The organism is Curtobacterium sp. MCSS17_008 (assembly GCF_003234185.1).
Lineage (GTDB): Bacteria > Actinomycetota > Actinomycetes > Actinomycetales > Microbacteriaceae > Curtobacterium.
Map to the genome: position 1 here is coordinate 1 of NZ_QKSM01000017.1, position 52,714 is coordinate 52,714.

The 52,714-nt window shown below is 71.3% G+C and carries 46 protein-coding genes; 22 read left to right on the forward strand and 24 right to left on the reverse strand.

Annotated elements, in window-relative coordinates:
* Positions 1-305 precede the first annotated feature (305 nt).
* Entirely contained in the window at positions 306-2,051 is a 1,746-nt protein-coding gene (locus DEJ23_RS13665) for a DUF4041 domain-containing protein (protein ID WP_111240791.1), read from the forward strand.
* Positions 2,052-2,423: 372 nt separating this feature from the next.
* On the forward strand, positions 2,424-6,770 hold the full coding sequence (locus DEJ23_RS13670) for an RHS repeat-associated core domain-containing protein (protein WP_146240303.1): 4,347 nt from the start codon (positions 2,424-2,426) through the stop codon (positions 6,768-6,770).
* Positions 6,771-7,367: 597 nt separating this feature from the next.
* On the opposite strand, the gene DEJ23_RS15980 is transcribed toward DEJ23_RS13670, so the two are convergent.
* The 8 genes from DEJ23_RS15980 to DEJ23_RS13715 form a co-directional block, all read right to left on the reverse strand.
* A complete protein-coding gene (locus DEJ23_RS15980; RefSeq protein WP_258375566.1) occupies positions 7,368-7,634 on the reverse strand; it encodes a DUF4913 domain-containing protein in 267 nt (88 codons plus the stop codon).
* A gap of 2 nt (positions 7,635-7,636) precedes the next feature.
* Entirely contained in the window at positions 7,637-8,659 is a 1,023-nt protein-coding gene (locus tag DEJ23_RS13685; RefSeq protein ID WP_258375558.1) for a type IV secretory system conjugative DNA transfer family protein, read from the reverse strand.
* Between the two features lie 510 nt (positions 8,660-9,169).
* Positions 9,170-9,691 carry a hypothetical protein gene (locus DEJ23_RS13690; RefSeq protein ID WP_111240794.1) on the reverse strand — a complete coding sequence of 174 codons (522 nt, stop codon included), beginning with the start codon at positions 9,689-9,691 and terminating at the stop codon, positions 9,170-9,172.
* Complete coding sequence (locus DEJ23_RS13695; RefSeq protein WP_111240795.1) at positions 9,688-10,893, reverse strand: lipopolysaccharide biosynthesis protein; 1,206 nt, start codon at positions 10,891-10,893, stop codon at positions 9,688-9,690. Before DEJ23_RS13695 ends, DEJ23_RS13690 begins: the two co-directional genes overlap by 4 nt.
* The gene (locus tag DEJ23_RS13700; protein ID WP_111240796.1) at positions 10,890-12,200 is read right to left on the reverse strand and encodes an MATE family efflux transporter; all 1,311 of its coding nucleotides are present in this window, start codon (positions 12,198-12,200) and stop codon (positions 10,890-10,892) included. The genes DEJ23_RS13695 and DEJ23_RS13700 overlap by 4 nt, the downstream gene beginning before the upstream one ends.
* A 303-nt stretch (positions 12,201-12,503) precedes the next feature.
* Entirely contained in the window at positions 12,504-13,841 is a 1,338-nt protein-coding gene (locus DEJ23_RS13705; protein WP_111240797.1) for a uracil-xanthine permease family protein, read from the reverse strand.
* 59 nt (positions 13,842-13,900) lie between these two features.
* Positions 13,901-14,467 (reverse strand): hypothetical protein, encoded by a 567-nt coding sequence (locus tag DEJ23_RS13710; protein ID WP_111240798.1) that lies wholly within the window; start codon positions 14,465-14,467, stop codon positions 13,901-13,903.
* A gap of 100 nt (positions 14,468-14,567) precedes the next feature.
* The gene (locus tag DEJ23_RS13715; protein ID WP_146240304.1) at positions 14,568-15,542 is read right to left on the reverse strand and encodes a matrixin family metalloprotease; all 975 of its coding nucleotides are present in this window, start codon (positions 15,540-15,542) and stop codon (positions 14,568-14,570) included.
* 132 nt (positions 15,543-15,674) lie between these two features.
* Between DEJ23_RS13715 and DEJ23_RS13720 the strand changes: the two genes are divergently transcribed.
* Both DEJ23_RS13720 and DEJ23_RS13725 read left to right on the forward strand, forming a co-directional pair.
* The gene (locus tag DEJ23_RS13720; protein ID WP_111240800.1) at positions 15,675-17,639 is read left to right on the forward strand and encodes a M13 family metallopeptidase; all 1,965 of its coding nucleotides are present in this window, start codon (positions 15,675-15,677) and stop codon (positions 17,637-17,639) included.
* Positions 17,639-18,622 (forward strand): serine hydrolase, encoded by a 984-nt coding sequence (locus DEJ23_RS13725; RefSeq protein WP_111240801.1) that lies wholly within the window; start codon positions 17,639-17,641, stop codon positions 18,620-18,622. The genes DEJ23_RS13720 and DEJ23_RS13725 overlap by 1 nt, the downstream gene beginning before the upstream one ends.
* Positions 18,623-18,626: 4 nt before the next feature.
* On the opposite strand, the gene DEJ23_RS13730 is transcribed toward DEJ23_RS13725, so the two are convergent.
* The gene (locus tag DEJ23_RS13730; protein WP_111240802.1) at positions 18,627-19,121 is read right to left on the reverse strand and encodes a MarR family transcriptional regulator; all 495 of its coding nucleotides are present in this window, start codon (positions 19,119-19,121) and stop codon (positions 18,627-18,629) included.
* 150 nt (positions 19,122-19,271) lie between these two features.
* Between DEJ23_RS13730 and DEJ23_RS13735 the strand changes: the two genes are divergently transcribed.
* Positions 19,272-19,565 carry a hypothetical protein gene (locus DEJ23_RS13735; RefSeq protein WP_111240803.1) on the forward strand — a complete coding sequence of 98 codons (294 nt, stop codon included), beginning with the start codon at positions 19,272-19,274 and terminating at the stop codon, positions 19,563-19,565.
* Positions 19,566-19,683: 118 nt separating this feature from the next.
* On the opposite strand, the gene DEJ23_RS13740 is transcribed toward DEJ23_RS13735, so the two are convergent.
* Positions 19,684-20,352, reverse strand: a complete 669-nt coding sequence (locus tag DEJ23_RS13740) for a DUF4232 domain-containing protein (protein WP_111240827.1) — start codon at positions 20,350-20,352, stop codon at positions 19,684-19,686.
* Positions 20,353-20,456: 104 nt separating this feature from the next.
* Between DEJ23_RS13740 and DEJ23_RS13745 the strand changes: the two genes are divergently transcribed.
* The gene (locus tag DEJ23_RS13745) at positions 20,457-20,735 is read left to right on the forward strand and encodes a hypothetical protein (RefSeq protein ID WP_111240804.1); all 279 of its coding nucleotides are present in this window, start codon (positions 20,457-20,459) and stop codon (positions 20,733-20,735) included.
* Positions 20,736-20,779: 44 nt separating this feature from the next.
* Here DEJ23_RS13745 and DEJ23_RS13750 read toward each other — a convergent pair whose 3' ends face one another.
* Positions 20,780-21,211, reverse strand: coding sequence for an NUDIX domain-containing protein (locus DEJ23_RS13750; protein ID WP_258375567.1), 432 nt, complete (start codon positions 21,209-21,211; stop codon positions 20,780-20,782).
* Complete coding sequence (locus DEJ23_RS13755) at positions 21,208-22,527, reverse strand: glutamyl-tRNA reductase (RefSeq protein ID WP_111240828.1); 1,320 nt, start codon at positions 22,525-22,527, stop codon at positions 21,208-21,210. The genes DEJ23_RS13750 and DEJ23_RS13755 overlap by 4 nt, the downstream gene beginning before the upstream one ends.
* 119 nt (positions 22,528-22,646) lie before the next feature.
* Between DEJ23_RS13755 and hemE the strand changes: the two genes are divergently transcribed.
* From hemE to hemL, 11 genes are all read left to right on the forward strand, one after another.
* A complete protein-coding gene (gene hemE, locus DEJ23_RS13760; RefSeq protein WP_181429273.1) occupies positions 22,647-23,783 on the forward strand; it encodes a uroporphyrinogen decarboxylase in 1,137 nt (378 codons plus the stop codon).
* Positions 23,780-25,108: an NAD(P)/FAD-dependent oxidoreductase gene (locus DEJ23_RS13765; protein WP_111240805.1), complete on the forward strand. Its 1,329-nt coding sequence runs from the start codon at positions 23,780-23,782 to the stop codon at positions 25,106-25,108. The genes hemE and DEJ23_RS13765 overlap by 4 nt, the downstream gene beginning before the upstream one ends.
* Positions 25,109-25,207: 99 nt before the next feature.
* Positions 25,208-25,462, forward strand: coding sequence for a hypothetical protein (locus DEJ23_RS13770; RefSeq protein WP_111240806.1), 255 nt, complete (start codon positions 25,208-25,210; stop codon positions 25,460-25,462).
* Positions 25,459-25,893 carry a phage holin family protein gene (locus DEJ23_RS13775; RefSeq protein WP_111240807.1) on the forward strand — a complete coding sequence of 145 codons (435 nt, stop codon included), beginning with the start codon at positions 25,459-25,461 and terminating at the stop codon, positions 25,891-25,893. Before DEJ23_RS13770 ends, DEJ23_RS13775 begins: the two co-directional genes overlap by 4 nt.
* A 35-nt stretch (positions 25,894-25,928) precedes the next feature.
* The gene (locus tag DEJ23_RS13780) at positions 25,929-26,159 is read left to right on the forward strand and encodes a hypothetical protein (protein WP_111240808.1); all 231 of its coding nucleotides are present in this window, start codon (positions 25,929-25,931) and stop codon (positions 26,157-26,159) included.
* A gap of 70 nt (positions 26,160-26,229) precedes the next feature.
* Positions 26,230-26,985 (forward strand): hydrogen peroxide-dependent heme synthase, encoded by a 756-nt coding sequence (gene hemQ, locus DEJ23_RS13785; protein ID WP_111240809.1) that lies wholly within the window; start codon positions 26,230-26,232, stop codon positions 26,983-26,985.
* Positions 26,982-28,220, forward strand: a complete 1,239-nt coding sequence (locus tag DEJ23_RS13790; RefSeq protein WP_258375560.1) for a ferrochelatase — start codon at positions 26,982-26,984, stop codon at positions 28,218-28,220. The genes hemQ and DEJ23_RS13790 overlap by 4 nt, the downstream gene beginning before the upstream one ends.
* The gene (gene hemC, locus DEJ23_RS13795; protein WP_258375561.1) at positions 28,217-29,347 is read left to right on the forward strand and encodes a hydroxymethylbilane synthase; all 1,131 of its coding nucleotides are present in this window, start codon (positions 28,217-28,219) and stop codon (positions 29,345-29,347) included. Before DEJ23_RS13790 ends, hemC begins: the two co-directional genes overlap by 4 nt.
* 129 nt (positions 29,348-29,476) lie before the next feature.
* Complete coding sequence (locus tag DEJ23_RS13800) at positions 29,477-30,226, forward strand: uroporphyrinogen-III synthase (protein WP_258375563.1); 750 nt, start codon at positions 29,477-29,479, stop codon at positions 30,224-30,226.
* Positions 30,223-31,278 carry a porphobilinogen synthase gene (gene hemB / locus DEJ23_RS13805; RefSeq protein WP_258375564.1) on the forward strand — a complete coding sequence of 352 codons (1,056 nt, stop codon included), beginning with the start codon at positions 30,223-30,225 and terminating at the stop codon, positions 31,276-31,278. Before DEJ23_RS13800 ends, hemB begins: the two co-directional genes overlap by 4 nt.
* Positions 31,275-32,627 carry a glutamate-1-semialdehyde 2,1-aminomutase gene (gene hemL, locus DEJ23_RS13810; protein ID WP_111240811.1) on the forward strand — a complete coding sequence of 451 codons (1,353 nt, stop codon included), beginning with the start codon at positions 31,275-31,277 and terminating at the stop codon, positions 32,625-32,627. Before hemB ends, hemL begins: the two co-directional genes overlap by 4 nt.
* 39 nt (positions 32,628-32,666) lie before the next feature.
* Here the strand turns inward: hemL and DEJ23_RS13815 are convergent, their stop codons facing one another.
* The 4 genes from DEJ23_RS13815 to DEJ23_RS13830 form a co-directional block, all read right to left on the reverse strand.
* A complete protein-coding gene (locus DEJ23_RS13815; RefSeq protein ID WP_111240812.1) occupies positions 32,667-33,452 on the reverse strand; it encodes an ABC transporter ATP-binding protein in 786 nt (261 codons plus the stop codon).
* Between the two features lie 44 nt (positions 33,453-33,496).
* Positions 33,497-34,165 carry a GntR family transcriptional regulator gene (locus DEJ23_RS13820; RefSeq protein WP_111240813.1) on the reverse strand — a complete coding sequence of 223 codons (669 nt, stop codon included), beginning with the start codon at positions 34,163-34,165 and terminating at the stop codon, positions 33,497-33,499.
* A gap of 94 nt (positions 34,166-34,259) precedes the next feature.
* Complete coding sequence (locus DEJ23_RS13825; RefSeq protein ID WP_111240814.1) at positions 34,260-35,237, reverse strand: MDR family oxidoreductase; 978 nt, start codon at positions 35,235-35,237, stop codon at positions 34,260-34,262.
* A 172-nt stretch (positions 35,238-35,409) separates the two neighbouring features.
* Positions 35,410-36,438: a 6-phosphofructokinase gene (locus DEJ23_RS13830; RefSeq protein WP_111240815.1), complete on the reverse strand. Its 1,029-nt coding sequence runs from the start codon at positions 36,436-36,438 to the stop codon at positions 35,410-35,412.
* An 80-nt stretch (positions 36,439-36,518) separates the two neighbouring features.
* On the opposite strand from DEJ23_RS13830, the gene DEJ23_RS13835 reads away from it, so the two are divergent.
* From DEJ23_RS13835 to DEJ23_RS13845, 3 genes are all read left to right on the forward strand, one after another.
* A complete protein-coding gene (locus tag DEJ23_RS13835; RefSeq protein ID WP_375342281.1) occupies positions 36,519-37,481 on the forward strand; it encodes a DNA-3-methyladenine glycosylase family protein in 963 nt (320 codons plus the stop codon).
* A gap of 65 nt (positions 37,482-37,546) precedes the next feature.
* On the forward strand, positions 37,547-37,735 hold the full coding sequence (locus DEJ23_RS13840) for a hypothetical protein (protein ID WP_058750533.1): 189 nt from the start codon (positions 37,547-37,549) through the stop codon (positions 37,733-37,735).
* Positions 37,736-37,906: 171 nt separating this feature from the next.
* Positions 37,907-39,373: a sugar porter family MFS transporter gene (locus DEJ23_RS13845; RefSeq protein ID WP_111240817.1), complete on the forward strand. Its 1,467-nt coding sequence runs from the start codon at positions 37,907-37,909 to the stop codon at positions 39,371-39,373.
* A 60-nt stretch (positions 39,374-39,433) separates the two neighbouring features.
* Here the strand turns inward: DEJ23_RS13845 and DEJ23_RS13850 are convergent, their stop codons facing one another.
* From DEJ23_RS13850 to DEJ23_RS13870, 5 genes are all read right to left on the reverse strand, one after another.
* A complete protein-coding gene (locus DEJ23_RS13850; RefSeq protein WP_111240818.1) occupies positions 39,434-40,291 on the reverse strand; it encodes an NAD-dependent epimerase/dehydratase family protein in 858 nt (285 codons plus the stop codon).
* Positions 40,292-40,303: 12 nt separating this feature from the next.
* The gene (locus DEJ23_RS13855; protein ID WP_111240819.1) at positions 40,304-43,453 is read right to left on the reverse strand and encodes a glycoside hydrolase family 38 C-terminal domain-containing protein; all 3,150 of its coding nucleotides are present in this window, start codon (positions 43,451-43,453) and stop codon (positions 40,304-40,306) included.
* A gap of 65 nt (positions 43,454-43,518) precedes the next feature.
* Positions 43,519-44,337 (reverse strand): carbohydrate ABC transporter permease, encoded by an 819-nt coding sequence (locus tag DEJ23_RS13860; protein WP_111240820.1) that lies wholly within the window; start codon positions 44,335-44,337, stop codon positions 43,519-43,521.
* Positions 44,338-44,350: 13 nt separating this feature from the next.
* Entirely contained in the window at positions 44,351-45,292 is a 942-nt protein-coding gene (locus DEJ23_RS13865; RefSeq protein WP_111240821.1) for a carbohydrate ABC transporter permease, read from the reverse strand.
* Positions 45,289-46,560 carry an ABC transporter substrate-binding protein gene (locus DEJ23_RS13870; RefSeq protein ID WP_181429275.1) on the reverse strand — a complete coding sequence of 424 codons (1,272 nt, stop codon included), beginning with the start codon at positions 46,558-46,560 and terminating at the stop codon, positions 45,289-45,291. The genes DEJ23_RS13865 and DEJ23_RS13870 overlap by 4 nt, the downstream gene beginning before the upstream one ends.
* Before the next feature lie 126 nt (positions 46,561-46,686).
* Between DEJ23_RS13870 and DEJ23_RS13875 the strand changes: the two genes are divergently transcribed.
* Both DEJ23_RS13875 and DEJ23_RS13880 read left to right on the forward strand, forming a co-directional pair.
* Complete coding sequence (locus tag DEJ23_RS13875) at positions 46,687-47,769, forward strand: LacI family DNA-binding transcriptional regulator (RefSeq protein ID WP_111240823.1); 1,083 nt, start codon at positions 46,687-46,689, stop codon at positions 47,767-47,769.
* Positions 47,770-47,924: 155 nt separating this feature from the next.
* Positions 47,925-49,706, forward strand: a complete 1,782-nt coding sequence (locus DEJ23_RS13880) for a class I mannose-6-phosphate isomerase (protein WP_111240824.1) — start codon at positions 47,925-47,927, stop codon at positions 49,704-49,706.
* Positions 49,707-49,773: 67 nt separating this feature from the next.
* On the opposite strand, the gene DEJ23_RS13885 is transcribed toward DEJ23_RS13880, so the two are convergent.
* The 3 genes from DEJ23_RS13885 to DEJ23_RS13895 all read right to left on the reverse strand — a co-directional run bounded on the left by DEJ23_RS13885 (position 49,774) and on the right by DEJ23_RS13895 (position 52,446).
* Complete coding sequence (locus DEJ23_RS13885; RefSeq protein WP_220034236.1) at positions 49,774-50,775, reverse strand: ROK family protein; 1,002 nt, start codon at positions 50,773-50,775, stop codon at positions 49,774-49,776.
* A complete protein-coding gene (locus DEJ23_RS13890; RefSeq protein ID WP_111240826.1) occupies positions 50,772-51,980 on the reverse strand; it encodes a glycoside hydrolase family 76 protein in 1,209 nt (402 codons plus the stop codon). Before DEJ23_RS13890 ends, DEJ23_RS13885 begins: the two co-directional genes overlap by 4 nt.
* Before the next feature lie 280 nt (positions 51,981-52,260).
* Positions 52,261-52,446, reverse strand: coding sequence for a hypothetical protein (locus DEJ23_RS13895; protein ID WP_111228060.1), 186 nt, complete (start codon positions 52,444-52,446; stop codon positions 52,261-52,263).
* Between the last annotated feature and the right edge of the window lie 268 nt (positions 52,447-52,714).

Consider the following 52,714-nt stretch of genomic DNA (forward strand, 5'->3'; position numbering starts at 1 on the left):
GGCGGAGGTCACCGCGGTCGGCGCAGGTTCGCCCTCGACGGCAGAGGCGGCGTGCGGAAGGGTTGCGATGCCGAGTCCGCCGAGGGCGACGGCGAGCGAGGCGGCGACGACAGAGATGGTGCGAGAGCGCGACAAGAGGGTCCTTCGGGTAGGAGAACCTCATGAGCCTACTGCCGAAATGAAGGTCCCTCAGTACCTCGTAGAGGGGGCACTGCAGCGCTTGACGCCACCACCCGCGGTCGATACACACCAGCTGTGGCCTGCTCGGGGTGCTGGGTGGGGCTTCTGCTCCGTAAGCTGAAGCAATGTCAGCAGCACCGCCGGGTTGGTACGACGACCGGGACCCGCGTTTCGTCCGTTACTGGGATGGGCAGGGGTGGACCGAGCATGTGCAGCCGAAGCAGCCGGCGTCAACTACTCGTAGTCCCCAGTCCTCAGAAGGCAACGGTTCGGCTGCCCCGCAGACGCGTCGCGCGGCCCGGGCGGCTGAGCAGTCGGCGCGAACGAAAGCTCCCACTGTGCAGGGTAAGCCAGTTGACAAGCTGTCGAAGCGGGAGGCGCGAGAGCGTCTGCGTGCCGCGCAGGCACGGATAGAGGCGGGAGAAGCTGTCGTTGCCCGGTACCGGATGCGCGAGTTCGATGACGTCGACGAGTACCGCGCTGAGCAGGAGCGGCAGCTTGCTGGCCTCCGCGAGCAGTTCGAAGTCGAGCAGGCGGCAGCGCGCGAGCTGCTGGCGAAGGAGCAGGCCGACCTACGCGAGCGGTTCGCCGCTGAGCAGTCGGCCGAGCGGGCGAAGGTGGAGCAGGCCGTTCGAAGCGCAGAGGACCGCGTTCGTGCCGCCGAACAGCAAGCCAGAGAAGCACGGGCGACCCGTGACGAACTCACCGCGGGCATCGGTGCTCGTCGGGCTGAGTTGGTGGACTTGACTGCAGCGGTTGAACTGCAGGCGGTCGGGCTCTTCGACTTCGAGAACCCCGCAGCATCGTCGACGGAGCTCGCCTCGAAGTTGGAGGCACTGCGCTACCGCATCAAGAACGCTGTTCGCGACAAGCGGGCGGTGACAACGGCACCGCGATTCACGTTCAACAATTCAGAAGCGCAGGGCCGGAAGTTCATGACGGACATGGCGAAGGTGCTGCTGCGGGCGTACAACGCGGAAGCGGAAAACGCCGTCAAAGCAACCCGCGCGGGGAACCTGCACGTCGCGCAGACACGGCTCAGCAAGGCCGCGGAGCAGATCGCCAAGAGCGGCACCATGATCGATCTTCGCATCGAGCCGAGCTACCACCAGATGCGTCTCGAGGAGATCGCTCTCGCGAACGAGCACCTCCAGACGGTGCAGGCGGAGAAGGAGCGTGAGCGGGAACGCCGAGCCGAACTTCGTGAGCAGCAGCGCGCGTCCGCTGAGTTGCAGGCCGAGCACGATCGACTGGAAAAGGAGCGCCAGCACTACCTGTCGACACTCGCGGCGTTGCAGGCGAACGGCGACACCGAGGGTGCCGCTCGTGTTCAAGCGAGGCTGGAGGATGTCGACCGCGCCATCACTGACGTCGACTACCGAGCAGCCAACGTGCGAGCCGGCTACGTGTACGTGATCTCCAACGTCGGCGCCTTCGGTGAACGCATGGTCAAGATCGGCATGACGAGACGATTGAAGCCCATGGATCGCGTGATCGAGCTCGGTGATGCGTCCGTGCCGTTCCGCTTCGATGTTCACGCTTTGTTCTTCGCCGACGACGCCGTCGGAGTGGAAACGCTGCTGCACCAGACGTTCGCGAACCAACGGGTGAACAAGGTCAACCTCCGGCGCGAATTCTTCTACGTCACGCCCGCGGAAGTACTCGACGCGCTCAAGAGCCACGCCGTCGAAGTCGTCGAGTACACCGTCGAACCCGCCGCGGAAGAGTTCCGAACGAGCGAACTCGTTGTGGACTCCGATGGTCCGGCTACGCCGAGCAGCATCGCACTCTCGCCCATCGGGTCAAGCTCGTCCGCAGGCGACCGACTCGGAACGAGACAGATGGCGCGGCCGCACATCCAGCTGACATAGTTCACATCATTGGCTCGTACTGCTGGCCTGTGAGGCCCTCCGAGGTAGTCGTACGCGCTTGTCGCATCGGGCGTCAGGCCGCCATTTCGACCCCCTCATGTGGGGGTGCGCTGCTCGGTGTGGTGCCGCAGGTGGTTCCGTACTGTAACTTTCGGTTGCACAGCGCGGTCACGGGGACTGCTGCACTGATGGCAGCCGTTCAAGGGGTTCTTCCGCGTGTTCGCGACGTCGTCGTTGTCTGCTGTTCGGTCTCGATGGGTGCTGTTCGCGCTCGTGGTGATCGGTTCGTTGTTGGGATCGCTGCTGGCGGTGGTCAGTCCGCCGGCGCCTGCGCGGGCGGAGGTGACGGGCACGGGTGGCCAGTACGTTCCGATGAACGGCAACGCCCGTGTGTACAGCGGGACGACGGCTGCGAAGAGCTGGAAGACGATCAAGATCGCCGGTGTCGACGGTCTGCCGGCGTCGGACATCGGCGCGGTCACCCTGATGATCCAGGTGAACCGGAACGAGACGCAGGGACAGCTCGTCGGACGTCCTGACACGTCGACGCCGGACACGCTGCTGATGGTCTACGGCGCTGGTGTGTCGAAGAACGCGTCGACCTCGTCGCTGCTCGCGGTGGGTGAGAACGGCTCGATCCAGCTGAAGACCGAGACCGCGCAGACCAACGTCATCGTCGACGTCACCGGCTACTACACGTCCGCGAAGAACGGCGTCGGCGCTGGCGGGTACGTGCCGATCTCCCCGGCCCGCCTGGTCGACACCCGAAGCGGTCTCGGCGTACGGACCGCTAAGCTCGGCGCGAGTGACGAGATCACGTTCCAGGTCACCGGTCGTGGCGGGATCCCGGCTGGTGCTGCGGCTGTGCAGGCGAGCATCGTCATCATCAACACCAGCGGCGGCAGCGGCTCGATCGGCGTGTTCCATGCCGACGGCAACGGCAGCTCCGGCCGGCTGTCGTACTCGCCCGAGAAGATCAACACGTCGGTGTCGTCGCAGGTGGCGCTCAGCCCCGACGGAAAGCTGTCGATCAACAACTCCAGCGGCGGCGCGGACCTCGACATCGTCGTCGACTTCCAGGGCTACTTCGCGCCCAGCAACCCGGGTGGTGGCTTCACCCCGCAGACCGGCCGCCTCGCTGACACCCGCACCGGCTCCCCCGTGGCCTCCGGCAGCTCCATCGCCGTGCAGATCGCGGGTGCTCGTGCGGGCGTGCCGACGGTCGAGGCTGGCCTGTCCGCGGTCGCGATCACGTTGACCGCGGTGAACGAGCGCACCAGCGACTCATACGCGAAGGTGTGGGCGGACGGCGCCGACGAGCCCGTCCCGAGCGCCATCAGCAGCGAAGCCGGTTCGATCCGATCCACGACGGTCATCGCACCGGTCGGCAAGAACGGCAACATCCGCATCAAGACGCAGGGAACCGCGCCGCTGCACTACGTGGTGGACCTGCAGGGCACCTACGTGTCCCTGCCCGGTGGTCCCGCGTCGACGAACCTGACCGGTCAGCGGACGTCCGCGACCCGGCTGCCGTTCCCGATCACCGACCAGACGTCGGCGTCGGTAGATGTCGGCACCGGCAACCTGGTGGTGTCGACCGCGGCGCTGTCGCTGCCGGGCGCGACGTCGTCGACGCCGATCGGTGCCGCCTACAACTCCCGGTCGACGCGGGAGGCGAACACCAACACGATGGACGCGAACCGGTGGACCTACGGCCTCGCCGGTGCCGGCGACCTGTCCGCGAACGCGCTCGGCGTGGTCTACACGGACGCGAACGGTACGGCATGGCAGTTCAAGCGGGCCGGGAAGGGCACCTTCACCACGCCCGCCGGGCTGCAGCAGACCCTCACCCGCACCCTGAACAGCAACGATGAGTACCAGCTGAAGGGCTGGACGACGAACGCGACCACCCACTTCAACCTCGCCGGACAGCCCACCTCGATCGACGACCGCAACAAGGTCAAGAACACGATCGGCTTCAACTACGAGGGTGCAGGCAAGTTCCGCCTCAACAACATCCAGTCCACCGCCGGCGTCGTTGGAGCGAAGACCCTGAAGTCGGCGTACGAGAACGGCGTGCAGACGTTCACCCAGACCAGCGGCAACTCGACGCGGTCGATCGCGTGGGCGAAGAACACCGACGGTGACATCACCACTTACACGGACGCGACCGGCAAGCAGACCACGTTCGGGTACACCAACGGCGACCTCACCTCGATCACCGCACCTGAGGGTGGTGTGACGAGCTTCACCTACGACTCCTCCGACCGGGTCACGAAGGTGACCCAGTCGAACAGCACCGCCGGTTCCGCGGGTACGGCTGTGACCCGGTTCTCCTACGTCAGCGACACCGTCACCCAGGTCGCCGACCCGCGGTCGGACCAGTCGGCGACGGTCGCGAATGCCAAGCACACCGAGTACACGCTGAACAGCGACGACCTGGTCACCAAGACCGTCGACCCGATGGGCCGTGAGCGGTCGAAGACGTACAACTCCGCCAACAACGGTGTCGCGTCCTCGCAGGTCGGCGCCACCGGCGCCGAGGGCACCGGGACGAGCTCGAACAAGTACGAGAAGAACAGCGGACAGTCGCTGACGTCGTCGCAGTCCGGTTCCGGTTCGACGTCGTCGGCGGAGTACGGGTCGACCTCGCCCGCGGCGACGTACCTGCCGTCGAAGGTCACCGGCAGCTCGTCCTCGAGCACGAGCATGGAGTACGACGACTACGGCAACCAGACCTCCTCCCAGTCCGGCCCCGCGGGCGCGAAGGCAACCCTGGACTACAACGACGACGGCACCGTCCGTCAGGCCACGGCGCCCGGGAACACGGCGAACCCGACGAAGTACGAGTACACGAACAAGCAGCTGACGAAGGTCACCGCCCCGACGGGCAGCTCGATCGGTGCGAAGGAGTACACGTACGACGACTTCGGTCGGGTGAAGACCGAGACCGATGGCCGCGGCAACACGACCACCTTCGGGTACGACAACGACGACCGGCCAACCAACACGTCGTTCAGCGACGGCACCCAGACGGTGACGAACACCTACGACGGCAACGGCAACCAGACCAGCCAGGTCTCCGCCGGCGGCACGATCAGCAACAGCTATGACCAGCGCAACCGCCTGATCGCGACGTCCAACACCGCCGGTGGCGGGCAGGTCAGCTACGGCTACGACCTCGCCGGCAACAGCGTCAAGGTCACCGACAAGCAGGGTACCGTCACGCACGATTACGACTCCTCCGGTGCCCTGACCGCGACCACGTACCCGTCGGGTGCCGGCACGGCGAAGCAGCTGTACAAGACCGACTCGAACAGCGGCCGCCGCACCGATACGTGGATGAACGCCAGCCCGAACGCGGACAGCGCGAAGGACCCCGAGACGTGGGAGGCGCACCAGCACGTCGAGTACGACAAGTCCGGCAAGATCACCCGCATCCAGGCATGGGGCGACGAGGACCGGTCCAAGCCGATCGTCGACGTCACCTACTGCTACGTCGCCGACACGACCCCCGGCAGCAGCTGCGACGCGAACTCCGCCAACGACCGCGACAAGATCCAGTGGACGAAGGACAACACCACCGACGAGGCAGCATCCGACCAGGTCACGACCTACGGGTACACGGGCGACGACGACGCGGAAACCGACCGACTGACCTCGGTCACGCAGACCGGTGGCGCTGACCCGACGAACTGGACGTTCACCTACGACGACAACGGCAACCGCACCGGCGCCACCGCCCGCGACGTCGGAACGAACACGGTGAAGAGCGACACGCAACTGTCCTACAACTCCGTCGGACAGATCACCACGACCGGGTACGAGTACGACGGCACCGGCAACCTCACCAAGGCACCGGGCCAGACCTTCACCTACAACGGCGCGCAGCAGATGACCGCGTCCACGAAGGACGGCAAGACCACCCAGTACACGTACGCCGGCGCGGACATGAACAAGCTGCTCTCCCAGGCCACCGACGGCGGCCAGGCGTACCAGTACACGTATGGAACCTCGGACCGCAACGGCGTTCCCGTCGTGACCGCCCGCACGGTCGCCGGCAGCGGGACTGCTTCCGTCCTGACCGATCCGACAAATGACCGGCCGCTGAACCTGCGCACTTCCGACGGGGCAACGAGCATGTGGGTTGTCGACGGAATTGGGAACCCGGTCGCGAGCATCACTGACAAGGGCACGAAGGCGTACACGGTCCGCTACGACCCATACGGCAAGGAAACCGTCTCCTACGGTGACACCAGCATCCAGTGGAAGCAGAACCCCTACGGCTTCAAGGCTGGTCTGCGCTCGAGCAGCGCCGACAACGGCCTCACCAAGTTCGGGTACCGCTGGCAGTCCAGCGTCACTGGCGGCTGGATCGAACGCGACACCCTAGACGCGCCCCTCAGCCCCAGGAACGCCAACCGGTATGCTTTTGCGGGCAGCGATCCTGTGAATGCATCTGATCCAACTGGCGCAGTGGCGACAATAGACGGAGCTATCAATGCGTGCGGATGGGGCGCAATCGGAGCGACTGCCGTTGGATTGATTTTGGCGCCGGAGGCAACGGTATTTGCCGCACTTGGCACTGCTCTGCTTGGTTGCGCGTCCGGAGTCTCAATCTACCTCGCAACCGAAGCTGGCAATGATTTTGCGGCTAATACAATCAATGATTTGGGTATTGCGGGCGACTATCTCACGTTGCTTCGCCGCTTCTTCTAATGATGCAGTTCTTTTGGCAATTCGTATTCGTCGCGCTGGTCTTTGGGGCCGCAGTGACGTCGGGAATCGCGGTGATCAGCTCGGTATTGCGGTATCGGGGTCAGCCGCGAGGAGTGAAACGACGCGATACTCCACGGGAGATCATGCTGATATGCTCGGGCTTTGTCTGCATGGCCATGGCCTTCTTTGTTGCGGCCACTAAGGTCTTTCCTTAAATCTTCTTTGCACACGTGCCCATCGGACTGACATTGGCTTCTCGAAGGGCATGATGTAGAGCTGAGTAGCCCCAAATACGGGGTACGGCAGTCACCACTTATCGGGCGAGGTCGGTGGAACCAAGGAGCGCTGACTGCAGTGCAGAAACGAACGGATGAGCTGCTTTGATGCAGCTCTTCCGTTCGTGCATGCTCGCCGTGGCGGCCGTGGCGGCCGTCGCGCAGAGTTCAACTAGCTCTCGAGGATGCGGACGTCTACGAACAGCCCGGGAGGCGGCGCCGTATACGGCAGCGGTTCCCCCGGGTCCGTGGTGCCTGACGACTTCCCGAACGGGCCCGCGGGGCTCATCAGGACGCCCATGTGGTGACCGGCGTGGTCACGTCACCACACGCTCATCCCGGTCGCTCCGGCCTGGCGATAGTGCTCCCAGGTGCGCCAGAGCGCGTCGATGCGGGCGACGGCTTCCGGGTGCATCCACCAGCGGCCGTCCCACCGGTAGTCGCCCTTTGGGCTGACCTCGCGCCGGTACGTGACGACCAGGAACTCGCGCACGAACTCGTCGGCCGAGCCGTAGAACGGCTCCGGCTCCGGCAGCGCGGCGTCCTCCTCGTCGAGGTCCTCTATGTGTCCGTCCCACTCCGCGACCATGCTCACCGTCCGTCCTCCGAATCGAGCGGTTGCACCGTCACCGCGTTCAGCCACGGGTTGCCCTCAGCGGGCACTGTCGCGGTCGCGGTGGCATTTGATGCGGTCCGCTCGACCCGCTCGCTGGCGTGGTACGCCGCGATCGACGCCTTCACCTTGTCCACGTCCTTGTCCTCGTACCAGGGTGCCGTGCGGATCATCGAGGACCGCAGTCCGGACGCGAGGAGTATCGCGCGGCCACGGGGCAGCTCGGCGAGCTCCGAGGTGTCGAGGATCCGCCGGCGGTTGTTCTGCACGTTGGTTGACCGGACGCCCTTGTTCATCGAGTACGACACCGTCTCGTGGTCGTAGTCACCGATCAGCTCCGACAGTTCCCGCAGCCACTCCGTTTCCTTCACGCCGCCGAGGTATACGACTTCGTTGGCGGCGGAGAAGAGGTTGCGCATCCCGGCCGGGCTGAACACGTTGACGCCCTGTGACCAGGACTGGAAGATCGACATGATCGGGATCCCACGAGACCCGTAGTGCGAGTACAGGTCCGGGAGGTCCTTCCACCGGCACACGTTCGCGGCCTCGTCGAGGATGCACAGAAGCGGCGTCCCCAGTCGGCCGCCGGGCTGCGTTTTGGCGAGCCGTTCGCCGGCCTCGACGACGGCGACGGTCAGCGCGGTCACCAGTGGGGCGGCGGTACCCTCACCCTCCTTGGAGGGCGAGTAAAGCGTGTCCGTGCCGCGTACGAACTCGTCGGGGCTGAACTGCGGCCGCCGATCGCCAGCCATGTTGCCGCCGAGCGGGGTCACCCACCGGCCGATGCGGCTGTTCTTCAAGCACGCCGCCATCTTCCGGGCGGTGCCGTAGACGCCATCGCGCTGCTTCGGGGACGTGCGGGACTGGCTCTCGACGTCGTCCGCGATCAGGTCGTACCCGCCGCGGCGGAGCACGGACACCATCTCGCGGTTGTCGGGGTCGGTCAGCCACGTGAACACCTCGGTGATCGGCCGGTTGTCCAGGGCCGCTGCGAGGAGCATGCCGGCGAGGAGGTCCTTACCGGGTCGAAGAACGCATCGCCCTTGTCGCCAGGCTCCCGCGAGCCGGCGGCGAAGTGCCCTGCCAGCTTCGCGGCCGTGGTGTCGTCCGTGACGTACGACAGCGGGTTCCACCACCACGTCGGCGGCTCGTCGACGACTTCCTGCGGGTCGAACACCCACGTCGTGCCGACATCGTCTCGGAGCCCCTGGTCGTCTCGACCGTGTCCGGCTTGTTCGACGTCGTCAGCAGCGTGCCCGGGGCGGCGAGGATCGCCGGGACGACCAGCGCGGTCGTCTTCCCCACGCGGTGCCGGCGGCGATCAGGATCACCGCGACGATGATCGAGAGGACCGTCGAAAGTTCCGTCCACTCGACGGTGCCCTTCTTGATGCCGGTGGCGATTGTGAACGGGTCCCACGGCAGGTCCGGATTCAGGTTCCCGAGCTGGGCCCCGCCACGAGGCCGATCAACGCCGACAAGGTCGCGCCCACCAGGCTCCCGAACGTCGGCTCATCGTCCGCGGTCGATGTTGCCGCGTCGGCCTCCGCGCCTCACACGCTCATCGAGCAGGGGCAGCCCGACGACGGCGGCCAAGGTGATCACGTAGATGATGATCGACGCTCCGTCGATCCGGCCAGGGGAGTAGTTCGACCAGGGGACACCCGCGACGAAGTGGACGAGCGGTCCGAGCGCCGCCAGGCATCCCCCGGGCACCAGGACGAGCAGCCGGGTCCTCGACCCCCGGGTCCTCCGAGGTGACCGGCACACGATGGCGGCGGTCGTGGCGACGATCGCGATCCCGCCCCACAACCACGATGCCCCCGACATCCGCCATCCGTCGTGCAACCACCAGTCCCGAACCAGGGCGACCGTCTGCTCCCAGGCGTCGGAGGGATGGAAGCGCCGGGACACCACAGGCAGGGGCCACCCGATGACCGCGAGGACCCCGGTGATCGCCGCGGTGATCCCCAGGACCCAGGCGACGGCCCCTCGCGTGTCCACCGGTTCGACGTCGTACGACTCGATGCTCACCGCTGTCGCCGCACCCCGAGCACCACCACCGCGACGAGGTTCACGGCGCTCCCCACCAGGAAGCCCGTGCTCCCGCCGGCGACGCCCGCGGACGGCGCCAGCACCGCCATGAGCACCACCCCGACCACGAAGCCCGCGACCGACGCCAACGCCACCTGCCGCGACCGCCCGGACGCCAGCAGCAGCGCCGCCGGCACGAGTCCGACGGTGAACACCCACACGCCGACCATCAGGTACCGCAGGTCCGCGACGGCGGCGGCGCCCTCGGTCGGGTAGACCAGTGGCAGGAACCACCCGGCAAGCCATGCCACGAGCCCGAACACCACCGCGGTCCCCACAGCGAAGCCCCCGACGAGCAGCAGCACGCCACGCGACCGCAGCGACCCGCCGTCCGCCCGGTGCGCGAACGCCGGCACGAGCACCTGCCCCAGCGCCTGCCCGACCATCGACGCCGGGGTCGCCAGGGTGAAGGCTGCGGCGTACACCCCGGCGTCGTGCACCGAGGCGGTGACCTGCGCCGAGATCATCGTGAGCTGCAGCAGCCCGTTCGAGGTCGTGACCGCCAGCACGTTCCACGCCGTGAAGCCGATGATCCCGGCAGTCGGCTCGGGTGCTCCGTCGGAGCCGTTGCCCCGCGGCCAGCACGCGATCGCGAACACGGTGTACCCGATCGCCAGCGGCAGCAGCACGAACGGCTCGAGCCGGGCGACGCACGCCACGACGAGCAGTCCGAGCGCCAGCACGCTCGTCACCCCGTCCCAGAGCGCGACCTTCGGTGCCCGGTCGTAGCCGAGCTGTGCCCCGCGGGCGTAGCAGTACAGGCCGTACCCGACGACGACCGCGACACCGCCGAGCACCGTGCCGGGCCCGTTGCCACAGGCCAGCGCCACCGGGACGGTGACGGCGGCGAGCACCACGCTCGACACCAGCATCGACGCACCGAGCAGCCGGTTCACCGAACTGTCGGAGCGACGTCCGCGCAGGGCGACGGCCAGGAACCGCGACGCGGTGTTGCCCGCCGCGTTCGGCCAGAGCAGTGCGGTGAACACGGAGAGCGACAGCAGCGCGGTGGTCTGGCCGAGGGTCTCGGTGCCGAACACCCGACCGACGACGACGGTGACGAGCAGCTTCGCGAGACCTTGCACCCCGATGCCGACGGTGGCGAGCAGGGCCGAGGACGCGACGCGCGAACGCCCGCTCATCGAGCCAGCGCCTGTTCGACCCAGCCCCGACGGTGTGCTCGTACCCCGAGCGTCACGGCCCGGACCCCGATGTACCCGAGCGCGAACGCCGCCCAGAGGCCCGCGAGCGTCCCGCCGACCCACCAGAGCAGCGGCAGGTACACGACGAGGTTCACGAGTCCCGCGACGGCCAGGTACCGCGCGTCCCCGGCGCCGATGAGCACCCCGTCGAGCACGAAGACGTACCCGGCGACCGGCATCCCGACCGCGATGAGCACGAGCACGAGCGGCAGCGCCGACCGCACCGCCGCCGAGTCCGAGAACACCGGCCCGAGCAGCCCGCTGGCGGCCAGGGTGAGCACGCCGAGCAGCGCACCGCCCACGACCCCGAGCAGCACGAGCCGGCGCGTGACCAGCCGCACCCGGTCGGGGTCCCGCGAGCCCAGGCCGTGCCCGACGAGCGCCTGTCCGGCGATCGCTAGGGCGTCGAGCGCGAAGGCGAGCGTCGAGAAGACCGTGAGCCCGACCTGCGTCGTCGCCAGGCCGGTCGTCCCCAGTCCGGAGGCGGTCGCCACCGTCGCGAGCATCGCCACCCGCAGGGACGCCGTGCGCAGGAAGAGCCAGGCCCCGGAGCGCAGCGCCCGCACGACCCCGGAGGCGCCCGGCCGCAGCGGTGCCCCGGACGCGCGGGCGGCACGCACGGCGATGACGACGTACACCGCGGCCATCGCCCACTGCACGATCACGGTGCCGGCGGCGGAACCCTCGACACCCCAGCCCGCGCCGTAGATGAGCATGGCGTTGAGCAGCCCGTTCGCCACGAAGCCGATCGTCGCCACGACGAGCGGCGTCCGAGTGTCCTGCAGCCCGCGCAGCAGACCGGTCGAGGCGGTCACGACCAGGATGCCGGGCAACCCGATCAGTGACAGCGTCAGGTACGCGGTCGCGGCGGCCGAGACCTCAGCCGAGGCACCGAACAGGTCGACGAGCGGCCCCGCGAGCGGCCAGCCGACGAGCGCGAGCACCACGCCCAGTGCGAGTGCGAGCCACATCCCGTCGATGCCCGCGTGCACCGCTCCGCGCCGGTCACCGCCGCCCAGCGCGCGCGCCACGGCCGGCGTCGTCGAGTAGGCCAGGAAGACGAGCAGCCCGGTCACCGTCTGCAGCACGACGCTCGCCAGTCCCACGGCGGCCAGCGCCGTCGCACCCAGGTGCCCGACGAGCGCGGTGTCGGTGAGCAGGAACAGCGGCTCGACGACGAGCGCCCCGAGCGCGGGCAGCGCGAGTCGGACGATGTCCCGGTCGACCGACCGCCGTTCGGAGGTCACGGCAGGCAGGGTCGATCGGGGCACCGGGCCATCCTGCCGTGGATCCGCTCCGCGCGTGTGCCGACGGTGCACCCCCCACCCGATGCGTCGATGGAGCAGACGACGTCGGGTCGAGCGCGCCCACCCGACGTCGTCTGCTCCATCGAGGGGGCAGCACCGGGGTGGAGGGAGCGCGCGGAGACAGAGGGGGCAGCGCGCGGGCGGAAGCGGCAGCGCGGGGGCAGAGGGGCAGCGCGCGGGGCACGAGACGGACGGGAGGCCCGTGGCGGCGTCGCCACGGGCCTCCCGTCCGGTGGTCCCGCGTCAGTCCGTGCGCGGCTCCGCGGGGATCGCACCGGTCGCGGCGCGCGCCTCGTCCGACGCCGTCGGCGTCGCCGGGTCGGTGCCGCGGGCCCGACCGACCAGGTCCATCAGGTGGTAGACGACGATCGCGGCGACGGTGCCGACGATGATGCCGCCGAACGTCGCACCGCTGAACGAGAACGTGAAGTCGGCGATGCCCATGATGAGCGCGATGCCGGCGGTGAGCTGATTCTTCGGCTTCGCGAAGTCGACCCGGTTGTCGACCCAGATGCGGATGCCGATGACCCCGATCAGGCCGTAGAGCGCGGTCGTCGCACCGCCGAGCACGCCCGCAGGCACCGACGAGATGACGATGCCGACCTTCGGCGACAGGCCGAGCAGGATCGCGACGACCGCCGCGACCCAGTACGCGGCCGTCGAGAACACCCGGGTCGCCGCCATGACACCGATGTTCTCGCCGTAGGTGGTGGTCGCGGAACCGCCGCCGGCGCCGGCGAGCACGGTGGAGACACCGTCGGCGAAGAGCGCGCGACCCGTGAGCGGCGTCAGGTCGCGCCCGGTCAGCTGGCCGACGCCCTTGACGTGACCGACGTTCTCGGCGACGAGCGCGAGCACGACCGGCACGAAGCCGAGGTAGATCGCGAGCTGCCCGGGGTCGAAGGCCGGGGCGGTGAAGGTCGGCAAGCCCACCCAGGGGGCGGACGCAACGTTCGACAGGTCGACCTCGCCGGCGAGCAGCGCGGCGACGTAGCCGACCGCGACGCCGATGACGATCGACAGGCGACCGAGCAGCCCCTTGAACAGCACCGTGACGAGGATGATCGCGGCCAGGGTGATCAGCGCGACGACGGGGGCCTTCGTGAAGTTGTCGCGGGCTGCCGGCGCCAGGTTGAAGCCGATGAGCGCGACGATCGCGCCCGACACCACCGGTGGCATCAGCCGGTCGATCCAGCCGGCGCCAGCGAGGTGCACGATCGCGCCGACGAGCGCGAGCAGGACGCCGACCACGATGATGCCGGACAGCGCGAGGGGGATCCCGCCGATCTCCGTCGCGGCACCGATGGGCGCGAGGAAGGCGAACGACGACCCGAGGTAGCTCGGCAGGCGGTTCCCCGTGATGAGCAGGAACAGGATCGTGCCGACACCGCTGAAGAGCAGGGTCGTCGAGGGCGGGAACCCCGTTATGAGCGGGACGAGGAAGGTGGCGCCGAACATCGCCACGACGTGCTGCACGCCGAGCCCGATCGTGCGGCCCCAGGAGAGGCGCTCGTCCGGCGCCACGATGGTCGAGGAGGAGACGGTCGCGCCGTCACCGTGCAGCTTCCAGCCGAGTCCCATGGCAGCACCGTAGCGGCTGTGCAGCTCCTGTTGCGGGCGCTCCGGTCCTGCTGCTCGTGCTAGTGCGCTTCGGCGTCCGCTCCTCGGGCACGCTCGCGACGTCGCACGACGAGCGTGCCGATGCCCTGCACGACGAAGCACACGGCGGACGCAGCGACGAGGACCGCCACGACGATGGAGCCGACGGAGAAGCCGTCTCCGACGAGCCACGCGACCGCGACGGCCAGGAAGATGCCGCCCATCACGATGACGACGACGGGGTTCTGCGCCACGAAGAACCGCCGTCCCCCGTTGGCGTCGATGGTCGCCTGGGAGCGTGACCGCGAGACCGCGTCGGGGGACCGGCCCTCGCGTCGGTCTGCCACGCGCCGGCGGGCACGCACGGCGAACGCGACGATGGTGCCGATCACGACGGCCCCCGGGTACCCGATCGGCACGGGGACGAGGAGCAGACCCGACACGAACAGCACCGCGATCCCTGTGACGATGCCGGCGGCCGCCGCGGTGCTCCACGTGTCCGTGCGGCCGTCTGCCCCCGTGACGTACCCGGGGCGCTTCGCGTACGGGTCGTGCGGCTGCTGCTGGGGGTCGTGCGCCGGTGCCTCTGGTCCTGGTCGGGTTGCCACGGGGCAGAACCTACGCGCGGGTCCTGGGCGGCTTCCGGTCCGTCCTCCGGCATTGGAGGCGGTGTTGCGGCACACCACCAGGAGCCACGGCTCGGAGGCGTCAGTAGATCGTGGAGATGCCCACCATGTCGCCGAGGCCGAGCTTGCGCGACTCGAGCTGGCACGGGCCTCCCGAGGGCTCCATGACCTGTCCCGTGCCCGTGTCGACGTGCCCGAGGCCGTACAGGTGGCCCCACTCGTGCGTCGCGACGGCCTGCGTGTCGAAGCGCGACCCCGAGCAGGCGGCCGTCGAGCTCCACCGGAAGCCCGTCGCGTACCGCTGGTCGGCCTCCTTCGCGATGCCGTTGCCGTCGTACCAGACGCACGTCACACCGAGGACGCCCTCGGGGAGCTTGCCCCACCCCATGACGCTGTACCCACTGCTGTTCGTGCAGCCACCGCGGTCGGTGAGCGCGGGCTTCTGCGTCGCGAGGCGGACGTACGTGTTGCTGGCGGACGACGTGACCGTGCGACCACAGGAGGTGATCGTGCCGTTCCACGCGTTCGCCGCCTTGCGCAGGGCGTCCTTCGCGTACGTCGACTTCTGCCCGGACTCGTTGTAGTACCACTTCACGGTGCCCGCCCAGCGGTAGCCGGTGCTGGCGTTCGCGGTGCTCGTGCACTTCGTGTCGGCCACGGCAGCGCTCGCCGTCGCCGTCGCCGCCTCGGCGCGGGCCTGCTCCTGCTCCACGGCGGGAGCCGAACCGGTCCAGGTCTCGTCGATCCGGACGGCGACCCCGTCCGCGCCGGTGTTCGCGATGACGACCTCCGGCAGCTCCGGTGCTCCCGGTGCCGAGTTGCTGCTCGCCATCACGCTCTCGCCCGGAGCCGGGAGCGCGAAGGTGCGGCCGTCCGGCGTGACGACGGTGCCGGACGTGGCGGTGCACCCGCTCGTGAGCGTCTGCACCGAGAGCGTCCCCGTGGCGCACTTGGTGCCCGCTGCCGGCGCAGCCGCCTGCGCGGGTGCTGCCGTGAGGATGCCGGCGAGGATGGTGACGACCGCCCCGGTCGCGAGCGCGTTCCTGACAGGACGCATGGTTCCCTTCATCGGCGGGCTCCGTGCCCGCCGTCCCTGATGCCGTCCATGTTCGCCGATGCCCACGCGCGAGGTCGAGGTCCCCGTTCGGGACTCCGTCCCGACACGGGGGCGGTGGCTATCGTGGAGCGCATGACCGACGTCGCACGCACCGCAGGGATCCACACCGACGAGCTCGACCCGGACGTCCGCCCGCAGGACGACCTCTACCGGCACGTGAACGGGACGTGGATCGCGCGGACGCCGATCCCCGACGACAAGGCCCGCTACGGCTCGTTCACCGTGCTCGCCGAGGACGCCGAGGTCGCCGTGCGCGAGATCGTCGAGCGCTCGCAGCAGGCCGCAGCGGGTACCGAGGAGCGCAAGGTCGGCGACCTCTACACGTCCTTCACCGACGAGGAGCGCCTCGAGGCCCTGGGGACCGGTCCCATCGACCCGCTGCTCGGCGAGGTCGACGCCGTGGAGACCGTCGACGACGTCATCGCGATGGTCGGACGCTTCGAGCGGCTCGGGCTGCCGGGCTTCGTCCAGCTCTTCGTCGACAACGACCCGGGCGACCCGGAGTCGTACGTCGTGTTCCTCGAGCAGTCCGGCCTGGGCCTGCCCGACGAGTCGTACTACCGCGAGGAGCGCTTCTCCGACATCCGGGCGAAGTACCGCGAGTTCGTCGCGTCGATGTTCCCGCTCGCCGGGTTCGCCGACGCCGGGCAGAGCACCGAGGCCGTCATCGCGCTGGAGACGGCGCTCGCCGCGGTGCACTGGGACAACGTCACCACCCGCGACAGCCAGAAGACCTACAACAAGATGTCGTGGGACGAGGTCGCCGCGCTCGCGAACGGCGCGGACCTGCACCTGTGGTGGCAGGCGATCGGCGCCCCGGCCGGTGCCTTCGAGACCGTCGTGGTCCGCGAGCCGTCGTTCATCACGGGCCTGGCCGAGCTCCTCCGCTCACAGCCGCTCGACGCGTGGAAGGACTGGCTGCGTTGGCAGGTCATCCGCGGGTCCGCCGCCTACCTGACGAGCGCGATGTCCGCCACGAACTTCTCGTTCTACGGCACCGCCCTCACCGGTGCGCCGAAGCAGCGTGAGCGCTGGAAGCGCGGCGTCTCGCTGGTCGAGGGCGCGATGGGCGAGGCCGTCGGACGCATCTACGTGCAGGAGCACTTCGACGAGACGTCCAAGGCCGAGATGGACGACCTCGTCGCCAACCTGGTCGAGGCGTACCGGCAGAGCATCACCGCACTCGACTGGATGACCGACGAGACCCGCGCCCGTGCCCTCGACAAGCTCGACAAGTTCACGCCGAAGATCGGCTACCCGGTGAAGTGGCGGGACTACTCGGCCCTGTCGGTGCGCCCCGACGACCTGATCGGCAACGTCCGCGCGGTCGCGAGCTTCCAGGTCGACCGCGAGCTCGGCAAGATCGGGAAGCCGATCGACCGCGACGAGTGGTTCATGACGCCGCAGACCATCAACGCGTACTACAACCCGGGCTTCAACGAGATCGTGTTCCCGGCGGCGATCCTGCAGTTCCCGTTCTTCGACGCCCAGCGCGACGCAGCCGCGAACTACGGTGCGATCGGGGCCGTGATCGGTCACGAGATCGGCCACGGCTTCGACGACCAGGGGTCGCAGTACGACGGCGACGGCCGGCTCGAGAACTGGTGGACCGAGGCCGACCGCACCGCGTTCGAGGAGCGCACGAAGGCCCTCATCGCGCAGTACGACGCCCTGGTGCCGACGGAGGTGCCCGACGGCCACGTGAACGGCGCGCTGACGATCGGCGAGAACATCGGCGACCTCGGCGGCCTGTCGATCGCGTGGAAGGCCTACCTGCTGTCGCTCGACGGCCAGGAGCCGCCCGTGGTCGACGGCCTGACCGGGGCCGAGCGCTTCTTCCTCAGCTGGGCCCAGGCCTGGCGGATGGCGATCCGTCCGGAGGAGGCCGCTCGCCTGCTGAGCATCGACCCGCACTCGCCGAACGAGTTCCGGTGCAACCAGATCGTGCGCAACATCGACGTGTTCTACGACACCTTCGGCGTGACCGAGTCGGACGCGATGTACCTCGACCCGGCCGAGCGCGTCGCGATCTGGTGATGTCCGAGCCGGACGCGGCTGCGCCGTCCGAGCCGAGCGCGGAGCCGGGCGCCGACACCGGTGCCGCACGCCGTTCCCGCCGCCGACAGCACGTCGGCGGCGGGGACGGCGCCCGTGCGCGCGGGCGACACCGCGGCGGCGCGGACGAGCGGTTCGGCGCGACCGTCGACGCCCTCGGCGCGATCGCACGAGACGGCGCGGGCGTCAGCGCCTCGGTCATCGACACCTCGACCGGCAGGGCCCTGCTCGCGGTCGACGACACCCTCGTGCAGCCCGTCGCGAGCCTCGGACGGATCCTGCTGCTCATCGAGGTGGCTGCGCAGCTCGAGGACGGCCGCCTGCACGGTGACCGGCTCCAGCGGATGGCGCGGGACACCGCGACGGGCGCCGGCCTCTGGCAGTTCCTGCAGGAGCCGACGATGCAGGTGCCGGACCTCGCGACCCTGGTCGGCGCGACGGCGGACGCGTGGGCCATGAACGCCCTGCTGTCGTCCATCGGCATCGACGCCGTCCGGGAGCGGGCCGAGGGGCTCGGGATCGACCGGACGGCGCTGATCGACCGGATCCGAGACCGCCGCGGGCCGGACGACGCCCCGGACGCGTCGGTCGCACCGACCGGTGAACTCGCCTGGCTGATGCGCGGTCTGGCGCTCGGCGAGGTCGTCGACGAGGCCGTGTCGAACCGGGTGCTCGGCTGGTTGTCCCTGGCGAGCGACACCACGCTCGTGGCCGGGTCGTTCGGCCTCGACCCGCTGGCGCACCGCGCGCTCGACCACGGGCTCCAGGCCGTCGTCGTCACGGGGTCGTCGACGGGGGTCCGTGCCGAGGCGGGGATCCTGCGCGGCCCGGGATCGTCGGTGAGCTACGCCGTCACGGTGACGTTCGACGACGCCACGCTCCAGCAGCGGCTCGCGGTCGTCGAGGCCCTGCGCACGTTGGGCACCGAGGTGCTCGAGGCCGTGCACGCCCCCTCGTACCGCTGACCCGTCAGAGGCCGAGTCGGATCGCGACCCCGAGCCGGGTGGCGAACCGTGCGATGACCTCGGCCTCCGCGTCCGTCAGCTCGTCGACGACCTGCACCAGGGGCGATGTGATGTGCCCGTACGCCTGTTCGAGGTCCGCAGGGGCGCTCGCAGCGGGGACGACGACGATGCCGCGGCGGTCCCGGGGGTTCGGACGCCGCTCGGCACGGCCGGCCCGGCTCAGTCGGTCGACGAGCTTGGTCACCGCGGCGGTGGTGATCCCGAGCCGCGACGCGAGTGCGGTGGGACTGAGCGGGCGGTCTGCCGCGGCTGCCTGCACCAGGTGCAGCAGGGCGAGCGCGTCGGTCGAGCGGAGGTCGAGCTTCCGGAGTGCGGCGTCGTCGGCTTCGTGCACGCTCTCGCCGAGCGCCTCGAGCCCGGCGATGGCCGCGGCTCCCGCGGCCGTCCTGGCCCGTACGCGGAGGCGCGGTCGGGTGGGTCGTCCTTCGTGCTCCTCCATCGCGGGATCCCTCCGATGTCCGTCGTACGCGGTGTGCAGCGCGCGAGACCGCGCACATCGTCCTAACCGTGGAAGTAGTCAACCAGGTGAGACGACCGTACGGTGCGATCCCGCTGGAACCAGCCGGCGGGCCCGACGAAGAGGATCAGCATGACGAACACAGCAGCAAGCCCCGCCCGGCACGACTCCGTCGTCCGCCGTACCTGGACCGAGACCAAGGCCGCCGTGAAGACGACGGAGTTCTACGCCTGGCTCGTGGTCTCCATCGCGATCCTGATCGCATCGGCCGTGGTCGACAACGGCGACGACGGCCAGGGCTTCGGTGCCGACAAGGCGTGGTCGTACGTCGCGCTCGTGACGGTGGCGTACATCCTCAGCCGCGGCATCGCGAAGGCCGGCGTGCACAAGTCCGACGACCGTGACGACGACCGCCGTGCCGTCTGAGCGGACACCCACGCGAGCACCGGCGACGGGTGGTCACCCTGCGGGGTGACCGCCCGTCGCGGTGTCCGGGGCGCCATCGTCGGCAGAGAGGATCAGCGCAGGAGGAGGAGCGCAGGGCTCAGTCGACCGCCTGCCCCTCGGGTACGAGCCCCTGCACGCTCAGCAACCCGGCGTCGGTCGACCGGCACGCGGTGAAGTCGGTGGTCCGCACGAAGAGCGACTGCTTCGATCCGGGCGGGTACACGCGGAAGCCGTCCGGCGTGACCGGGTCGCAGCCGTCCTCCGCGTAGTTCTCGGCCCGGGTGACCTTGAGCGGTGCGACCGCCACGGCTCCCGGTGCCAGGGTCACGGTCGGGTGCGGCGACGCCTCCTCCCGGGTCGCGGCGGCGCCGATCTGCGTGCCGGACCCGCCACCGACGAACGAGACCCCCGGCCAGCCCTGCAGTGTGCAGGCGGACGAGCCGGTGTTGCGCAGTGCGAGGTGGACGATCGTGCTGCCCGCCGCACCACCGCTCCCGGCCTCGATGCTCCCGCTGAGCGACGCCGTCGTGCAGCGCGCGGTGCCGCCGCCGGCAGCGCTGCCGGGCGCTCCGCTGCCGGAGGCGGCGGGTGCCGACGACGCGGGTGACGTCGGCGTCGGCGACGGCGGTGCCGCGGTCACCGTGGTGGTCTCCGTGGCGGTGCCGCCCGGTCCCGGCTCGCCGTCGGACGCGCAGCCGGAGAGCGCGAGCACGGCGACGAGACCGCTGGTGGCGAGGGCGACGGTCGATCGAGTGCGTCGGTGCATGTCCTCACGCAACACCGGCCGGTCGATCCGTGTTCGGGTAGCGTCCAGACGTCGCGTCCAGACTCGCGACACGAGCCAGGCACACGAGCGACGGAGGTCGGAACATGGCAGGCAAGCACGAGCAGGCACGCGGCGACGAGGGCCGGGCGGACGGCGTCGAGCCGCGCGCCGGAGCCTTCACCGACAGTGAGATCCCGGGCGAGCACGACGTCGAGTCGAACGAGCCCGCGGGTGAGTTCGTCTCGAGCGACATCCCCGGCGAGACGCGGCCGTCAGGGGGTCCCGGAGCCGACACGGGCGAGTACGTCGAGTCGGAGATCCCCGGTGAGGTCGAGCCCACGTCGGACGGCGAAACCGGACACTACGTCGACAAGGACGAGTGACGCCGGGTGGGACCGCGTGACGTCGGCAGAAGCTGACCGGATCCTCAGTCGACGAGGTCCGCGTCGACCAGCCGGCGGAGCGTCTCGACGCCCGCCGGCGGGCACCGGTCCGCGTCGGCCGAGGTGACCCACTCGACCTCGTCCACCTCTGCGGAGGCGACGGGCGAGGCGGAGTCCGCCGTGCCTCCCGGTCGGACGATGAACAGCGCCATCGCGACCATCGTGCCCTCGCCCTGGCCGTGTGCGGCCTCGGTGACCGTGCCGAACGGCTCGACGTCCGCCTCGGTCAGGCGCAGGCCGGTCTCCTCGCGCGCCTCGCGCAGCACGGCTTCGACGTCGGTCTCGTGCGGTTCCGCCTTGCCACCCGGCAGGTAGAGCACGTCGCGTCCGCGGGCGCGGACCATGAGCACCCGCCGGTCGCGGACCACCAGCAGCGCACTGACGCGCAGGGTGCGTGGCGCGGACGGGAGGCTCAGCTCGCGTCCGCCTCGGAGCTGCGGTCCGACGCGGCCCGCTCGGGCGCGGTGCGCTCCGCGAGCGGCACGACCGGCGACGGCAGCTCCGCCTCGGGCTCGGGACGGACGCCGAAGAGGGCGTCGAGCGCGCCGACGAACTCCTCGCCGCGACCGGCGCGACCGAGCTCACGGGCGCGCACCGAGGGGCGGTGCAGCAGGACGCCGACGAGGTGCCGGAGCGCCCGCTCGGTCTGCTCGACGGAATCCGGGTCGCCGTCGCGTCGCTTCGCCCGGTCGATCTCGTCGTCGAGGATGTCGAACACGTGCTTGCGGAAGGCCACGAGCGCCGGGGTGGTCGACTGCTCGAGCGCCTGCGCGCGGAAGCGGGACACGGCGTCGTCGACCATCTGACGGGCCTCGGACTCGGCGTTCAACTCGGCGATCGGGGCGTGGATGCTGATGGTCTCGAGGTCGAGCAGTTCGACGCCGTCGACATCGGCCGCGTCGGGGTCGACGTTGCGGGGGAGCCCGAGGTCGATGACGATGCGGCGCCGGCCGTCGTCGAGGTCGGCGGGCTCGACGACGGGCACCTCGCTCGAGGTGCAGGTGATGACGACGTCGCTCGTGCCGATGGCCCGGCGCAGGTCGGTCGCGGCGACGAGGTCGTGCTTGGCGGCGAACCACGGCGCGCGGCCCGACGGCGAGAAGACCTGGATGTTCGCGGCACCGCGGTCGCGCAGTGCGGCGATGGTGGTGGCGGCGTAGCTGCCCGTGCCGACGAGCAGCACGCGGGTGTGGGCCCAGTCGGTGATGCGCGACGACGCGAGCTCGAGGCCGAGGCGGACGAGCGAGCGGCCGGCGGCGCCGATGCGGGTGCGGGTCTTGACGCCACGGGAGGTGTGCGCGGCCTCCTGGAACAGGCGCTCGAGGTCCGAGGTCGTGGTGCCGTTGGCACGGGCGTCCTCGAGGGCGCGGCGGACCTGACCGGAGATCTCGGTCTCGCCGACGACGACGGACTCGAGGCCGCTCGACACGGCGAACAGGTGCTGCACGACGTCCCCGCCGCCGAGCACGCTGACGGAGTCGAGGACCTCGGCGGGCACGAGGTCGCTGGCGGTGGCGACGGCGTCGACGGTGGCCGACACGGCGGAGTCGCGGTCGTCGCCCGCGATGTCGAGGTAGGCCTCGAAGCGGTTGCAGGTGGCGAGGACGACGGCTCCGTCGAGCACGTCGGAGTCCGTCACGAGACGGCTCGCGGCGGTCGGTGCGCCGATGCTCAGTCGCTCCAGGAGGTCGAAGCTGGCGTTGCGGTGCGACGCCGTGAGACAGATGAGCACGTGTTCCATGGTAACTCGCCCTCGGTCCACGGACCGTTCGCCCTCCGCGTGCTCAGGACACTGTGCGGTGGGTGTCGTGCGCTGCCCCCGTGCACGGGCGCGGATGGGATGATCGTCGGGTGACCTCTGCCGCGCCCTCCGCCCTGCCCGACAGCCACCCGCTCGTGACCGGCAGGACCTCGGGGTCGCCGCTCGTCCGGGCGCTCCGCGGGGACCGGCCGGAGACCCTGCCGGTGTGGTTCATGCGCCAGGCGGGTCGGTCGCTGCCGGAGTACCGTGAGCTGCGGGTCGGCACGGCGATGCTCGACGCGTGCCTCGACCCGGCCATGGCGTCCGAGATCACCCTGCAGCCGGTCCGCCGGCACGGGGTCGACGCGGGCATCTTCTTCAGCGACATCGTCGTGCCGATCAAGCTCGCCGGCGTGGACGTCGAGATCGTCCCCGGGCGCGGACCGGTGCTCGGGTCGCCGATCCGCACGGCGGCCGACGTGGACGCGCTCGCCCCGCTCGACCCGGACGCCCTCGCGCCGATCACCGAGGCCGTGCAGCGCACCGTCGCGGAGCTCGGGGACACCCCGCTCATCGGCTTCGCGGGCGCGCCGTTCACCCTCGCCGCCTACCTGGTCGAGGGCGGCCCGTCGAAGGACCACATCCGCGCCCGCACCCTCATGCACAGCGACCCGGAGACCTGGGCACGCCTGCTCGACTGGGCCGCCGGTGTCTCGGGGGCGTTCCTCCGGGCCCAGGTCACCGCCGGCGCCTCGGCTGCGCAGCTCTTCGACTCGTGGGTCGGCTCGCTGTCCCGTGCGGACTACGTCGCCTCGGTCGCACCGCACTCGGCGACGGCGCTGTCCCACGTGGCCGACCTCGGCGTCCCGCGGATCCACTTCGGCGTCGGCAGCGGCGAGGTCCTGCACGAGATGGCGACCCTGGGCGACCCGGCCGACGCCACCGCGGTGGACGCGGTCGGCGTCGACTGGCGCCTGCCCCTGGACGAGGCCGTCCGTCGCGTGGGCACGGGCGTCACCGTGCAGGGGAACATCGACCCCGCGATGCTCGCCGCCCCGTGGGAGGTGCTCGAGGCCCACGTGCGCGACGTCGTCCGGCGCGGCGGCGCGGCCCGGGCGCACGTGGTGAACCTCGGGCACGGCGTGCCGCCGGAGACCGACCCCACGGTGCTCACCCGCGTGGTCGAGCTCCTGCACGCGCTCGGCGACGGGACGGGCATCGGCGACGGGACGGGAGCGGCGGCGTGACCGACGTCGTCGTGGTCGGCGGCGGCGTCGCCGGCCTGGTCGCCGCCCGTGACCTGGCGAAGGGCGGAGCGCACGTCGTGCTCGTCGAGGCGGGGGACCGCCTGGGCGGCATGCTCCGCCGGCACACGGTCGACGGGTTGGACCTCGACATGGGCGCCGAGTCGTTCGCGACCCGGAACGACGCCGTCGAGCGGCTCGCGGTCGAGCTCGGTCTCGGGGGCGACGTCGTGTCGCCGGACCCGCGCGGTGCGTGGTTGATGACCCGCGACGGCCGCACGGCCCCGATCCCGCAGACCGGCTTCCTCGGCATCCCGGGCAGCCCGATGGCCGCCGACGTCCTCGCCGTGATCGGGCAGGGTGCCGGCTTCCGCGCGCAGATGGACGCGCTGCTGCCCTCGCCGGTCGGCGCCCGGGCGGAGTCGCTCGGCGCCCTCGTCCGGAAGCGCATGGGCGAGCGCGTGCTCGACGACCTGGTGGTGCCGGTCGCGGGCGGGGTGTACTCGACCCACCCGGACCAGCTCGACCCCGACCGCGTGGCTCCCGGGCTCCGCGCGGCCCTGCAGCGCGAGGGGTCCCTCGCCCGCGCCGTGCTGGCGCTGCGCTCCCGGTCGGCGGCGGGCTCCGCGGTGCAGGGCATCCGCGGTGGCATCGTCCGGCTCGTCGACGAGCTCGTGGCCGACATGACGACCTACCGCGTCGACGTCCGGCTCGGTACCCGCGCCACGGCGGTCGAGCGCTTCGCCGTCGAGACCGTCAGGGCCGACGGCAGCCGGGAACGCCTGCCCGCGCAGCACGTGCTCGCCTCGACGGCCGACCCGACCCGGACGACCGCGCCGGACCGCACCGGGATCGAGCTCGTGACGCTCGTCGTCGACCAGCCGGAGCTCGACGCGGGACCGCGCGGCACCGGGATGCTCGTGCACCCGGACGCCGACGGGGTGCGGGCGAAGGCGCTCACGCACGCGACCGTGAAGTGGCCGTGGCTCGCGGAGGCGGCCGCGGGTCGGCACGTCCTGCGGCTCAGCTACGCGACGCGTCCTGACGAGGACGCCAGCGGTGCGGCGGAGACGGGGACGAGCCTCCCGGTCGAGCCGGACGACACCGTCGGCGCCCGCGCCACCCGCGACGCCACCGCCCTGCTCGGTGTCCCCGTGACCGCCGACCGCGTCCGGGGTGCGGCGCGCGTGCGCTGGTACGGACCGGACCTCACCGCCGCGGGCCTGGCGGAGGGCGTCGTGGGCATCGGCGAGACCTCGTCCGGGCGCGGCCTCGCGGGCATCGTGGCCTCCGCCAGGGCGTCCGCTGAGCGCATCCTCGGATCCTGAGCGGACCCGGGAGCGCCCGAGGGCTACTGTGGTGGGACGCCGGACGTATTCCGTTCGGCGCATGACCACCGCACACCCCCAAACAACGGAGGACCGCACATGCGAGGCAAGCTCCTGTTCGTCGCCGGCGCCGCACTCGGGTACGTCCTGGGATCGCGAGCCGGACGGGCGCGGTACGAGCAGATCAAGACCGTCAGCGGCAAGATCTGGAACAGCAACCAGGTTCAGAAGAGCGTCCACGTGGCCGAGGACTTCATCCAGGACAAGACCCCGGACGTCGCCGAGTTCGTCGGCGAGCAGACCAAGAAGGTCGTCCGCAAGGTCGGTCAGAAGAAGGACGCCGCCACCTCATGACCGACACCCGCGACCGCAAGTCGCGTTCGTTGTTCGGCCTGGTGGGAGACGTCCCGAAGCTGGTCAAGGGCCTCGTCAAGGGCGAGATCGACCTGCTGAAGGCCGAGATGATCGCCAAGGCGAAGGTCTTCGGCCTCGCCGCCGGGCTGCTCGTCGGCGCACTCGTCATCGTGCTCTACGCGATCGGCGTCCTGCTCACCGCGGCCGTCATGGGCCTCGCGACCGTGATGCCGGCGTGGCTCGCCGCGCTCCTGCTCGCCGTCGTGATGCTGATCGTCGCCGCGGTCCTCGGGTTCGTGGGTTGGAAGCGCTTCAAGAAGGGGCTGCCCCTCACTCCGAAGCGCACGATCGACAGCGTCAAGGACGACATCAACGCGGTGAAGGGCCTGGGCAACAAGCCCGGTCAGCACGACCGCGTCGGCCGCCCCTGAGCGGCAAGACCGACACCCCCGACGTAAGGACTCCGGTGACCGACCAGCACGACGACCTGGCGAAGCGCGTCGCGGCGACCCGCGCGCAGCTGTTCGAGACGCTCGACGCGATCGAGGACAAGCTCAACCTGCCGAAGCAGCTCGGCATCGCGGCGTCGAAGGTCAAGCAGGGGATCGACGAGAAGCCGGTGCCGTACCTGGCCGGGCTCGCAGCCGGCGTGGCGGTGGTCGGGAGTATCGTCGTGGTGGTGCTCCGACGGCGGTAGACCGCCGGATCGGTGGTCCTCCGGCCGCGGCGCGCAGCCACGACCCAGGCAACCGAAAAGACGAGGAACCATGAGCTCCGACGTGCACGCAGCCACGCACGAGAACGTGTCGGACAGCAGTCCGGCGCACGAGACCGATCCGTCGAGCGGGATCGACCCGAACCTCCTCACCGCGTACGCGCTGTGGGCCGTGTTCCGCCGTCCCCTCGGACCGATCCACCGTGTCGGCGACGACGCCGTCGCCGAGCTCGACGCCGTGGTCGCCCGCGCTGCCGAGCACGGCGTGACGATCCGCGGGTTCTACGACGTCTCCGGGTTCCGTGCCGACGCCGACGTGATGGTCTGGCTGCACGGCGACGACGCCCAGGCGATCCAGGCCGCGCTGCGCGACATCCGCCGCACCGGGCTGTTCCAGGACGCCGAGCCCGTCTGGCACGCCATGGCCATGCACCGCGAGGCCGAGTTCAACAAGCGCCACACCCCCGCGTTCCTGCGCGGCAAGGAACCCGAGGCGTGGATCACGGTGTACCCGTTCGTCCGCTCCTACGAGTGGTACCTCCTGCCGGAGGAGGAGCGCTCGAAGATGCTCCGCGACCACGGCATCGCCGGTGGCAAGTACCGCCGGGTCCTGACGAACACGATCGCCACGTTCGCCCTGAGCGACTACGAGTGGATCCTGCCGCTCGAGAGCCCCGACCTGGTCGACCTGGTCGACCTCATGCGCGACCTGCGCTACACCGAGGCGCGCCTGCACGTGCGCGAGGAGGTCCCCTTCTTCACCGGTCGTCGGGTGACGACCGCCGAGCTGCCGGAGGTGCTGTCGTGACCGACACCAGCCAGATCACGAACGGGCAGGGCAAGGTCCTCGCCGCGACGGCGGCAGCGGCCGACGGCCCCGAGCACGTCGAGGTCCCGACCGCGTACGACGCGATCCTCCTCGCCGGCTTCGGCGGGCCGGAGGGCCAGGACGACGTCATCCCCTTCCTCCGCAACGTCACCCGTGGCCGCGGGATCCCGGACGAGCGGCTCGAGGAGGTCGCGCACCACTACCGCCACTTCGGCGGCGTCAGCCCGATCAACGCGCAGAACCGCGCGCTCAAGGCGGCGCTCGAGGCCGAGCTGGCATCGCGCGGCATCGACATGCCGGTGCTCTGGGGCAACCGCAACTGGGCGCCCTACCTGGAAGAGGCGTTCACCGAGGCCGCCGACAAGGGCTACACCAAGCTCATCGCCATCGCCACGAGCGCGTACTCGTCGTTCTCGAGCTGCCGGCAGTACCGCGAGGACTACGCCCGCGTGCTCACCGAGACCGGCCTGATCGACACGATCCAGGTCGACAAGGTCCGCCAGTTCTTCGACCACCCCGGCTTCGTCCGGCCGTTCATCGACGGCGTCCGCGACGGCATGGCCCGCGCGATCGCCGAGAACGACGGACTGGACGTGGCCACCGAGCTGCAGGTCCTGTTCTCGACCCACTCGATCCCGTCGACCGACGCCGCCCGCTCCGGCCCCGACTACCGCGGGTTCGACGAGCACGGTGCGTACGAGGCCCAGCACCTCGCGGTGGGCGAGGTCGTCCTCGAGCAGGCCTGGAACGAGCTGCTCGAGCAGCCCGAGCACGCGCACCTGCAGGGCACGTCGAAGCCGGCGTGGAAGCTCGTCTACCAGTCGCGCTCGGGCCCCCCGACGCAGCCGTGGCTCGAGCCGGACATCAACGACTACATGAACGAGGAGCTGGCGGGCGGTCCGACCCGCGCCGTGCTCATCGTTCCGCTCGGCTTCGTCAGCGACCACATGGAGGTCATGTGGGACCTCGACGAAGAGGCCACGGAGACCGCCGGCGAGCTCGGCTTCTGGTCGCTCCGCACCCAGACGCCCGGCGTCGACTCGGCGTACGTGTCCGGGCTGATCGACCTGGTGCTCGAGCGCGTCGACGGCACCCCGACCAGTGAGCGTCCCCACCTGACCGACATCGGCCCCTGGTACGACGTGTGCCGTCCGGGGTGCTGCGAGAACGTGCGTGCCGGGTTCAAGCCGGCGGCGGCCGGGCTCGCGCCGTGAGCGACGGCAGCACGACCGACAGCACCCCGACCGAGGGTCCGCGCCCGATCCGGCTCGGCACGCGTGCCAGTCGGCTCGCGGTCGCGCAGTCGCAGGACGTCGCCGACCGCCTGGCGAAGGCGGCCGGTCGTCCGGTCGAGCTCGTCACGGTGACGAGCGAGGGCGACACGAACCGTGCGTCGCTCGCGAGCCTCGGCGGCACCGGCGTCTTCGCCAGCGCGCTGCGCGAGGCACTGGTCGCGGGTGAGGTCGACGTCCTCGTCCATTCGCTGAAGGACCTGCCGACCGCTCCGTACGAGGGGCTCACGATCGCGTCGGTGCCGAAGCGTGCCGACGCCCGTGACGTCCTGGTCGCGCGGAACGGGGCGACGGTGGACACCCTGCCCGAGGGCGCGAAGGTCGGCACGGGGTCGCCCCGCCGCGTCGCGCAGCTCAGGGCGAAGCGTCCGGACCTCGACGTCGTCGACATCCGCGGGAACATCGACACCCGGCTCGGCCGCGTCGACGACGACCTCGACGCCGTGGTGCTCGCCGCCGCCGGTCTCGGTCGCATCGACCGGCTGGACGCGGCGACGGAGCTCCTCGACCTCGGCTTCTGGCCGAGCGCCCCCGGCCAGGGAGCGCTGGCGGTCGAGATCCGTGCGGACGAGACGGACGGGAACCTGCTCGCCGCGCTCCGGAAGCTCGACCACGCCCCGACACGCCTCACCGTGACCGCCGAGCGCGAGGTCCTCGCGAAGCTCGAGGCCGGCTGCTCCGCGCCGATCGGTGCGACGGCGGTCGTCGACGCCGAGCTGCTGCTCGTGTCCGCCACGGTCTACCGCCCGGACGGCTCGGAGTACCGCACGGCGTCGCACGCGGCGCACCTCGACGGCTCCGCGCAGGACCGGCTCGACGAGGCGCTCGAGGTCGCCGGACGCGTGGCCGCCGAACTGCTCGAGAACGGTGCCGCCGAGCTCGCGGACCTGGCGTCCTCGGTGTCCGGGACGCCGGCCGACGGTGACCACTCCGCAGGTCCCGGTCTCGCCACCCCCGCTGCCGAGCAGCCGGCGGACGACGGTTCGACGAGCACCCCGCAGTCGACCGCCATGCCGTCGAGCACCCGCCCGTCGCCCACCGCGGACTAGGCGGTCACCACGGACGACACCGCTCGCGCACGGGACGAGGAACGGCCCACGGTCGTCCTCGTCCCGCGCGGCGGTGCGTGGGGCGGGTCGGTCGCGGACGCCGCCCGTGCGCGCGGGCTCGTCCCCCTGGTGGTCCCGCTCATCACCGACGCGCCGCCGGAGGACCCGGCGGCGCTCGACGCCGCACTCGCGCGCCTCGTCGCCGACGCCGCGGCTGCCGCTGGTGCTCCGGCCGTCGTCGGTGCCCCGGCCGGGAGGCACGACGCACCACCCGCGGACCGCACCCGTCCCGACGGGGCCGGCCGCGGAGCCCCCTGGCTCGCGGTGACCAGTGCGACGGCCGTGCGGGTGGTCGCCGGACGCGTGCCGCGCCTCCCGGCCGGTGTGCGTGTGGCGTGCGTCGGCGCGGCGACCGCACGCGCCGCCCACGAGGCGGGCTGGTCCGTCGACCTGGTGCCGGAGGACGAGTCCGCTGCCGGCCTCGCCGCGGCGTTGCCCGCCGATGCGGGACGCGTCCTGTTCCCCCGGTCCGAGATCGCGGCGACCACGCTCGTCGACGGGCTGCGTGCCCGCGGCATCGTCGTGTCGGAGGTCGTGGCGTACCGTACCGTGGGGACGGGTGACGAGCCGCTCGTCCTCGCCCCACCGCCGGACGCCGTGCTCGTCACGAGCGGGAGCGTCGCCCAGCAGGTCGTCCGACGGATGACCCCCCTCGACCCACGCACGCACGTCGCGTGCATCGGACCCGCCACCGCCGACGCCGCCCGTGCTGCGGGCCTGCCCGTGCACGTCGTCGCCCGCGGTCGGTCCGCCGAAGCCCTCCTCGACGCCGTCGTCGAGACCCTCCACCCGAACCCCAGAACAGGAAGGTCATCGTGACCGGACGCTTCCCCCAGGTCCGCCCCCGGCGCCTGCGCGCCACCCCCGCCATGCGACGACTCGTCGCCGAGACGCGGCTGCACCCGGCCGAGCTCGTGCTGCCGATGTTCATCCGCGAGGGCGCGACGGACGCCGTCGACATCTCGAGCATGCCGGGCGTGCAGCAGCACTCCCTCGACTCGTTCCGCCGGGCGCTGAACGAGGCGGCGGCGCAGGGCGTGGGCGGTGTCAACCTGTTCGGTGTCCCGACGTCCAAGGACGCCGAGGGCTCCGGTGCGACCGACCCGGACGGCATCCTCAACGTCGCGATCCGCATCGCGAAGGAAGAGGTCGGCGACGCGCTCGTCGTGCAGTCCGACCTGTGCCTCGACGAGTTCACCGACCACGGCCACTGCGGCGTGCTGGCCGCCGACGGCTCGGTCGACAACGACGCCACGCTCCTGCGCTACCGCGACATGGCGGTCGCCCAGGCCGAGGCGGGCGCCGAGCTCGTCTGCATGAGCGGCATGATGGACGGCCAGATCGCCGCCGCCCGTGACGCCCTCGACACCGCCGGGCACAGCGGTACCGCGCTGCTGGCGTACTCCGCGAAGTACGCGTCCGCGTTCTACGGGCCGTTCCGCGAGGCCGTCGCCTCGACGCTCGTCGGCGACCGCCGGACGTACCAGATCGACGCCGCCGACGGCCGGCAGGGTCTGCGCGAGGTCCTGCTCGACGTCGAGGAGGGCGCCGACATCGTCATGGTGAAGCCGGCGATGAGCTACCTCGACGTGCTGGCCCGCACCGCCGACGTCTCCGAGGTCCCCGTGTGGGCGTACCAGATCTCCGGCGAGTACGCGATGATCACGGCCGCGGCGCAGAACGGGTGGATCGACCGTGACGCCGCCGCGATGGAGGCGCTCGTCGGCATCAAGCGTGCCGGTGCGGACGCGATCCTGACGTACTTCGCGGTCGACATCGCCCGCAAGCTCAACCAGGAGGCCGGCCTGCGCACGTCCGGCAGCACCGCGGCGGTGTCCGGCGTCGCCTCGACCGGGAAGGCACCCGAATGACCACCGACACCACCACCGCGACGACGAACGACCAGCTCTTCGGACGCGCGAAGGACAGCATCCCCGGCGGGGTGAACTCGCCGGTGCGTGCCTACGGCTCCGTCGGTGGCACCCCGCGCTTCCTGACCTCCGCCTCCGGGGCCTACGTGACGGACGCCGAGGGCCGCGAGTACGTCGACCTCGTCGCCTCGTGGGGGCCCGCGATCCTCGGGCACGCCCACCCGGGCACGGTCGAGGCAGTGCAGCAGGCGGCGTCCCGCGGCCTGTCGTTCGGGGCGTCGACCCCGGGCGAGACCGAGCTCGCCGAACTCGTCAAGCAGCGAGTGCAGGTCGACGGCCACGGGCCGATCGAGAAGCTCCGCATGGTGTCGACCGGCACCGAGGCGACCATGACCGCGATCCGGCTGGCCCGCGGGTACACCGGCCGCGACCTGCTCGTGAAGTTCGCCGGGCACTACCACGGCCACTCGGACTCGCTGCTGGCCGAGGCCGGCTCGGGCGTCGCGACGCTCGCGCTCCCGGGCAGTGCGGGCATCACCGCCGAGACCGCCGCGCAGACCCTGGTGCTGCCGTACAACGACCTCGACGCCGTCCGGGCCGCGTTCGACGAACACTCCGAGCGCATCGCCGCCGTGATCGTCGAGTCCGCCGCGGCCAACATGGGCGTGCTCGCTCCGGAGCCCGGCTTCAACCGTGCGCTCGCGGAGATCACGCACGCCCAGGGCGCGCTGCTCATCGTCGACGAGGTGCTGACCGGCTTCCGGGTCGGACCGGCCGGGTGGTGGGGGCTCGAGGCGTCCGGCGCCGTGGCCGAGGGCACCGGGTGGAAGCCCGACCTCGTCACCTTCGGCAAGGTCATCGGCGGCGGCATGCCCCTCGCCGCGCTCGGCGGGCGCCGGGAGGTCATGGACTTCCTCGCCCCGCTCGGACCCGTGTACCAGGCGGGCACGCTGTCCGGGAACCCGCTCGCCGTGGCTGCCGGCACCGCCACGCTCCGTGCGGCGACCCCGGAGGTGTACGCGCACCTGGACCGCACCGCGGCGACGATCGCCGAGGCGACGAGCGCGGCACTGTCCGCCGAGGGCGTCGCCCACACCGTGCAGCACGCCGGGAACCTGTTCTCGTTCGCGTTCCTGGAGCAGGCACCGCGGGACTACGACGACGTCCGGGCGCAGGAGGCGTTCCGGTACGCGCCGTTCTTCCACAGCATGCTCGACCAGGGCGTGACCCTGCCGCCGAGCGTGTTCGAGGCGTGGTTCGTCACGGCAGCCCACGACGACGAGGCCGTCGGTCGCGTGCTCGAGGCGCTGCCCGCCGCTGCTCGCGCCGCCGCTGCGGCGACGGAGTAGTTCCGCCTTCGCCTGTTCCGGCCGGGAGGCGCGGCGCGGCTACCGCGCGCGGCGTGCGTGCCAGCGCCCTCCGATCCGCTCGATGGCGAGCGGGAAGTCGAAGGCGTGCGACACCGCCTCGGACGTGACGACCTCGTCCGCAGGCCCCTGGGCCACCACGGTGCCGTCCCGGAGCAGCATCGCGTGCGAGGTCGACGTGGGCAGGTCCTCGAGGTGGTGCGTCACCATGACGCTGCCGAGGTCCGGGTGTCGCTGTCGCAGGGCGTCGACGGTCTCGAGCAGGTGCTCGCGCGCGGCGACGTCGAGCCCCGTCGCCGGCTCGTCGAGGAGCAGCAGCCGCGGCTCGCTCATGAGCGCCCGGGCGATGAGCGTCCGCCCCCGTTCGCCCTGGGACAGCACCGGCCAGCGGGCGTCGGAACGAGCGGCGAGCCCGACGTCGGCGACGTGCCGGCGAGCGGTCTCGAGCTGCTCGGGCGTGGGCTCCCACCGCAGCATGAGGTCCGTGGTGCCGGTGAGCCCGGTCAGCACCGTCTCGAGCACCGTCAGCGGTGAGAGCATCCGGTGCCGCGGGTCGACGTGCCCGATGTGCTGACGGAGCTCGCGGACGTCCACGCGCCCGAGTCGTCGACCGAGCAGCTCGACGGTGCCGGCGGTCGGGTGCCCGTTCGCGCCGAGGACGGCGAGCAGCGTCGACTTGCCGGCGCCGTTCGGCCCGAGCAGCGCCCAGTGCTCCCCGCTGCGGACGGTCAGCCCGACGTCGTGGAGCAGGTCCCGCCCGGAGCGGGTGACGCGGAGGGTTTCGGCGTACAGGAGGACGTCGGTCACCGGACCAGTCTGCCCGCTCCGGCTCGTCCGGCTCGTCCGGGTGCTCAGGCGGTGGCGGCGCGCATCTCCGTCAGGTGGTCGGCCATCGCGCGGGACATCGAGCGGATGACGGCCCCTGCGGCCTCGCCGTCGCGGCCCTTCGCCGCGGCGTGGAACGAGTCGAGGCCGTGCTTGACGTCCCAGAACACGAACTCGGGCTGACCGATCCGCACGAACTTCGCGCGGTTGAGGATGCCCTCGGAGGTCTTGACCAGCAGCTCGTTGCCCGAGTGGGCGACGAGGAAGGCGATGAGCGCGTCGATGTCGTCGTTCAGCGCGCGGTCCTCGGCGTCGGCGTGCTTGCGGGCCTGGTCGAGGAGCTTGCCGAGCTGCTTGACCGCGGCGTCGTCGAGGTTGGGCACGGCCCACCGGGCGGCGAGCTCGGCGAAGCCGAAGAGCAGCTGGAACGCGTCGTCGTACTGCTCGCGCGTGGGCGACGCGACGCGGGTGTAGCGGTTCGCCTCCATCTCGACGAGCCCGAAGTCGACGAGCTTCGCGATCGCCTCGCGGATCGGCGTCCGGCTGACCCCGAGCCAGGCGACGAGCTCGTCGTCGTTGAGCCGCTCGCCGGCCTGCAGCGTGCCGTCCTGGATCGCCGCGAGCATCTTCTCGAGCACGACGTCCCGCAGGAGCTTCCGCGGGGACGACTCGACCGACGACTTGGGTACCGGCATGGCTGCTCCTCACAGGTTCGGGTGTTCCGCGTGCCAAACCTAGCGTGTCAGATGGCAAGCGTTTGGGAAAACACCCGACAGGAGTTCCGGACGGTCAGCGTCGGACGTCGACCACCGTCCGCCCGTGCACGCGACCGGCCACCACGTCGGCGCCGACCGTGATGGCGTGCTCGAGGCCGACCGTCCGCGTGACGTCGGCGACGAGGGCCGGGTCGAGGTCGGTCGCGAGCCGGTCCCACGCCTGCTGACGGAGCGGCAGGGGCGCCTCGACCGAGTTGATGCCCAGCAGGGAGACCGCGCGGAGGATGAACGGCATCACCGAGGTCGGGAGCGCCGAGTCCTGCGCCAGGCCGCAGGCGGTGACCGCACCGCCCCACTTCGTCGCCGCGAGCACGTTCGCCAGCGTCGCGCCGCCGACGCTGTCCACCGCACCGGCCCAGGTCGCGCGCTGCAGGGGCTTGCCGAGCTCGGCGAGGGTCGAGCGGTCGACCACGTCGGACGCTCCGAGCGCCCGGAGCGAGGCGTCGTTCGACGTGCGCCCGGTCGATGCGGTGACGCGGTACCCGCGGGCGGCGAGTAGGGCGATCGCCATCGTGCCGACCCCGCCCGAGGCGCCGGTGACGAGCACCGGACCGTGGCCGGGCGTCACCGTCCGCTCGAGGGCGAGCACCGACAGCATCGCGGTGAACCCGGCGGTGCCGATCGCGGCGGCGAACGAGTCCTCGACCGCGTCCGGGAGCACGACGAGCGAGCCGCTCGGCACGATCGCGTGCTCCGCCCAGCCGCCGTGCCGCGTCTCGCCGAGCCCGGCGCCGTTGCAGACGACCCGGTCCCCGATCGCGACGTCGTGCACGCCGGGGCCCAGGCCCGAGACCGTGCCGACGACGTCGATGCCGGGGACGAGGGGATCGACCCGGGCGACCCCCGGGTTCCCGGCCAGGGCGAGGCCGTCCTTGTAGTTCACGCTGGAGTACGTGACGTCGATGCAGGCCTCGCCCTCGGCGGGGTCGGGCACGTCGACCTGCGTGACGGCGGGCGGGGTGGAACGGGAGACGAGGACTGCGCGCGTCATGCGTCGGACGCTACCCCGTGCCTCCCGGCCGGGCGCTCGTTCGATCCCAGAGCGGGTGCGATGCCTGGCGGAACCGGGCGTACCTGATGCGCCCGGAGGACCAGGCACGCCCGGTTCGACCAGGCACGCCCGGTTCGACCAGGCGCACCCGGAGGCGCACCGGTCTGCGGCCTCAGCCGAACATGATGGCGGCCTCGTCGTACCGCTCCTGCGGCACCGTCTTCAGCTCACCGAGGGCGTCCTCGAACGACACGTGCACGATCTCCGTGCCCTTGAGCGCGACCATTCGGCCCCAGCGTTCCTCGACGACCGAGTCGATCGCCGCCAGCCCGAGTCGCGTCGACAGCACCCGGTCGTACGCCGTCGGGGTGCCGCCGCGCTGGATGTGGCCGAGCGTGGTGGCACGGGTCTCGATGCCGGTCATCTCCTCGATCAGCGGCGCCAGGCGCTCGCCGATGCCGCCCAGCCGGGGCCGGCCGAAGGCGTCGAGGCCGCGCTCGGTGTGCGCGTTGTCCTCGTGGTCGGGGACGAAGCCCTCGGCCACGACGACGAGCGGCGCGCGCCCGCGGTCGTAGGCGGCGCGCACCCAGGCCGCGATCTGCTCCATGCTCGTCTTCTGCTCGGGGATGAGGATCGCGTGCGCACCCGCGGCCATGCCGGAGTGCAGCGCGATCCAGCCCACGTGCCGGCCCATGACCTCGGCCACCATGCAGCGCGAGTGGGACTCACCGGTGGTGCGGAGGCGGTCCATGGCCTCGGTCGCGATCGCGACGGCGGTGTCGAAGCCGAAGGTGTAGTCGGTGGCGCCGAGGTCGTTGTCGACCGTCTTCGGGACGCCGACGATCTGCAGGCCGGCGTCGGTGAGGCGCTTCGCCGCGGCCAGGGTGCCCTCGCCACCGATCGCCACGATGGCGTCGATGCCGTGGCGCTCGAGGGTCTTCGTGATGTTCTCGACGCCGCCGTTCGGCCCCTCGAAGGGGTTCGTGCGGCTCGTGCCGAGGATCGTGCCGCCCTGCTTCGCGATGCCCTGGATGTCCTTGCGGCCGAGGGGCACGATGTCCCCGTCGACGACGCCCCGCCACCCGTCGCGGAACCCCACGAACTCGTGTCCGTAGATCGCGATGCCCTTGAGCACGATGCCGCGGATGACCGCGTTGAGGCCGGGGCAGTCGCCTCCGGAGGTGAGGATGCCGATGCGCACGGAGACTCCAACGTCGTCGGGTTGCGGGGACCTGACCATCATGTCTGACGGTGGTGTGGCATTACCATCCCCGTGTGTCCCTGCCAGCTCCCGTCGCACTCGGTGCCCCCGGCACCCCGGCTGCGGCCGGTCGGGTGGACACGGTCTACCGGCCGGGAGGCGCGGTGGACGTCCGCGCGACCCTCCGGCCCCTGCAGCGCGGCTCCGGCGACCCGGCCTTCCGCGTCGTCGGCTCCGACACCTGGCTCGCCCTCCGCACACCGGCCGGGGCGGCCTCGGTGCTCGTGCGTCGGACCGGCAGCGACGCGATCGCGGTCTCCGCGTGGGGCTCCGGCGCCGCCTGGGCCGTGACCCACGCACCGGACCTGCTCGGACGCGGTGACGACTGGTCCGAGCTCGACGTGACCGCGCATGCCTTCCTGGCCGAGGCGCGACACCGCCAGCCGGGGTTACGCCTGCTCCGCACGAACACGGTCGTCGCGATGCTCGTGCCGGCGATCATGGAGCAGAAGGTGACCTCGCGGCAGGCCTGGCGCGCATGGCGGTACCTGCTCCGTCGCTTCGGGGAGCCCGCACCCGGCCCGGTGCCGGCGGACATGTTCGTGCCGCCGGCCCCCGAGCAGTGGGCGCTGATCCCGAGCTGGGAGTGGCACAAGGCCGGCATCGAGCCCGGACGCTCGGCGACCGTGATGCGCGCCGTCAAGGTCGCCCCCGCGCTCGAGCGGACGCTGGCGCTCGGTCGCGGTGGCGCGGTGGTGTCGCAGCGACTGCAGTCGATCCCGGGCATCGGCCAGTGGACCGCTGCCGAGACGGCGCAGCGGGCACACGGCGACCCGGACTCCCCGAGCGTCGGGGACTACCACGTGCCGGCGCTCGTCGGGTGGGCACTGACCGGCGGCCCCGTGGACGACGACGGGATGCTCGAGCTGCTCGAGCCCTGGCGCGGGCACCGGGAGCGCGTGGTGCGGCTGATCGGGGGCTCGGGCTTCCGGAAGCCGGCGTTCGGCCCGCGCATGACGATCCAGGACCACCGCTGGCACTGACCCCGGACAGGGCGCGGGACCGCGACGTAGTCTCCTGTTGAGAACAGATCTCAGAAGGAGGAACCATGTCGGACCCGAACACCACACCCGCTGCCGAGGCCGAGGAGCACCGCGTCGCCGAGCACGACGTCGCCGACCACGACCACGAGCAGGACGGCGGCGAGCACGAGACCGTCGAGCACGGCGACCACGTCGACTTCGTGCACGACGGCCACCGTCACGCGCGTCACGAGGACCACTACGACGAGCACTGAGCGTCGCTGAGGCGACCACTCGACGGCCGGGAGGGACGTGGCCGACGTGCCACGGGCCTCCCGGCCGTCGTCCGTGCGGTCGCGCGACCCGCACATCCTCCGCCGTCACTCGTCACCACCCGCCTACCGTGACGCGCGGCGCGGGACCGACCCCGCCGGGGGAGGACCCGCATGACGAGCACCACGACCGACGACGACCGCGTACCGGGCGTCCCGGCGCCCATCCCGGAGGACGCCGGCCAGGCGGAGACCGAGCGCCGCACGAAGCGGCACGTCACCCGGGTGGCGTTCGTGGCCGCGATCGGCGGACTGCTGTACGGCTACGACACCGGGGTGATCTCCGGCACGCTCATCGAGATCGGCAAGGAGTTCTCGATCGACGCGACGGTCAAGGAGTTCATCACCGCGTCGATCCTCGTCGGCGCGATCCTCGGCGCCTTCCTCACGGGGCCCGTCTCGGCACGCATCGGGCGGCGTCGCACGATCCTGCTCATCGCCGCCGTGTTCGGACTCGGCGTGCTGTTCGCCGCGGTGTCCCCGAGCCCGGTGTTCCTCGTGCTCAGTCGACTCTTCCTCGGGCTCGCCGTCGGCGGCTCGACGCAGACCATCCCGACCTACATCGCCGAGATCGCACCCGGGCCGCGTCGCGGCAGCCTGGTCACGGTGTTCAACTGCGCGATCGGTGTCGGCATCCTGTCCGCCGCCGTGGTCGGGGTCACCTTGAACGGCGTCGTGTCCTGGCGCTTCATGATCGGGGTCGCGGCGGCGCCCGCGATCGTGCTGCTGCTCGGCATGCTCAAGCTGCCGGAGAGCCCCCGCTGGTTCGTCGCGCAGGACCGCATCGGACCCGCGCGACGGGTGCTGCGGTGGGCGAGGCCCGACCAGCGCGCGGCGGAGGACGAGCTGGACGAGATCCGGAAGCTCGACGACGCCGAACCCTCGTCCGGTGCCGGCCAGTGGTCGCAGCTCCGCAAGCCGTGGGTGCGGCCCGCCCTCGTCGCAGGGCTCATCGTCGCCGCCTTCACGCAGCTGACCGGGCTCGAGATGATGATCTACTACACGCCGACGATCCTCACCGACGCCGGGTTCCCGCACGAGTACTCGCTCTGGGCCAACGTCGGCGTGGGCGTCGTGTACCTGGTGATGACGTTCGTCGGCTCCCGGCTGGTGGACCGCATCGGTCGTCGTCGGCTCACCCTCGTGATGCTGCCCGGAGCTGCCGTGAGCATCGGCCTGTTCGGGGCGTTGTTCTTCCTGACGGGCGGCGAACCGTCACCGGTGCTCACGATCGTGCTCATCCTGGCGTTCATGTTCTTCCAGGCCGGCGGCATCCAGGTCGTGGGGTGGCTCATCGGGTCGGAGATGTACCCGCTCCGCATCCGTGCCGCTGCGACGAGCCTGCACGCCATGGTGCTGTGGGGCGCGAACCTGCTGGTGACCTCCACCGCGCTCACCCTGACCGGGTGGATCGGCCTCGGCGGGACCATGCTCGTCTACGCGGCGCTCAACGTCCTCGGGTGGGTGCTGGTGTTCCTGCGGGTGCCGGAGACGAAGGGCCGGTCGCTCGAGCAGATCGAGCAGTCGCTCCGCGACGAGACCTTCCTGCCGCACCGGTCGCGGCGGGGCGCGACGAGCTGACGACCGGGAGGCGCGTGGCGGGCCCGCCAAGCGCCTCCCGGTCGTCGTCGAGCCGGTGGCCTACGGGTGCCGCGTGCCCTCGCCGGCCAGTACCGCGTGGTACCCCTCGCGGAACGTCGGGTACCGCGGCTCCCACCCGGTCGAGCGGAGCAGGGCGTTCGAGAGCCGCTTGTCGCCGCCGGTCTGCCGACCCTCGGGTGCTGCGCGCGGCGGCCGGGGGACCCCGAGTTCGTCGGCCAGGAACACCAGGACGTCGTCGAGGCGCACCGGTTCGTCGTCGGTGCCGAGGTAGGTCGGTGCCGGGTCGTCCACGCCCGCCAGGTGCACGAGCGCCGCGGCGGCGTCGTCGCGGTGGACGCGGTTCGTGTGCGGCGATGCGCTGGTCGACAGGGTCGCCCGGCCCTGGCGCAGCTGGTCGAGGAGTCGCTCGCGCCCCGGGCCGTAGATACCGGACAGGCGGACGAGGACCGCACCGGGTGCCCGTTCGCGCAGGAGTGCCTCGGCCTCGATCAGGACGCCGGCGGTCGGGCTGGCCGCGCGGGCGGGCGTCTCCTCCGTGACCTCGCTGCCGTCGTCGACGTCGTACACGGCGGTGGAGGACACGACGATCACCCGTGGCGAGGCCCCGGACGCGTCGATGCCGTCGAGCACGTTCCGCAGGCCGTCGACGTAGGTCGCGCGGTACTCGTCGACGTCACGGGACCCGGCGGCGAAGGCCACCACGACCACGCCCGTGTCCGGGTCGATGGTCGGGACCTCGTGCCGGAGGTCGACGCTCCGACCGGTGACCGGGGACGGGACGAGCTCGGCGCGACGGCGGAGTCCGGTCACCGGGTGGCCGAGCGCGGCGAAGCGCAGGGCTGCCTCGGTGCCGAGGTCGCCGCAGCCGGCGATGACGACGGGGGAGCGGTGCTGCATGCTCCGAGCTTGTCAGGCCCGGGTGCGCTCCGTCCCCTCCGTACGGGTGACCCGCACCGCCGCGGCCTCGTAGGGCCGGAGCCGGACCGTCACGTGCCCGTCCACGCCGACCTCGACCAGCTCGTCGACCGGGTCGCCGAGGTACGTCGTCCGCTCGGCCGCGGCGACGTCGATCCCGAACCGCAGCCGGAGCGTGACCGGCTCCTCGGTGACCGACTGCAGCCGGACGACGGACTGCCGGTCGTCGTCCCCGGCGACGACCGACACGAGCCGCACGCGGTCGTCGTCGAGCGCCAGCAGCTCCGCGCTCGCCGTGTCGTCGTCGCCACGTCCTGCGGCGGGCACGGCGGCGAGCGGCCGGACCAGGTCGGCGGTGGTCTGCAGCGCGACGGCCTCGACCGCCTGACCGGCCGCGGCGCGCACGCCGACCGCGTACTCGAACGTGGCGGTGAAGCCCTGCTCGATCGGGAAGTTCGTGTCCCACACGTTGTTGTGGAGCCACGAGTAGACCGTGGCCGCGCGTGCCGGGCTCGTGCTCGCCGGGAACGGGGCGTACGGCAGTGAGATGGTGCCGGGGTGGACCAGGGGCGCGTCCTTGGTGACCCACACGACGGCGTCGTCACGGTCCTCCAGGCTGACCCAGTTGCGGATGGCGCGCATGTGCTGCGGCGCCCCGGGGACGTGCGCCAGGCCGTCACCGGTCACGCCACCCGAGACCTCGTAGCGGACCACGGGGTCGTCCGCCGCGAAGGGGAAGGCGAAGAACGCGCTCTCCTTCGTCCGCGTGACCGGCTTCTCGAGCCGGTTCGCGATGCGCAGCCGCGGTTCCCCCACCCGGAGGCGGAGCGTGACCGTCACGGCGTCGACGCCGACCGCCGCGAACCGGTAGACCAGGCGCTCCTCGACGGCGTCGGACACCCGCTCGACCAAGACCGCCGGGCCACCCGTGGTGCGCGAGGCGAGCAGTTCGAGCCGGTCCGAGCTCCAGAGCTTGTTCGCCAGGTGGTTCACCCCGGCGCCCGATGACCCGTACTCGTCGTAGACGTACGCGTTGAAGCCGGCCGGGGCGTGCTGCTCGACGACCTCGCGTCCGGTCGCCAGCTCGACGACGGAGCGGATCGTCGACGTCTGCGGGTCGACGGCCACCCGGAGGTACTCGTTCTGCAGCGTGAACAGGTCGGCCAGCGGGGTGCCGAGGGCGTCGTGGTGCCGTGGCGGCTCGGGGGCGACCCGACCGGGCAGCACGTCGAGCCGGACGAAGCCGAACGCGGGGACGTCGACGAGCTGCGCGCTCACCCACCGCCCGGACTCGCGGTGCAGGACGTTCGACTGCGCTTCCTCGACCACCGCGAGCTCCTGCCCGGTGCGGCCGTCCCGCAGCACCACGTGCGCGTCGAGCGGCACCGACGACTCCTTGAGCAGGAACCGTACGACACCGGTCCTGGTCGCGCCGGACGCGTTCGCGACGACGATCGACGTCAGGGCGTCCTCCGGCGCGGACACGGCATCCGCCAGGTAGACCAGGGCGTGCTCCTCGAGGTCGCGGCCGCGCTGGTGTCCCGTGAGGGCCTGCGCGACCTTCCACTGCCACTGGCGCTCGCCGGAGTCGTAGCCCTCGTCGCCGTGGGTCCACGAGTTGCTCGCACCCCAGGTGTGCTCGTTGAACATCGAGATCGCGTCCCAGGCAGCATCCGCGTCGGCGCGTTCCGTCGGCACGGCCTGGCCACCGAGCCACGCGGCCGCCTGGCTGAAGGAGCGGGCGTCGCTCACCGTCGCCTGGGCCTCGCGGGCGAGGGCGAGCGGAACTGCGGCGGAGCCGACGCCCTCCACCCACCAGTCGCCCCAGTCGCCCTCGACGGTGACCAGGTCGTCGCCGTGACGGGCCTCGGCCTCGGCGAAGAAGTCCTCGTTCGTCGAGACGCGCAGTGTGGGCGACGTCCAGGTCTCGTTCCAGCGACGGACGATCTCGGACAGGTGCAGCCGCGCGGGACCGTTGTCGCCCATGAAGCCCTGCGTGCGCAGGTGCAGGACGTCCCACGGGTAACCCGGTCGGCCCTCGGCCTCCTCGCCGTGGGCGCCGAAGACCCCGGGCGGGAACGGGTACCCGCGGGTCGCGAGCGCGGTCAGGTAGGCGGGCAGGTAGGTCTCGGCCGTCTCGTACGACTCGGTGAGCCCGACCATCGGGCCCTCCATGTAGGCCAGGCCGTGCGGGCTGTCGGTCATCCACACGACGACCTCGTTGCCGGCCGGGGTGCGCCAGCGGAACATGCGCGGCAGGTCGAGTGCGCCGTTCTGGTGCGGCATCGAGCGACCGGCCCAGTTGTGCGCGACGGCGAGGTAGCGGACGCCGACCTCGTGCAGCGCGTCCGGCAGGCCCGCCACCTGCCCGGGGACGTCGGTCTGCATGGCGGTGGTGAAGTCGATGCCGTACCGATCGCGGATGCGCCGGGCCTCGCGGAGCAGCTCGTGCAGCTCCTCGGTCGAGCACGTGTCGGTGTGCAGGTTGTACGGCATCGCGCTGAGCCCGATCGAGCCCTCCTGCACCAGGCGCACGAACTCCTCGACCTTGGCGGCGGGGCGGTGCCGCTCCCAGTCGGCGAACGCCCAGAGCGCCTCGACGTTCCAGCGGAAGCGGGACGCCTCCGGCCACTCACGTGTCGCTGCGGCGAGCTCGACTGCGGAGTCCAGGTAGGACCGCTGCGACGAGATCACGGTGGTCTGCGGGTCGGTGTAGCCGAAGTCGAAGTGCGAGTGGTGCACGATGTGCACCGACCACGGTCGCTGCGGCAGCAGGGTGAAGAACACGGTCTCGCTACCGGAGTCCGGCATCGCGAGCGTGACGTCCGTCGGTGCTTGCACGCTGCGGACGAGCAGGCGGACCGAGACGTCGTCGGGTGCCGCAGCGCGGCCCACGACCAGGTCCCCCTCGCCGTCGGTGAGGGTCACGACTCCGGCGGCAGCAGCCGCCTCGGCGTCGTCGAAGAGCAGGCGGACGCTCTGCACGGACTGGCCGTGGCGCTCGGTCTGCAGTGGCTCAGGGAGCACGCGGACCCGGGTGCCACCGATCGACGCGATGGCGGCGGTGGCGCGGTCGAGGAGGCCGGCGCGGGCCTCCAGGTGCGACCAGGGCTGCGCGGAGACGAGGGCGGGTTCGGTGGTCATGGGATGTCCTCTTCGGTGTGGGGCTGGACGGGGACGGTCGGGAGGCTCGGGGCGCGCCGGGAGGGTCAGGCGGTGGGGTTCAGCCCGCGTGCGAAGAACCGCTGGAAGGCGAAGAACACGATGATCGTCGGCAGCGACGCGACCAGGGCACCGGCCAGGGCGACGGGCGGGCCGTAGGTGGAGTAGTTGCCGGTCAGGTCCGCGAGCGTCGCCATGACGGGTCGGATGTTCGGACTCGACGAGAGCGTCAACCCGAACAGCAGGTCGTTCCAGATCCACGTGAACTGGAAGACGAACGCCGCCAGGAGCGCACTCGTCGACAGCGGCAGGTGGACCTGGAAGAACATCCGGATCCACCCGGCACCGTCGAGCGAGGCGGCTTCGCGGACCTCGGTCGGCAGTCCGGACATGTGCCCGCGGACGACGAAGAACGCGAACGGGATCGTCAGTGCGATGTAGACGAGCAGCATGCCGTACTGCGTGTCGAACAGCGACGCGGCGGCGTACCCGGTGAACAGGGGGGACAGGAACGCCTGCAGCGGCAGGATCGTGCCGATGTAGATCACCCAGAACCAGAAGGTCGGGCGTTTCACCGGCATGATCGTCACCGCGAACGAGGCGAGCGCGGCGATGAGCACGGCGGCGCCGGCCCCGACGACCGAGTACACGAGGCTGTTCACCATGCCCCGGCCGACGTTGGCGTTCTGGAACGCGATCACGATGTTGTCGAACAGCGACCACGAGGTCGGCCACCAGGACGGCGTCCCGGAGTAGTCGGCGCCCGCGGTGAATGCGTTGACGACGAGCAGGTACGAGGGGATCAGCCAGATCAGCGACACGACGGTCAGCACGACGGCGAGGACGCGGCGGGAGGTCTTGGTCATCGGTCGGCTCCTGCTACTGGGACGGACGGAGTTGACGGCGGAGGTACGCGTACGAGGCGACGACCACCACGACGGTGAGGAAGACCGCGACCGCGGCGCCGGAGCCGTACCGCGACAGGGTGAAGGTCTCGCGGTACATGGTGAGCGCGAGCGTCTCGGACGCGGTGCCGGGACCGCCGTTCGTCAGGAGCAGCACCTGGTCGAACACCTTGAGGCTGCCGACGATCGAGATCCCGACCACGACGACCGTCATCGGCCGCAGCTGCGGGAACGTCACCGCCCAGAACAGCCGCCAGCCGGAGGCACCGTCGATCTGCGCCGCCTCGAGGGTGTTCGACGGGATCGACTGCAGGCCGACGAGGAACAGGATCACGCACGCGCCGGTGGCCTGCCACGTCGTCGCGATGATCATCATCACGGTGTTGAGCGGCCACTGCAGCAGCCACTGCGAGACCAGCGGGTCGAGTCCGAGCTGCCGGAGCAGGGTGTCGAGTCCGCCGTCGGTGGTGAGCATGAACGTCCAGACGACCGCGGTGGCGGAGCCGGAGATCGCGTAGGGCAGGACGATCGCGAAGCGGGCGAGGCCGCCGAGTCGCAGCTTCCAGGTGCCGACCGCGATCGCGAGCCCGATGCCGACGGGCAGGAGGAGTGTCCCGACCACCCACATGAAGGTGTTGAGCACGGACTGCCCGAACGCCGGGTCGGCGAACATCGCCCGGTAGTTCTCGAGCCCGACCCAGCTGCGGGTGAACCCGTTGTCGTCGAAGAAGCTGCGGTAGATGGTGAAGACGAACGGCACGACGAGCAGGAGCACGACGAGCACGACCGCCGGGGCGAGGAACGCGCCGCCGGTCAGACGCGCACGCAGCGGTGTGGGCCGGTGGTCCACGGCGGGGCGTGACCGCGTGCTCGGGTCGACCGCTGTCTCCGGGACGGGTGGCTGTGTGAGGGTCATGCGGCGTTCCAGATCTTCCACTCGGTCCGGGCACGGTCCTCCATCGAACGGAGGGTGGCGGCGCCGTTGGCCTTCGACGGGTTCACCATGAAGGCGCCGAGGTCGGCGACGTTGCCCTCGACGAGCGGCGTCGGCGAGGCCTCCCAGTAGCGGGTGAGCTCCGTCGGCCCGGTGTCGGCGATGTCCCTCGCGAGGTCCTTCACCAGGTCGGACTCGGGGAGCGCCTCCGGGTTCGGGCTCGTGTCGCCGAGGAACCCGACCCAGGCGGTCTGCACGTCGGTGGCGAGCCAGTTCTCGGCGACCGCGACGGCCGCGTCGTGCCGGTGCGCCTTGACGGGGACGGAGAGCGAGCCGCTCTCGACGACGATCGCCGGTTCCGTCGAGCCGCGCGGTGGGACCCGGAAGAACCCGATGTCGTCATCGGCGAGCCCGGCGGCGAGCAGGGTGTTCGCGAACCACGTGCCGTAGAGCATCATGCCGAACTGGCCCTTCCCGACCAGGCCGGGCAGGTCGTTCGAGGTGACGTCCGGTGCCGAGAAGAACCCGTCCGCGTACATCCCCGACCACAGGTCCATCGCCTGCACCGCGGGGTCCTCGCGGTAGCTCGCCTCGTTCGTCGTCACCGCCTTGTAGTAGTCCGGGTCGATCGAGGCGAGGAGCTGCATGAACCAGATCTCCGCCTCCCACGTGGTGGCGCCCGGCGACAGGAACGGTGTGATGCCGGCGTCCTTGAGCGTCTGGGCGGCGTCCATGACGCCGTCGAAGGTGGTCGGGACCTCGATGCCGTGCTCGGCGAAGGCCTTCTTGCTGTAGAAGACGGCGTAGTAGCTCTTGTAGAGGGGGACCCCGTACGTCCTGCCGCGGTAGCTGAACGACTCGCGCTGCGCCGGGTCGACCCAGCCGCGCTCGATGACGGCGTCCCAGACGGGGTCGAGGTCGGTGAGGATGTCGGCGCGGGCGATGTCCTGCAGCCGGTAGCCGTTCGTCCACTTGATCAGGTCGGTCGTGCTGTCGGTCTGGGCCGTCATCCGGATGATCTGCCCGTAGTTCGCGACGCTCGCGACCGAACGGGACGTGATCCGGTAGCCGATGCGCTCGTCGAGCACCGCCGAGGCAGCCGCGTACCCGGGGCCCCAGGTGGGGTTGTCGCTGTTGAGGGTGACGGTGCCCGGGGCGGAGGGCCTGGTGTCGGAGCCGCGCGCGCAGGACGCCAGGGCCATCGCCAGGAGCCCACCGCCGCCGAGTGCGAGCGCGGAGCGTCGGGTCACGGCGGGCCCTCGGAAGATCGGGTCGGGCATCGTTCGTTCCATTCGCCAGTGAATTGATAACGTTACCAAGCAGAGCATACACACCCCGGGTTCGATGGCAAGGGGGCGGTCCGGTACAAAGGACACATGGAGCCAGCCGGAGACCAGGACCCCGTCGGCTCTGCGAGCGGCAGGGGTCCGACGGTCCGGAAGCCCACCATGACGGTCAAGGACATCGCCCGCGCGGCCGAGGTCAGTCCGATGACGGTCTCCCGGGTGCTGTCCGGGGGGAAGAACGTCCGGCCCGCGCTGCGCGAGCACGTCGAGAAGGTCATCGCCGAACTCGGGTACCACCGCAACGAGAACGCGCGCAGCCTCCGACCCGGGCAGCGCTCGGGCCTGGTCGGCGTGCTCATCACGAACATCGGCAACCCGTACTACGCGGGTGTGGTGCAGGGCATCGAGCAGGTCGTGGCGGCGACGGGGCGGCGCATCCTGGTCGCGACCACGAACGAGGACGCCGACCTCGAACGCCAGTTGCTCTCGGACTTCCTCGGTCGACAGGTGGAGGGCCTCGTCGTCGTGCCGGTCGGCCAGGACGCCGAGCGGTTCACGACCGCCCGGCTCAACGACGTCCCGCTGGTGCTCGCGTCGCGGACGGTCGCGGGGGTGGCGGCCGACGCGGTCCTCATCGACGACGTGCACGGTGCGCACGAGGCCACGTCGCTCATGCTCGAGGCGGGGCACCGCCGGATCGCCTTCCTCGGCAACAAGGTCACCGTCTCCACCGGGCAGCGACGCCTGCGGGGGTTCCGCGACGCCTTCGCGGACCACGGCTCCGAGCCCGACGAGAGCCTCGTGGTGCTCGGCCTGCAGGACACCGAGGCCGCGGAGGTCGCGATGCGCGACCTGCTCGGCAGGGCGGAGCCACCCAGCGCGGTCTTCGCCGCCAACAACCGGATCAGCACGGGCGCGATCCGGGCGATCGCGAAGGCCACGGCCGAGGGCGTGGTCGCGACGCCGCCGCGCCTGTCCCTGTTCGACTCGTTCGACTTCGCCGACATGGCACCGTTCCCGCTGTCCGTGGTCGACCACGACCCCGCCGAGCTCGGCCGCGTCGCCGCGCGGATGCTCCTGTCGCGGCTCGACGGGTCCGCTGGTGGGGAAGGGGCGCGTCTGGTCGAGCTGCCGGTGCACCTCGTCCACCACGACGCCACGGTCGGTCACTGAGGCTCCGGCTGGTCACTGTGGTTCCGGTCGTCCTCAGTTGCGACGGCCGGCCACCGGTCCCGAGCCCTGCTCCGCGCTGGAGGTTGCGGCGCACGGCGACGGCGGGGTTAGAGTTGCCCGACGTTTGGTAACGTTATCAACTCGAAAGGGGTCCCATGTCCACCTTCCTGCCGCCCGGGGTGTCCGCCGGCCAGTACGACAAGGCGCCGACGATCGACCTGCCACCCGGGCACCCGGTCTGGGTGGGGAAAGCCGCGTGGGAGCACCTCGCATCGCTGGTGGCCGGCCCCGGAGCGAGGACGCTCGCCGTGGACACCTACCCCGGGAGCGACCTCGAGGGGCTCCGGCGCGAGCTCGCGGCCGTCGCGCCGGACGCCGTCCTGATCGACGTCGAGGACGCCGCAGCCCTGCCGAACCAGGCCATCGAGGAGCGCATCGCCGCCAACCTGACCGACGACCGCGTCTTCGGGGTCCTGGGGCACCAGGTGCTCGCCGACTTCTACGACGCCGAGCGCCTCGGCGCCGTGGCCGACCGCATCCGCGGCGCCGAGGGGTCGGTCGTGGTCTACGGCTGGGGCGCGACGCTCGTGCCCGTGGAGTTCGACACCGTGGTGCTCGCCGACCTGGCGCGCTGGGAGATCCAGCGGCGGCAGCGCGCCGGTGCGCCGAACTGGCGCGCGGACAACGCCGACGAGGACCAGTTGCGGAAGGTCAAGCGCGGCTACTTCGTCGAGTGGCGGGTGGCTGACCGGCACAAGCGCACGCTGTTCGACCGGATCGACCTGCTGCTCGACGCGAACGGTTCCATGGTCGACGCCAAGCTCGTCGAGGGCCGGACCTTCACGCAGGGCCTGGAGACGGCCAGCCGTCGCCCGTTCCGGGTGGTGCCCTTCTTCGACCCCGGGGTCTGGGGTGGCCAGTGGATGAAGGAGGTCCTCGAGGTCGGGGACGCCGACAACTACGCGTGGTGCTTCGACTGCGTGCCCGAGGAGAACAGCCTGCTGTTCCGCATCGGCGAGACCGTGGTCGAACTGCCGGCCCTCGACCTGGTGCTCCGCCACCCCCGTGAGCTGCTCGGTCGGAAGACGTACGCCCGGTTCGGCGCCGAGTTCCCGATCCGCTTCGACTTCCTCGACACGATGGCGGGCGGCAACCTCTCGCTGCAGGTCCACCCCCTGACCGACTACATGCAGAACGTGTTCGGCATGCCGTACACGCAGGACGAGAGCTACTACCTGCTCGACGCGAAGGACGACGCGGTGGTGTACCTGGGCCTCCGCGACGACGCGGACCCCGAGGCGATGCAGACCGCGCTCCGGACGGCGGCGAGTGGCGGTGCCCCGTTCGCCGCCGAGGAGTTCGTCAACACCTTCCCTGCGGCGAAGCACGACCACTTCCTCATCCCGGCGGGGACCGTCCACTGCTCCGGTGCCGACTCGATGGTGCTCGAGATCTCGGCGACCCCCTACATCTTCACCTTCAAGATGTGGGACTGGGGTCGGGTCGGCCTCGACGGCATCCCGCGCCCCGTGCACCTGGACCACGCCTTCGCGAACATCCAGTGGGACCGCAGGACCGACTTCGCGCGCGACGAGCTCGTCGACCAGGTGACCGAGGTGGCCCGTGGGGACGGTTGGGTCGAGGAGCGCACCGGCCTGCACGAGCTCGAGTTCATCGAGGTCCGGCGGCACTGGTTCGAGGGCGTCGTGCCGCACGACACGGACGGCACCGTCAACGTCCTCAACCTGGTCGATGGGGCCGAGGCCGTCGTCGAGAGCCCGGACGGTGCGTTCGACCCGTTCGTCGTGCACTACGCCGAGACGTTCATCGTGCCGGCGAGCGTCGGTCGCTACACGATCCGCCCGTGGGGGCGCGGCGAGGGGCAGCGGCTCGGGACGGTGAAGGCGTCGGTGCGCGGCACCGGTCTCAGCGACTGATCCGCGGTACCGACGCCACGAGGCCGTCGCCCGGTGGGGGCGACGGCCTCGTGCATCGGGCTCGGTGTCAGCGCGCGGCGTTCCCGCCGTCCCACGCGACGGCGGCACCGACCAGCGGCGCCGAGGAACCGAGCAGCGCGGGCACGACGGCGACCGCGACGCCCGCCGACGTGAGGCCGGCACGGAACGGCGGCGCGACCACGTCCCACGAGCGGGCGATCGACCCGCCGACCACGACCACCTCGGCGTCGAACCGGTCGACCCAGGTGGCCAGTGCGGCGCCGAGCGCCCCCAGTGCCGCTTCCAGGACCTCCGCGGCTGCCCCGTCGCCGGCCCGTGCCAGGGCGCAGACCTCCTCGACGGACCGGTCCTCGCCGGAGCGCTCGCGGTGGGCGTCCCGCAGCGCCGGCGAGGACATCGTCTGCTCGAGCGGACGGCCGTCGATCGTCAACCGGTGCACCTCGCCGTGCGGCGGCACCAGGGGGCCGGAGTCGACCTCGGCGCCTCCCTGCAGGAACGCCGACCCGACGCCGGTCCCCAGCGTCAGGCAGACCACCCGCTCGGCTCGTCGTCCGGCGCCGGCCGCCCACTCGCCGATGCCGTAGGCCACCGCGTCGTTGCAGAACCGGACGGCCTGCGGGGCGACCCCGAGCCGGTCGGCGAACGCACCGCGCAGGTCGACGCCCGACAGGGATGCGAACTTGTCGACGCCCTCGAACGAGCCGGACCCGGCGGCGTAGTCGAACGGCCCGGGCATCGCGACGGACCAGCCGCGCGGCGGCGCGCTGTCGGCAAGCCCGTCGACGACCGCCCGGGCCGGTGCGGTGAGCTGCTCCAGGAGGACGTCGAGCGGAGCGTGCGGGTCGACGACCGCAGCGTGCTCCGTCCACGGGTGCCGTGCCTCCAGTCCGGCTCCCGGCGCGGCCGCCCGCGCCGACGGAACGCGTGCCGACGGATCGAGTGCTGCCGGACCGAGTGCCGCCGGGTCGAGTGCCGCCGCCGTGACGTGGCTCCCGCCGACGTCCACGACGCCGACGGGAGCCCGTCCGGTGCTGCGCTGCGTGGTCAAGCGACCTCGCCGAACCGGTCGGAGGACCATCCGAGGACGGCGAACAGCTGCACCATCGCGGCCTGGTCCAGCGTCGCGGCCGGGCGGTCCCACGCGGGGTCGCCGCCACCGCTCGGCTGGAAGTGGAACAGCCCCGTCGCGGCATCGCGGTTGTCACGCCAGGTGACGGTCGCGTACTGCTCGAGCGCGGCGCGGTACGCAGGGTCGTGCTGGACGGAGTCGAGCAGGAGCAGGTCCTTGAAGTAGAAGGCGTTGAACACCGCGGGCTGCTGCTGCAGGCGGTTCTCGGCGGTCCAGTACCGGAGGGATGCCCGGGCCGCGTTGGACGCCTGCTGCAGGTACTTCGGGTCCTCCGTCGTGCGGAACAGGATGGTGGCCGTGCCGATCATCGCACCCGAGTTGTACGTCCAGAGGGTCGGGTCGACCGTGCCGTCGTCGGCGATGCTGTTCCGGTACAGGCCCGCGGACTCCTTGAGGCAGCGGTTGTTCCAGGAGTACAGCTTCGTGCTCCAGCGCAGGTAGGACGACTCTCCGGTCTCCTCGTACAGGTGGGCGGCGAGCTGCGCGGACAGACCGGTGACGTTCGCGGCACGGGTGGTGTTGTCCGGTCGGTCGATCCAGTCCGAGCCGCCGGGGCAGGTCAGCGTGGTGTCCGGGTTCCAGCCGCGCACGGCGATGTCGAAGGCACCACGTGCCCGGTCGAGGTACCCCGGGTCGGAGGTCGCCTGGTACTGGCTGACCAGCGAGAGCCCGACCACGGCGTTGTCGTCGTAGTAGACGTCGCCGCCGGTCCCGATCGGGGCCGGGAGGTACGACTCGTACCCGGCGCGGCCGCCCGGTCGGACGGCGTGGTACCGCTCGAAACCGTCCACGCGCGCCACGGCGGCGTTCGCCCAGGCGGGGCCGACGGCGTCCATCCCCTGCAGGTCGAGGGCCGCCTGGGTCGCCTCGCGGTACTCCCAGAGGAACGAGTACGGGTTCCCGACGGTCGTGTCGGTGTTCTCGCGGTAGAGACCGTGGCCGGCGGCCCCCGTGTACAGGTGGTCCTGCATCGCGTCGTAGGTGGCGCTCGCACGTTGCTGCCAGACGGGGTCCGGGGCGGCGCTCGCGGCCAGCGCCGTCTGTGGGGCTGCCGTCACCCCGACGCCGAGGGCGATCGTGGCGGCGAGCACCTGCACGGTGCGCCTGGTCCTGGTCGTTGTCATGGCACTCTCCTTTGAGTTGGTATCGTTACCATAACCCAGTTCGCCCACTTCGTCCCGCCGACGCACGCCGTGACCCGATGGGACCACGGCCTGTCCGAGCGGTCGGACGTCGTCGGCACCGTCGCCTCCTGGTACCAGTGCGGAACCGCACGCGCCGTTCTCGGTACTGCCCCGGCGGCATGCGGACGCCTCGCTGACGTGAGCGTGGGGAGAGGGTCCCGGTGCCGGGACCCTCTCCCCACGGACGGCCGCACGAGCGGGCGCGCGGCCGCAGTCCTCGTCAGACCTGCTCGTTGTCCGGGGACTCGGGCTCGCCGCCCGAGTCGACGTCGCTGTCCTGCTGCGGGTCCTCGGTCGCGTTGCCGGTGGACGAGCCATCGGGCAGGTCCTCGGTGCGCTGGAACTCGCTCTCGGGGGCGTCCGTGGAGCCGTCGGTCGGGCTGTTCTGGTTCTGCTGGTCACTCATGCGGCGGACGCTACGCGGGTCCGGCTCAATCACCGTCCGGCCAGCGGCGTCCCCCGTCACGCGTGGCGCCCACTGCGCTGTCGCTCGCCGTGGATGCGGCCCCGGGAGCAGCCCGTCCCCCGGGTTTGTCACAGAATGATAACGACGCTGAACTCGTCCAAACCGTTCGGTGGTGGGTGTCGAATCCCTTGCATCGACCGGGAGACACCCGGAAGCGCTCACCAGCCGCAGGTTGCTGGTTCTCCACCCCTTTCCGGGGTGTGTTCGG

Bases quoted from the DNA above. Each gene is read 5' to 3' on its own strand.
- DEJ23_RS13745 (WP_111240804.1), top strand. From the start codon at position 20,457: ATGGCAGGCAAGCACGAGCAGGCACGCGGCGACGAGGGCCGGGCGGAC.
- DEJ23_RS13670 (WP_146240303.1), top strand. From the start codon at position 2,424: ATGAACGGCAACGCCCGTGTGTACAGCGGGACGACGGCTGCGAAGAGC.
- DEJ23_RS13840 (WP_058750533.1), top strand. From the start codon at position 37,547: ATGTCGGACCCGAACACCACACCCGCTGCCGAGGCCGAGGAGCACCGC.
- DEJ23_RS13825 (WP_111240814.1), bottom strand. From the start codon at position 35,237: ATGACGCGCGCAGTCCTCGTCTCCCGTTCCACCCCGCCCGCCGTCACG.
- hemL (WP_111240811.1), top strand. From the start codon at position 31,275: ATGACCACCGACACCACCACCGCGACGACGAACGACCAGCTCTTCGGA.
- DEJ23_RS13725 (WP_111240801.1), top strand. From the start codon at position 17,639: ATGTCCGAGCCGGACGCGGCTGCGCCGTCCGAGCCGAGCGCGGAGCCG.
- DEJ23_RS13685 (WP_258375558.1), bottom strand. From the start codon at position 8,659: ATGCTCCTCGCAGCGGCCCTGGACAACCGGCCGATCACCGAGGTGTTC.
- hemQ (WP_111240809.1), top strand. From the start codon at position 26,230: ATGAGCTCCGACGTGCACGCAGCCACGCACGAGAACGTGTCGGACAGC.
- DEJ23_RS13890 (WP_111240826.1), bottom strand. From the start codon at position 51,980: ATGACAACGACCAGGACCAGGCGCACCGTGCAGGTGCTCGCCGCCACG.
- DEJ23_RS13855 (WP_111240819.1), bottom strand. From the start codon at position 43,453: ATGACCACCGAACCCGCCCTCGTCTCCGCGCAGCCCTGGTCGCACCTG.
- DEJ23_RS13730 (WP_111240802.1), bottom strand. From the start codon at position 19,121: ATGGAGGAGCACGAAGGACGACCCACCCGACCGCGCCTCCGCGTACGG.
- DEJ23_RS13895 (WP_111228060.1), bottom strand. From the start codon at position 52,446: ATGAGTGACCAGCAGAACCAGAACAGCCCGACCGACGGCTCCACGGAC.
- DEJ23_RS13845 (WP_111240817.1), top strand. From the start codon at position 37,907: ATGACGAGCACCACGACCGACGACGACCGCGTACCGGGCGTCCCGGCG.
- DEJ23_RS15980 (WP_258375566.1), bottom strand. From the start codon at position 7,634: ATGGTCGCGGAGTGGGACGGACACATAGAGGACCTCGACGAGGAGGAC.
- DEJ23_RS13740 (WP_111240827.1), bottom strand. From the start codon at position 20,352: ATGCACCGACGCACTCGATCGACCGTCGCCCTCGCCACCAGCGGTCTC.
- DEJ23_RS13720 (WP_111240800.1), top strand. From the start codon at position 15,675: ATGACCGACGTCGCACGCACCGCAGGGATCCACACCGACGAGCTCGAC.
- DEJ23_RS13770 (WP_111240806.1), top strand. From the start codon at position 25,208: ATGCGAGGCAAGCTCCTGTTCGTCGCCGGCGCCGCACTCGGGTACGTC.
- DEJ23_RS13705 (WP_111240797.1), bottom strand. From the start codon at position 13,841: ATGGGACTCGGCTGGAAGCTGCACGGTGACGGCGCGACCGTCTCCTCC.
- DEJ23_RS13860 (WP_111240820.1), bottom strand. From the start codon at position 44,337: ATGACCAAGACCTCCCGCCGCGTCCTCGCCGTCGTGCTGACCGTCGTG.
- DEJ23_RS13735 (WP_111240803.1), top strand. From the start codon at position 19,272: ATGACGAACACAGCAGCAAGCCCCGCCCGGCACGACTCCGTCGTCCGC.
- DEJ23_RS13880 (WP_111240824.1), top strand. From the start codon at position 47,925: ATGTCCACCTTCCTGCCGCCCGGGGTGTCCGCCGGCCAGTACGACAAG.
- DEJ23_RS13695 (WP_111240795.1), bottom strand. From the start codon at position 10,893: ATGAGCGGGCGTTCGCGCGTCGCGTCCTCGGCCCTGCTCGCCACCGTC.
- DEJ23_RS13715 (WP_146240304.1), bottom strand. From the start codon at position 15,542: ATGCGTCCTGTCAGGAACGCGCTCGCGACCGGGGCGGTCGTCACCATC.
- DEJ23_RS13850 (WP_111240818.1), bottom strand. From the start codon at position 40,291: ATGCAGCACCGCTCCCCCGTCGTCATCGCCGGCTGCGGCGACCTCGGC.
- DEJ23_RS13775 (WP_111240807.1), top strand. From the start codon at position 25,459: ATGACCGACACCCGCGACCGCAAGTCGCGTTCGTTGTTCGGCCTGGTG.
- DEJ23_RS13820 (WP_111240813.1), bottom strand. From the start codon at position 34,165: ATGCCGGTACCCAAGTCGTCGGTCGAGTCGTCCCCGCGGAAGCTCCTG.
- DEJ23_RS13875 (WP_111240823.1), top strand. From the start codon at position 46,687: ATGGAGCCAGCCGGAGACCAGGACCCCGTCGGCTCTGCGAGCGGCAGG.
- DEJ23_RS13865 (WP_111240821.1), bottom strand. From the start codon at position 45,292: ATGACCCTCACACAGCCACCCGTCCCGGAGACAGCGGTCGACCCGAGC.
- DEJ23_RS13665 (WP_111240791.1), top strand. From the start codon at position 306: ATGTCAGCAGCACCGCCGGGTTGGTACGACGACCGGGACCCGCGTTTC.